Annotated in this window: 57 protein-coding genes, 1 pseudogene and 1 riboswitch; of the genes and pseudogenes, 36 read left to right on the forward strand and 22 right to left on the reverse strand. The window is 69.1% G+C overall.

From position 1 onward, the window contains the following. Nucleotides 1-1029 (reverse strand): annotated as a pseudogene (locus ACGF7Y_RS15930) (hypothetical protein); the annotation flags it as partial. Continuing rightward, nucleotides 1026-3575 carry a serine/threonine-protein kinase gene (locus tag ACGF7Y_RS15935; protein ID WP_393234174.1) on the reverse strand — a complete coding sequence of 850 codons (2550 nt, stop codon included), beginning with the start codon at nt 3573-3575 and terminating at the stop codon, nt 1026-1028. The pseudogene ACGF7Y_RS15930 and the gene ACGF7Y_RS15935, both read right to left, overlap by 4 nt. 177 nt (nt 3576-3752) lie before the next feature. Here ACGF7Y_RS15935 and ACGF7Y_RS15940 point away from each other — a divergent pair, with 177 nt between their 5' ends. Continuing rightward, nucleotides 3753-5246 (forward strand): amidase family protein, encoded by a 1494-nt coding sequence (locus ACGF7Y_RS15940; protein WP_393234176.1) that lies wholly within the window; start codon nt 3753-3755, stop codon nt 5244-5246. On the opposite strand, the gene ACGF7Y_RS15945 is transcribed toward ACGF7Y_RS15940, so the two are convergent. The 4 genes from ACGF7Y_RS15945 to ACGF7Y_RS15960 form a co-directional block, all read right to left on the reverse strand. Continuing rightward, entirely contained in the window at nt 5236-6123 is an 888-nt protein-coding gene (locus tag ACGF7Y_RS15945) for a LysR substrate-binding domain-containing protein (protein WP_357043713.1), read from the reverse strand. The two genes, ACGF7Y_RS15940 and ACGF7Y_RS15945, sit on opposite strands and share 11 nt — an antisense overlap. Before the next feature lie 18 nt (nt 6124-6141). Continuing rightward, the gene (locus tag ACGF7Y_RS15950) at nt 6142-6336 is read right to left on the reverse strand and encodes a hypothetical protein (RefSeq protein WP_393234179.1); all 195 of its coding nucleotides are present in this window, start codon (nt 6334-6336) and stop codon (nt 6142-6144) included. A 216-nt stretch (nt 6337-6552) separates the two neighbouring features. Beyond that, nucleotides 6553-7386, reverse strand: coding sequence for an SDR family oxidoreductase (locus tag ACGF7Y_RS15955; protein WP_393234181.1), 834 nt, complete (start codon nt 7384-7386; stop codon nt 6553-6555). Next, complete coding sequence (locus ACGF7Y_RS15960) at nt 7383-8984, reverse strand: aldehyde dehydrogenase family protein (protein WP_393234184.1); 1602 nt, start codon at nt 8982-8984, stop codon at nt 7383-7385. The genes ACGF7Y_RS15955 and ACGF7Y_RS15960 overlap by 4 nt, the downstream gene beginning before the upstream one ends. Nucleotides 8985-9169: 185 nt before the next feature. On the opposite strand from ACGF7Y_RS15960, the gene ACGF7Y_RS15965 reads away from it, so the two are divergent. After that, nucleotides 9170-10483 carry a PucR family transcriptional regulator gene (locus tag ACGF7Y_RS15965; RefSeq protein WP_393234187.1) on the forward strand — a complete coding sequence of 438 codons (1314 nt, stop codon included), beginning with the start codon at nt 9170-9172 and terminating at the stop codon, nt 10481-10483. Nucleotides 10484-10491: 8 nt separating this feature from the next. Here ACGF7Y_RS15965 and ACGF7Y_RS15970 read toward each other — a convergent pair whose 3' ends face one another. Beyond that, nucleotides 10492-10755, reverse strand: coding sequence for a DUF2277 domain-containing protein (locus ACGF7Y_RS15970; RefSeq protein WP_040864529.1), 264 nt, complete (start codon nt 10753-10755; stop codon nt 10492-10494). Between the two features lie 159 nt (nt 10756-10914). Here ACGF7Y_RS15970 and ACGF7Y_RS15975 point away from each other — a divergent pair, with 159 nt between their 5' ends. After that, nucleotides 10915-11748, forward strand: coding sequence for a DUF1266 domain-containing protein (locus tag ACGF7Y_RS15975; protein ID WP_393234190.1), 834 nt, complete (start codon nt 10915-10917; stop codon nt 11746-11748). On the opposite strand, the gene ACGF7Y_RS15980 is transcribed toward ACGF7Y_RS15975, so the two are convergent. Beyond that, nucleotides 11728-12672 (reverse strand): hypothetical protein, encoded by a 945-nt coding sequence (locus tag ACGF7Y_RS15980; RefSeq protein ID WP_393234192.1) that lies wholly within the window; start codon nt 12670-12672, stop codon nt 11728-11730. The two genes, ACGF7Y_RS15975 and ACGF7Y_RS15980, sit on opposite strands and share 21 nt — an antisense overlap. Before the next feature lie 356 nt (nt 12673-13028). On the opposite strand from ACGF7Y_RS15980, the gene ftsH reads away from it, so the two are divergent. From ftsH to ACGF7Y_RS16075, 19 genes are all read left to right on the forward strand, one after another. After that, on the forward strand, nt 13029-15416 hold the full coding sequence (gene ftsH, locus ACGF7Y_RS15985) for an ATP-dependent zinc metalloprotease FtsH (RefSeq protein WP_357127589.1): 2388 nt from the start codon (nt 13029-13031) through the stop codon (nt 15414-15416). Nucleotides 15417-15565: 149 nt separating this feature from the next. Beyond that, nucleotides 15566-16177, forward strand: coding sequence for a GTP cyclohydrolase I FolE (folE, locus tag ACGF7Y_RS15990; RefSeq protein WP_393234654.1), 612 nt, complete (start codon nt 15566-15568; stop codon nt 16175-16177). A 143-nt stretch (nt 16178-16320) separates the two neighbouring features. Continuing rightward, a complete protein-coding gene (folP, locus tag ACGF7Y_RS15995; protein ID WP_393234657.1) occupies nt 16321-17178 on the forward strand; it encodes a dihydropteroate synthase in 858 nt (285 codons plus the stop codon). Next, nucleotides 17175-17612 carry a dihydroneopterin aldolase gene (gene folB, locus ACGF7Y_RS16000; protein WP_083863198.1) on the forward strand — a complete coding sequence of 146 codons (438 nt, stop codon included), beginning with the start codon at nt 17175-17177 and terminating at the stop codon, nt 17610-17612. Before folP ends, folB begins: the two co-directional genes overlap by 4 nt. A 58-nt stretch (nt 17613-17670) precedes the next feature. Continuing rightward, nucleotides 17671-18207 (forward strand): 2-amino-4-hydroxy-6-hydroxymethyldihydropteridine diphosphokinase, encoded by a 537-nt coding sequence (gene folK / locus ACGF7Y_RS16005; RefSeq protein WP_393234196.1) that lies wholly within the window; start codon nt 17671-17673, stop codon nt 18205-18207. A gap of 2 nt (nt 18208-18209) precedes the next feature. Continuing rightward, nucleotides 18210-18680, forward strand: a complete 471-nt coding sequence (locus ACGF7Y_RS16010) for a DUF3180 domain-containing protein (protein WP_357127734.1) — start codon at nt 18210-18212, stop codon at nt 18678-18680. A 69-nt stretch (nt 18681-18749) separates the two neighbouring features. Next, entirely contained in the window at nt 18750-19697 is a 948-nt protein-coding gene (locus ACGF7Y_RS16015) for a DUF6779 domain-containing protein (protein WP_393234198.1), read from the forward strand. Between the two features lie 140 nt (nt 19698-19837). Then, a complete protein-coding gene (locus tag ACGF7Y_RS16020) occupies nt 19838-20782 on the forward strand; it encodes a Rossmann-like and DUF2520 domain-containing protein (RefSeq protein ID WP_393234200.1) in 945 nt (314 codons plus the stop codon). After that, the gene (gene panC / locus ACGF7Y_RS16025; RefSeq protein WP_393234202.1) at nt 20782-21762 is read left to right on the forward strand and encodes a pantoate--beta-alanine ligase; all 981 of its coding nucleotides are present in this window, start codon (nt 20782-20784) and stop codon (nt 21760-21762) included. Before ACGF7Y_RS16020 ends, panC begins: the two co-directional genes overlap by 1 nt. Nucleotides 21763-21776: 14 nt before the next feature. Further along, complete coding sequence (panD, locus tag ACGF7Y_RS16030) at nt 21777-22196, forward strand: aspartate 1-decarboxylase (RefSeq protein ID WP_393234205.1); 420 nt, start codon at nt 21777-21779, stop codon at nt 22194-22196. A gap of 17 nt (nt 22197-22213) precedes the next feature. Next, entirely contained in the window at nt 22214-23011 is a 798-nt protein-coding gene (locus tag ACGF7Y_RS16035) for a type III pantothenate kinase (RefSeq protein ID WP_040864536.1), read from the forward strand. Between the two features lie 181 nt (nt 23012-23192). After that, the gene (locus ACGF7Y_RS16040; RefSeq protein WP_393234207.1) at nt 23193-23801 is read left to right on the forward strand and encodes a cysteine dioxygenase; all 609 of its coding nucleotides are present in this window, start codon (nt 23193-23195) and stop codon (nt 23799-23801) included. A gap of 8 nt (nt 23802-23809) precedes the next feature. Continuing rightward, nucleotides 23810-24232: a rhodanese-like domain-containing protein gene (locus ACGF7Y_RS16045; RefSeq protein ID WP_393234659.1), complete on the forward strand. Its 423-nt coding sequence runs from the start codon at nt 23810-23812 to the stop codon at nt 24230-24232. A gap of 260 nt (nt 24233-24492) precedes the next feature. Next, nucleotides 24493-25992: a lysine--tRNA ligase gene (gene lysS / locus ACGF7Y_RS16050; protein ID WP_040864537.1), complete on the forward strand. Its 1500-nt coding sequence runs from the start codon at nt 24493-24495 to the stop codon at nt 25990-25992. Nucleotides 25993-26107: 115 nt separating this feature from the next. Next, nucleotides 26108-26467 (forward strand): Lsr2 family protein, encoded by a 360-nt coding sequence (locus ACGF7Y_RS16055; protein WP_040864538.1) that lies wholly within the window; start codon nt 26108-26110, stop codon nt 26465-26467. A 204-nt stretch (nt 26468-26671) separates the two neighbouring features. Next, a complete protein-coding gene (locus tag ACGF7Y_RS16060; protein WP_039794674.1) occupies nt 26672-27295 on the forward strand; it encodes an FHA domain-containing protein in 624 nt (207 codons plus the stop codon). 132 nt (nt 27296-27427) lie between these two features. Next, complete coding sequence (locus ACGF7Y_RS16065) at nt 27428-27997, forward strand: DUF1772 domain-containing protein (RefSeq protein ID WP_393234210.1); 570 nt, start codon at nt 27428-27430, stop codon at nt 27995-27997. An 89-nt stretch (nt 27998-28086) separates the two neighbouring features. Then, nucleotides 28087-29028 (forward strand): esterase/lipase family protein, encoded by a 942-nt coding sequence (locus ACGF7Y_RS16070; protein WP_393234211.1) that lies wholly within the window; start codon nt 28087-28089, stop codon nt 29026-29028. 289 nt (nt 29029-29317) lie between these two features. After that, nucleotides 29318-31873, forward strand: a complete 2556-nt coding sequence (locus tag ACGF7Y_RS16075) for an ATP-dependent Clp protease ATP-binding subunit (protein ID WP_393234213.1) — start codon at nt 29318-29320, stop codon at nt 31871-31873. 77 nt (nt 31874-31950) lie between these two features. Here the strand turns inward: ACGF7Y_RS16075 and ACGF7Y_RS16080 are convergent, their stop codons facing one another. The 4 genes from ACGF7Y_RS16080 to ACGF7Y_RS16095 all read right to left on the reverse strand — a co-directional run bounded on the left by ACGF7Y_RS16080 (nt 31951) and on the right by ACGF7Y_RS16095 (nt 36142). Further along, nucleotides 31951-32757, reverse strand: a complete 807-nt coding sequence (locus ACGF7Y_RS16080; protein WP_393234216.1) for an LLM class flavin-dependent oxidoreductase — start codon at nt 32755-32757, stop codon at nt 31951-31953. A gap of 63 nt (nt 32758-32820) precedes the next feature. Further along, on the reverse strand, nt 32821-33087 hold the full coding sequence (locus tag ACGF7Y_RS16085) for a hypothetical protein (protein ID WP_393234218.1): 267 nt from the start codon (nt 33085-33087) through the stop codon (nt 32821-32823). 390 nt (nt 33088-33477) lie between these two features. Then, entirely contained in the window at nt 33478-34182 is a 705-nt protein-coding gene (locus ACGF7Y_RS16090; RefSeq protein WP_393234220.1) for a response regulator, read from the reverse strand. Between the two features lie 34 nt (nt 34183-34216). Further along, a complete protein-coding gene (locus ACGF7Y_RS16095; RefSeq protein ID WP_393234223.1) occupies nt 34217-36142 on the reverse strand; it encodes a histidine kinase in 1926 nt (641 codons plus the stop codon). A gap of 470 nt (nt 36143-36612) precedes the next feature. On the opposite strand from ACGF7Y_RS16095, the gene ACGF7Y_RS16100 reads away from it, so the two are divergent. After that, a complete protein-coding gene (locus ACGF7Y_RS16100; protein ID WP_393234226.1) occupies nt 36613-37515 on the forward strand; it encodes an ABC transporter ATP-binding protein in 903 nt (300 codons plus the stop codon). A gap of 44 nt (nt 37516-37559) precedes the next feature. Continuing rightward, on the forward strand, nt 37560-38375 hold the full coding sequence (locus ACGF7Y_RS16105; RefSeq protein ID WP_393234229.1) for an ABC transporter permease: 816 nt from the start codon (nt 37560-37562) through the stop codon (nt 38373-38375). 63 nt (nt 38376-38438) lie between these two features. On the opposite strand, the gene ACGF7Y_RS16110 is transcribed toward ACGF7Y_RS16105, so the two are convergent. Beyond that, nucleotides 38439-39047: a TetR/AcrR family transcriptional regulator gene (locus tag ACGF7Y_RS16110; RefSeq protein WP_393234232.1), complete on the reverse strand. Its 609-nt coding sequence runs from the start codon at nt 39045-39047 to the stop codon at nt 38439-38441. Nucleotides 39048-39155: 108 nt separating this feature from the next. Here ACGF7Y_RS16110 and ACGF7Y_RS16115 point away from each other — a divergent pair, with 108 nt between their 5' ends. From ACGF7Y_RS16115 to ACGF7Y_RS16125, 3 genes are all read left to right on the forward strand, one after another. Continuing rightward, the gene (locus ACGF7Y_RS16115) at nt 39156-39803 is read left to right on the forward strand and encodes an FMN-dependent NADH-azoreductase (RefSeq protein WP_393234234.1); all 648 of its coding nucleotides are present in this window, start codon (nt 39156-39158) and stop codon (nt 39801-39803) included. Nucleotide 39804: 1 nt separating this feature from the next. After that, nucleotides 39805-40125, forward strand: coding sequence for a DMT family transporter (locus tag ACGF7Y_RS16120; protein WP_393234236.1), 321 nt, complete (start codon nt 39805-39807; stop codon nt 40123-40125). A 167-nt stretch (nt 40126-40292) separates the two neighbouring features. Continuing rightward, nucleotides 40293-40733, forward strand: a complete 441-nt coding sequence (locus tag ACGF7Y_RS16125; protein WP_040864676.1) for an OsmC family peroxiredoxin — start codon at nt 40293-40295, stop codon at nt 40731-40733. Between the two features lie 55 nt (nt 40734-40788). Here the strand turns inward: ACGF7Y_RS16125 and ACGF7Y_RS16130 are convergent, their stop codons facing one another. From ACGF7Y_RS16130 to mhuD, 4 genes are all read right to left on the reverse strand, one after another. After that, nucleotides 40789-41271, reverse strand: coding sequence for a hypothetical protein (locus ACGF7Y_RS16130; RefSeq protein WP_393234239.1), 483 nt, complete (start codon nt 41269-41271; stop codon nt 40789-40791). Nucleotides 41272-41306: 35 nt separating this feature from the next. Beyond that, nucleotides 41307-42098: a CbtA family protein gene (locus tag ACGF7Y_RS16135; RefSeq protein ID WP_393234242.1), complete on the reverse strand. Its 792-nt coding sequence runs from the start codon at nt 42096-42098 to the stop codon at nt 41307-41309. After that, nucleotides 42089-42283 carry a CbtB-domain containing protein gene (locus ACGF7Y_RS16140; protein WP_040864549.1) on the reverse strand — a complete coding sequence of 65 codons (195 nt, stop codon included), beginning with the start codon at nt 42281-42283 and terminating at the stop codon, nt 42089-42091. The genes ACGF7Y_RS16135 and ACGF7Y_RS16140 overlap by 10 nt, the downstream gene beginning before the upstream one ends. Before the next feature lie 29 nt (nt 42284-42312). Continuing rightward, a riboswitch (cobalamin riboswitch) is annotated at nt 42313-42465 on the reverse strand. Nucleotides 42466-42545: 80 nt separating this feature from the next. Beyond that, nucleotides 42546-42860 (reverse strand): mycobilin-forming heme oxygenase MhuD, encoded by a 315-nt coding sequence (gene mhuD / locus ACGF7Y_RS16145; protein ID WP_040864550.1) that lies wholly within the window; start codon nt 42858-42860, stop codon nt 42546-42548. Nucleotides 42861-42918: 58 nt separating this feature from the next. Here mhuD and ACGF7Y_RS16150 point away from each other — a divergent pair, with 58 nt between their 5' ends. Continuing rightward, nucleotides 42919-43665, forward strand: a complete 747-nt coding sequence (locus ACGF7Y_RS16150; protein ID WP_393234244.1) for an alpha/beta fold hydrolase — start codon at nt 42919-42921, stop codon at nt 43663-43665. A 21-nt stretch (nt 43666-43686) separates the two neighbouring features. Here the strand turns inward: ACGF7Y_RS16150 and ACGF7Y_RS16155 are convergent, their stop codons facing one another. Next, a complete protein-coding gene (locus ACGF7Y_RS16155; RefSeq protein ID WP_373686104.1) occupies nt 43687-44604 on the reverse strand; it encodes an A/G-specific adenine glycosylase in 918 nt (305 codons plus the stop codon). A 91-nt stretch (nt 44605-44695) separates the two neighbouring features. Between ACGF7Y_RS16155 and ACGF7Y_RS16160 the strand changes: the two genes are divergently transcribed. Both ACGF7Y_RS16160 and ACGF7Y_RS16165 read left to right on the forward strand, forming a co-directional pair. Further along, entirely contained in the window at nt 44696-45319 is a 624-nt protein-coding gene (locus tag ACGF7Y_RS16160) for a carbonic anhydrase (protein ID WP_357043776.1), read from the forward strand. A gap of 124 nt (nt 45320-45443) precedes the next feature. Then, nucleotides 45444-46091 (forward strand): hypothetical protein, encoded by a 648-nt coding sequence (locus tag ACGF7Y_RS16165; RefSeq protein ID WP_393234247.1) that lies wholly within the window; start codon nt 45444-45446, stop codon nt 46089-46091. 159 nt (nt 46092-46250) lie between these two features. On the opposite strand, the gene radA is transcribed toward ACGF7Y_RS16165, so the two are convergent. Together radA and ACGF7Y_RS16175 are read right to left on the reverse strand one after the other, a co-directional pair. After that, nucleotides 46251-47651: a DNA repair protein RadA gene (radA, locus tag ACGF7Y_RS16170; RefSeq protein WP_393234250.1), complete on the reverse strand. Its 1401-nt coding sequence runs from the start codon at nt 47649-47651 to the stop codon at nt 46251-46253. A gap of 425 nt (nt 47652-48076) precedes the next feature. Further along, a complete protein-coding gene (locus tag ACGF7Y_RS16175) occupies nt 48077-48781 on the reverse strand; it encodes a hypothetical protein (RefSeq protein WP_393234662.1) in 705 nt (234 codons plus the stop codon). Between the two features lie 455 nt (nt 48782-49236). On the opposite strand from ACGF7Y_RS16175, the gene carD reads away from it, so the two are divergent. The 6 genes from carD (at nt 49237) to ACGF7Y_RS16205 (ending at nt 53920) form a co-directional block, all read left to right on the forward strand. Then, nucleotides 49237-49725, forward strand: coding sequence for an RNA polymerase-binding transcription factor CarD (gene carD, locus ACGF7Y_RS16180; protein ID WP_011206964.1), 489 nt, complete (start codon nt 49237-49239; stop codon nt 49723-49725). A 2-nt stretch (nt 49726-49727) separates the two neighbouring features. After that, the gene (gene ispD, locus ACGF7Y_RS16185) at nt 49728-50453 is read left to right on the forward strand and encodes a 2-C-methyl-D-erythritol 4-phosphate cytidylyltransferase (RefSeq protein WP_393234253.1); all 726 of its coding nucleotides are present in this window, start codon (nt 49728-49730) and stop codon (nt 50451-50453) included. Between the two features lie 2 nt (nt 50454-50455). Further along, nucleotides 50456-50923 (forward strand): 2-C-methyl-D-erythritol 2,4-cyclodiphosphate synthase, encoded by a 468-nt coding sequence (ispF, locus tag ACGF7Y_RS16190; RefSeq protein ID WP_062968866.1) that lies wholly within the window; start codon nt 50456-50458, stop codon nt 50921-50923. A gap of 64 nt (nt 50924-50987) precedes the next feature. Next, a complete protein-coding gene (gene cysS / locus ACGF7Y_RS16195) occupies nt 50988-52394 on the forward strand; it encodes a cysteine--tRNA ligase (RefSeq protein WP_393234256.1) in 1407 nt (468 codons plus the stop codon). Continuing rightward, nucleotides 52394-53362, forward strand: a complete 969-nt coding sequence (gene rlmB, locus ACGF7Y_RS16200; RefSeq protein WP_393234258.1) for a 23S rRNA (guanosine(2251)-2'-O)-methyltransferase RlmB — start codon at nt 52394-52396, stop codon at nt 53360-53362. Before cysS ends, rlmB begins: the two co-directional genes overlap by 1 nt. A gap of 279 nt (nt 53363-53641) precedes the next feature. Next, the gene (locus tag ACGF7Y_RS16205) at nt 53642-53920 is read left to right on the forward strand and encodes a DUF4190 domain-containing protein (RefSeq protein ID WP_393234260.1); all 279 of its coding nucleotides are present in this window, start codon (nt 53642-53644) and stop codon (nt 53918-53920) included. Nucleotides 53921-54011: 91 nt separating this feature from the next. Here ACGF7Y_RS16205 and ACGF7Y_RS16210 read toward each other — a convergent pair whose 3' ends face one another. After that, on the reverse strand, nt 54012-54818 hold the full coding sequence (locus ACGF7Y_RS16210) for an enoyl-CoA hydratase/isomerase family protein (protein WP_393234263.1): 807 nt from the start codon (nt 54816-54818) through the stop codon (nt 54012-54014). A 55-nt stretch (nt 54819-54873) separates the two neighbouring features. Beyond that, on the reverse strand, nt 54874-56046 hold the full coding sequence (locus ACGF7Y_RS16215) for an acyl-CoA dehydrogenase family protein (protein WP_393234265.1): 1173 nt from the start codon (nt 56044-56046) through the stop codon (nt 54874-54876). Nucleotides 56047-56171 lie beyond the last annotated feature (125 nt).

Here is a 56171-nt window from a genome sequence, read left to right on the forward strand (position 1 = left end):
GTGGGGCTGGGCGATTGTCGCGTCGTCTGTGGTGGATCGTCGGCTGTGTGTCGCGTCAGCTGGTTGGGTGTGGGGCTGGGCGATTGTCGCGTCGTCTGTGGTGGATCGTCGGCTGTGTGTCGCGTCAGCTGGTTGGGTGTGGGGCTGGGCGATTGTCGCGTCGTCCGTGGTGGACTGCCGGATGTGAGCTGCATCGGCTCGCCGGGCGCCGGGCTGCGCGACCGTCGCGTCGCCGCCGGGGTGGCCCGGTGGGGCTGCGACCGTGGCGTCCGACTTCGCGAGCGCGAGGTGGCGGGCGGGCTGTGGCGCGGCGAGAGTCGCGTCCGCGTCGGCTGCGCTCGCGATGGCGTGGCCGCCGTTCGCGGGCGCACCGGCGACCGTCAGCGTGCGCGCGGCGTCGGCGCTGAGCACCCGCTGGTCGAAGACGCGCACGATGTGGGCGTGATCGAGCTGGGCCATCGTGCGCGGGGCGCCCGCCCGGCCCGCCGAGAACCGGACGGCGACCAGCCGCTGCATGGAACGCTGCCTGGCCAGGAAGACGCGGCCCAGCAGCCCGGCGCCCAGATCGGTGAGCAGGTCGAAGTCGTCGATTCGCAGACCGGGGGCGAGGTCGGCCAGCGCGGCGACGGCTTCGCTCGATTCGGCGTTCGTCCCCGCGTCGTCGGCGAAATCGGCGAGACGTTCGCGTATCGCGCCGGCGCGCTCCGGATATTCGGCGAGGAAGTCCTTCAGCGGCAGCGATCGGAGTTCACGGCGCGCCAGGAATTCTTCGCACAGCAGATCGACCAGTTCCGGGCTGTCCGCCATTTCGGGGAATTCCTCGCGGTACTCCGCGATCCGTTTGCCGAGCCCCTCGTGTTCCCAGCGCCGCCGCAGATCCACCCGGATCAGGTCGACGAGCACCGCCAAGCGAACCTGTGTGCCGTCGGGTACGTAGTCGCGGATCTGCGGTGGCAGCCGGTCGCCGTGGATGCTGCGCTGCCAGTCGGCGGAGAACCGGGCGACGGCATGGGTGCGGGGCAAGCTCACGTGGTGGTCTCCGCAGCGGTCTTGTTCGCTTGGGCGGACCTGCCCTCCGAGGACCCCGTTACGGCGGATTCGGGATCGACCACCCGTTCCAGCGCCCGCAGATCCGCTTCCAGCGCACGGAAGATCAGATAGGTCCCCACGAACGCGATTATGCCGCCCACGCACAGCAGCCGGACCGCGAAGATGACCGACGGGATGTCGGACGGGGGCAGGAAGGTCACCCCGGCGACCGCGAGCAGCGGCACCGAGGCGGCGACCGCGAGGTAGCCGTTGCAGCGCCGGTCCAGGCCGCGCAGCCACACCGCGTCCTCAGGGCTGATGTCCCCGTGCCGGAGGAACAGCGGATAGACGCACCGCACCATGTAGAAGGTCAGCAGGAAGAAGGGATAAGCGACCGCCATCGCACCGCACACCACCAGTGACGAGAAGAAGTGCACCACGGAGCGCGTCGGTATCCCTCCGGTCGACACTTGCAGCGCGATCAGGAAGATCGGCCCGGCCAGCACCCACAGCGAGAAGGCCACGGCCACGGCCCGGTCGCCCATCAGCAGCGCGTCGCGTCGGGCACGCCGCAGGGTTTCCGGGTCGTATCGTCGCCCCTTGCGCAGGCCGCGCGGCACCGTCAGCACGTATCTCGCCATGTACAGCACGAGCGCGATTCCGGTCGGGAAGAAGATCGCGTTCACGGCGCCGGTGATGACGAGGAAGGTCTGCTGGGCTTCCTCGGTCATCCGGCTGATGATCAGGTGTTGGTTGTGCTGGATGTTGTAGAGCGAGGCGAGCACGTTCGGCAGCGCCATGGCCGCCAGCGACACCGGGACGATGTGCGGGCGCAGCCGCCGCCGCCAGCTGTTCGGCGCTGGGTCGACCAGCTCGCGGGCGCGGGCGTCCTGGCACATCTCCAGCTGCCTGGCCAGGATGGTGCCACTGGACCAGCGGTCGTCTCGGTCCGGGGCGAGACAGGTCCGCAGTACGCGGCACAAGGCGGCGGGGCAGTCGGCCGGGACCCGCGCCAACGCGGCCTCGTTCACGCCGGCGCTGCGCCGCTCCAGCATGGCCTCCAGTGCGGTGTCGTCGCCTTGGTTGCCCGCGCCCGCCGTCCGGTCGTCGAACGGCTTCGCGCCGGTGAGCAACTCCCACAGCACCACGCCCAGCGAATAGATGTCGGCACGGGTGTCCAGGTCGGCGGCGCTGCGGCCGAAGCTGGGATGGCAGGCCTCCAGCTGTTCCGGCGACATGTAGGCCAGTGAACCGCCGAAGTAGGCCACCGGGCTGGTGCCCTCCACGTTGCGGCTGAAGCTGATGTTGAAGTCGGCCAGCTTCGGCACGCCCTCGGCGGTGAGCAGGACGTTGGCCGGTTTCACGTCGCGGTGCAGCACGCCGTGCGAGGAGGCGTAGTCCAGCGCCTCGGCCAGCCTGCGACCCAGCCAGGCCACCGTCTCCGGCCAGCTCAGCTTCGCGATCTCGGCGCGCACGCTGGAATCGGTCGGCCGGATCTCGCCCTTCTCCTCCATGGCAGCGTCCACGGCGTCCAGCAGGAGCCGCCCGCTGCGCTCGGCGGGCGGGGTGGCGCGCACCCAGCGCAACACCCCCAGCAGCGTGCCACCGGGGAGGAACTGCATGTAGAGCAGTCGCAGCCTGCGTGCGGCGCCCTCGGCGTCGTCGAGCAGCCGCTGGTCGAAGACCCGCACGATGTAGTCGTGGTCGAGCTGGGCCAGCGTCTGCGGCTCGGTGCCGTGGTCCAAGGAGATCTTGACCGCGACCAGCCGTTGCAGCGAGCGCTGCCGGGCCAGGAAGACCCGGGCGAAAGCGCCGCTGCCCAGACCGGTCAGCAGATCGAAGTCATCGATGCGCTGACCGATCTCGATGCGGTCGAGCGGGTCGGAGCGGCCCGGCCCGGTCCCGATCGTCGTGGGCGCGGCGGTGGCCGTGCCCGTCAGATCGGCGGCGGTCGTTCTGGTCACCTCGGAATCACGAAGAGACTCGGCGGTTCGGTTCAATGCGGTGTCGGCGAGGACCGATCCGGTATGCGCCAACACGGTCCGGGAAGAATCCTCGGTAGTCGCGCGGCGGGTGCTCTGATCGATGTCGTCGGTGTTCAACAACTCGCGCAGTTGCTCGGCCTGACGCGGATATTCGCGCAGGCATTCGCGCGGATCCACTCGCTCGCCGCTCTGGCGGCGGATGACGAACTCCTCGTACACCAGACCGGCCGGAATATCGTCGGACGCGAGTTCGGGAAATTCGGCGCAGTAATCGGCCAAACGCAGCCGCGTGGCCGGTTCCGGCACGGTGCTCGTGGCCGTCGCCGGGCGACGCAACCAGCGATGGCGCAAGTCGACGCGGATCAGCTCGAGCAATGCCTCGCGACGCAATGTGGTGGCGTCGGGTAGGTAATCGGCGATCGTCGGCGGGCGCCGGGTCGATTTCCATGCCGCCGAGAACGCCGCTACCGCGTCGGATTCGGCATGCGACAACTCGCCACCCCTCGGACGGGTGGAAACACCTGTGTCGGGATCGGAACTTCTTCCAGAGTTCACACTCATGCTCGGACCTTGTGGCTCGGCGGACGCCGCGGAATCCGCATCGGTCGTTGTCGGATGGCCGGAAATTTCCGCCACACCCCACACCATCATCCCCCGTGCCGTATTCGAAATGATAACTTGCGGCACGACAGTGGATCACCCGATTTCGACAACGACGCGACGGGGGATGACCAGCACATGTCTGACGAGGCCGCAATGGTGGCGGACGGCTCGATATCGGCGGGACGCGCCGCGCCGCGAACAACCATTCCGAATGCGAAGACCAGCGAACCGGTCCTTATCCGACCGCTCGGGGCCGGCGCGGGCGTACGGCCGCAGAGCGCTCGGGAAGCCGAGGCCGGTCTCGAACGCGGTCCGGCCGCGACGATCGCGGCGTGCGTGCGAGACGGCCTGCTGCACCCCGGCCAGGTGGCCGCGGATGCCGGGACGCGGATCTCGGCGGCGGACCGCGAACGCACCGCGTTCAGCGTTGTCCGGGCCGAACAGGCGATGGCCGAGTCGGTCGGTCTGATGGAGCGCGACGACCTCGACGTACTCCCGCTGGCCGGTGTCCCGGTCGCGGTCGAACACGGCCTCCCGATCGCGGGCGAGCCGGTGCCGTGGGGCCCGGCAGCCGACGCGGATCATCCGGTGGTGGCCAGGCTGCGCGCGGCGGGCGCGGTGGTCGTTGGCCTCGTGACGGCGCCCGAGCTGAGCCGATGGGTGACCAGCGCGGGCACGGAACTGGTCGTCCGCAATCCGTGGAACCCCGCACGCAACGCGGGAAGCGCGGCTGGCGCCGCCGTCGCGGCCGGGCTGGTCCCGGTGGCACACGGCTGCGACGGCTTGGGCGCGGTGCGGGTCGCCGCCGCGTGCTGTGGCGTCTTCGGGATCAAGCCCGGGCAGTACACCGTCCCCGGTGCGGGCGCCTGGTCCGGATTGGTCGAAAGCGGTGTCCTCGCGACGAGCGTGGACGACGCCGCGTTGGCGCTGTCGGTGCTGGCGGCGCGGCCGGACCTAGCGGAGGTGGATCCACCCGCCCGACTACGGATCGGACTGGCCGTGGATCCACCTTCTCGCCTGACGCGCGTCGACCGGCACTGGACGGCCGCGGCCCGCAGAGCGGCCTCGCTGGCCGCGGCGGCAGGCCATCTCGTCGAACCGACCGCGCTACCGTACGGAAACGCGCTGTTCGCGGCATCCCTACGCTGGCTGGCCCTCGGTGCGCGCGATGCTCCCGCGCTACCCGAGCCCGACCAGCTATCCCGGAGAGCCCGGCATCGACTGGCCCTGGGCCGGACGGTGCATCGGTTACGGCTCGCGCGGCCCGCCCAGATCGACCGGGTCGAGGCGCGACTACTGGAGTTCTTCGAGCATTACGACGTGGTGATCACTCCCACGCTCGCCGCCCCGCCGCCCCCGGTGCGGGCCTGGCACTTCCGCAATCGGCCGGCCACGCTGCTCGCGGGCGCGCGATTCGCCCCCTTCACTCCGCTGTGGAATCTGGTCGGCTGGCCGGCCGCATCCGTCCCCATGGGCGAGCATCCCCGGTCGGGTACGCCGGTGGCGGCCCAGCTCGCTGGGCCGCCAGGCAGCGAATCCACCCTGCTACGGCTGGCCGCGCAACTGGAGGCCCACTATCCGTGGCAGCGCACGGCGCCCGCAACCACGGCGGGCCGATTCAGACGCTGACCGGCGATTGCTGCGCGGCGAATCCGCCGTCGACGGCCCGGCCCGCGAACTCGAGGATGGTCGGCCGGTTGTCGTCGGCCCGCCACGCCACGGCCAGCTCGCACGGTGCGAGCCCCGACACAGGACGCGCGGTCAGCCCCGGCCAGCGGTACATCGGCACGTTGTTCTCGGCGAGCAGGCACACGCCGAGGCCGAGGCTCACGGCTTCCAGCTTGTCCTCGGCGGTCGCGGCCTCGGCGCCGATCTTCGGCGGACGGCCGGCGCGTCCGTCGTTGCCGAGCCAGAAATCGCGCACCGCACCGGCTTCGGTGGGCAGCGCGACGAACGGTTCGTCGAGCAGATCGGCGAACTCGATGGTCTCCGAGACGGCCAGCGGGTGGTTCTCCGGAAGCAGTACCCACCGCGGTTCGGTGCGCAGCACCTGCCAGCGATAGCGGCTCTGGTCCGGCAGCGGCAGCCAGACCAGAGCGAGGTCGGCCTGGCGCCCGGCGAGCCCGCTGGAGGGGTCGGTCCATGAAGCGGCGTGCAGTGCGAGGCGATGCCCGCTCGCGCTCTCCAGATCGCTGAGCAGACCGCGACCCAGCGCGGATTGGATGCCGACGCGCAACACCTCGCCCGCCTCCTGGAGCGAGACGTTGGTGACCTCCCACAGCTCCAAGATCTTGCGGGCGCCTTCGAGCAGCTCCTTGCCCGCGACGGTCAGTGCGACACTGCGCTGGTTGCGGTCGAACAGGACCACGTCGAGCTGACGTTCCAGCTGACGGATCTGACGCGACAGGGTGGGTTGAGCGATGTGCAGCCGCTGAGCGGCGTTGGTGAAGTGCAGTTCCTCAGCGACGGCGACGAAATACCGCAGGTCGCGCAAATGCGGGTCCATAGCCCCTTGCTATCAGAATCAGTCCGGAATTTCCAGGCTTATCAGGCCGAAAAGTTCGGATACGGGTGCCGAAACAGTCGGCAGGTTTGTTAGGGACAGCATATTGCCTGTGATGGTGTTGCGCATCAACCGGTTGGCGAATTCTCGGCATGCGCGCAGCTGTTGCCCTCCTGCTGTCATAGTTGGGCAGTTGACCAGCACGAATGAGGTCATTGCCGGAGGGTCAATGGCGGATTGTGGACATCCCTGCGGGCGCCGATCACCGGCTGAGAATTTGCCCCTGACCGTCTGGTCGATGTAATCGAGACCTCGCGTGATTTTCCTCACATGACGGTGGGTGAAGGGCGCTCGCTGTGCGTCCGCTGTACAAAGCGAGGCGCCGCGACCGAGACGAATCCCGGCCGCGGCGCCTCGGCTCAGCGCTGTGTCTCACACCCCGCGGGCGCGCTCCTCGTAGGCCTTGCGCTTGTCCGCGTCGACGTCGGCGAGGAAGGCGCGGCCGGACCCGAGTGCCCGGCCGATGCCGTCCCCGAGCGCTTCCGGCAGCAGCCCGACGAACTGGGAGATGAATCCGGCCACCGCGGTCACCCTGACCTTCGACTTCGGCGCGACGATCAGCTTCGCGACGGCGTCGGCGATCTCCTCCGGTTCGGCGGCGCGCATCAGCTTGGGCGCGGTGACGCCGGAGCCCAATTCGGTGTTGGTCAGCGTGGGCAGCACCGAGGAGAAGCGCACGCCGGTGCCGCGGTACTCCTCCCGCAGCGTGTCGGTGAATCCCAGCACCGCGTGCTTGCTGGCGTTGTAGGTGGCCAGACCCGGGATGTGGGCCTCACCGGCCAGCGAGGCGATGTTGATGATGTGCCCGCTGCCGCGCGGCAGCATCCGGCGCAGCGCCAGTTTGGAGCCCAGGATCACGCCATAAACGTTGATGTCCAGGATGCGCCTGGTCAGCGGATCCGGCTCGTCCACAAGCTTGCCGGTCGGCATGATGCCCGCGTTGTTGATCAGCACGTCGATCGGGCCGAGGGTGCGCTCCACCTCGTCCAGGAACCCGTCGAACGAATCCTGATCGGTCACATCGAGCCTGCCGTAGAGCTCGAAGCCGCGTGCCGTGCCCGACTCCTTGACCGTGGTCTCGTCGATGTCGCCGATCGCGATCTGCGCGCCGAGGGCTTGCAGCGCGGTCGCGGTGGCGAGCCCGATGCCGCGGGCGCCGCCGGTGATGACGACGACCTTGCCGCGGATCTGCTTCGCGTCGGTCACTTGTCGTCTCCCTTCAGCTTCAGCAGGGCCGGAAGGTCGAGGCGGCGCAGGCCGCGCGCCCCCGCCGCACGCATCGCGCCGAGTGCGAACAGCAACTTCGGCATCGAGTACGGGTACCAGAACAGTTCCTTCTGCTGGGTCGGCAGGATCGGCGTGGTGATCGCCTGCTGACGGCAGTACTTGCGCACACCGTTCGCGCCGCCCCAGCGGGCGCCGACACCGGACAGGCCCCAGCCGCCCATCGGCAGGGCATAGCTGAACAGGTTGGCGAAGACGTCGTTGATGTTGACCGCACCGGCGTTGAGTTGCCGGGCGATCCGCTCGCCCCGCTCCTTGTCGCCGGTCCACACCGACGCCGAGAGGCCGTAGACGGAGTCGTTGGCCAGCCGTACCGCCTCGGACTCGTCGGCCACCTTCATCACCGGCAGCGTCGGGCCGAAGGTCTCCTCGGTGACGCAGGACATGGAGTGATCGACGTCCACCAGCACGGTCGGCTCGAAGGCGGTGCCGAATCCGGCCCGCTTGCCGCCGGTGAGGACCTTGGCGCCCGCCGCGACGGCCTCCTCGACGTGGCGTTGCACGATCGCCACCTGGTTCTCGTTGGCCAGCGCTCCCACGTCGTATTTGGAATCGCGCCCGTCCAGGCCCTGGCGCAGCGCCTTGACGTTGGCGGTGAGCTTGGTGACGAACTCGTCGTACACCGGTGCCTCGACGTACACCCGCTCCACCGAGATGCAGACCTGGCCGGAGTTGAACATGCCGCCGAAGGCGATGCCGTGCGCGGCGCGCTCGAGGTCGGCGTCGGCCAAGACGATGGCCGGGTCCTTGCCGCCCAGTTCCAGGCTGTAGGGCACCATCCGTTCCACGCAGGCGGCGGCGATCTTGCGGCCGGTCGCGGTCGAGCCGGTGAACTGGATGTAGTCGGCGTTGCCGACCACGGCCGCTCCGGTCGCGCCCGCGCCGGTGACCACCGCGAAAACCGGCGGCGCGCCGATCTCGGCCCAGCCCTTGGCCAGTTCGAGCGCCGAGAGCGGGGTCACCTCGGAGGGCTTGAGGATGACGGCCGCCCCGGCGGCGAGCGCGGGGAAGACGTCCATCACCGGCATGGCCAGCGGGAAATTCCACGGTGTGATGACGCCGACCACCGGATAGGGCCGGTAGACCGTGGTCAGCCGCTTGACGCGGGCCAGCGGGCTGTGCGGCGAGGGGTGATCGTCGGCCAGGAACTTCGCCGCGCGGCGGGCGTAGTAGCCGATCAGATCGGTCGCGAAACCGGGGTCGATCAGGGCGTCCACCCGGGGCTTCGCGGTTTCCGACTGCAATACGGTGGCCAGCCGGTCGGTGTTGTCGATCAACCAGTCCTGGAACTTCAGCAGCCAGACCTTGCGTCCTTCGGGGCCGATCGCCTCCCATTCCGGCTGATACAGCCGCAGTTCGCGGACCGCGGACGCGACCGCGTCCGCGGTCTCGTCCGGCACCGTGCCGACGACCTCGCCCGTGCCGGGATTGCGCACCTCGATGACGGCGGGACCGTCCTTCTTCGCGGTCGTTTCGCGTGCCTGCGCCTCGGTCGCGGGCGCTGGTTCGGTGTTGGTCACTGCTGTTCTCCCACTGACGTTGTGTTGAACCGCGGTCTGCTGACTGCTGTGAGGCAGGCCACTGAACTATGATCGTGACACAATCCGAACCAAGTTTCTTGGCCCGGATTGTCAAGGAAAACAGGCAAATTTGTTTTCTTGGTACAAAGAATGGCTCAGTGTCCGCCGAGTCGAAGGAGAGCGCGATGACCGGTGGTCCGCCGCGGGGCGGCGCGGTCCGGCCGAGCCCGGCTCCCGACGAAGTTCGCGACTGGCTGGCCGAATACGTCTACGAGACGACCCGCGCGGAAGTCTTGGAGCGGATCGTCACCCGGCTCGACGACGTGATCATCGCGCGCATCCCCGAACTCGCCGATCGCGATATGCGCCGCGACCTCGCGGCCAGCACCCGGGCGCACGCCAGGATCGTGCTCAGCCGCCTGGCCAGCGACGCCTTCGAGTTCTCGCTGCCGGAGGAGGCGCACGCGTTCGCGCGCAGCGTGGCCCGGCGCGGCTTCGAGCTGCGGCTGCTGCTGCGGGTCTATCACGTGGGCATGGAGGCGGTGCTGGACTACATGACCGAGGTCGTCGAGCAGCGGCAGGCCACGCCGGAACTCGAGCGCGTGGTGCTGCTGCGGCTGTTCGAGCGGGCCACGAAGTGGATCAGCACCTCGGTCGAGTTGCTCACCGACACCTACATGGAGGAGCGCGAGCAGGTCTTGCGCGCCGCGCTCAACCGGCGCGCCGAGACGGTGCGCGCCTTGCTGGACGGCGACGACGTGGATGTCGAGCAGGCGTCGGTGCGGCTGGGATACCGCCTGTCACAGCGGCACCTGGCCTTCGTGCTGTGGACCGACGAGCCGACCGGCGAGGCCAGCGGTGCGGACGCGGAGGCGACCGGGCTGCTGGATCGGGTCGCGGCGCGGCTCGCCGCGGCACTGGGCAGCGCGCGCGTGCTCACCGTTGCGTCCGGTGCCAGCGCGATGTGGGCGTGGGCGGGTACGGACGACGGAGAACACGGTGCCGAACTCGCGGCGCCGGGCGAAGTGGAGCGGCTGGCCGCGGTGCAGGTGGAGGCGCCGGTGCGGGTGGCGTTCGGCGTGCCCGCCGGGGGGATCGCGGGCTTCCGCCGCAGTCATCGTGAGGCGGTCGCCGCGCGGCAGGTCGCCGAGCGCGCGCCCGCGGGCGGCCCTCGGGTCACGGGCTATCGAACGGTGGAGATCGCCTATCTCGCCGGCGCGGACGAAGCGGCCATGCGCGGGCTGGTCGAGCGGGAACTAGGCGCACTGGCCGGGCGGGACGCGCACGCCGCGCGGCTGCGCGAGACGCTGCACGCCTATCTGCGCAGCCAACGCAGCCCGGAGGCCACCGCGAAAGTACTCGGTGTGCACAAGAACACGGTCCGCTACCGCGTGCAGCGGATCGAACAACTACTGGGATATCCGATCGAAGAGCGTGGCCTGCCGCTGGAGATCGCGCTGGTGTGCGTCGCCGTCTACGGCACGGACGCCCTGCCCTGAACCGCCGGCTAGTCGCCCACGGCTTCGCGGGCGGCGATGCGGCGCAGCGGTGGCTCGGTGGGCGGCGCAACCCTCCGGTCGGGTAACTCGGCGAGCAAGGTGGTGGTCGCCTCTGCGATGGCCGCGACGGCCTTGTCGACGGCCGCTTTGGTGGTCGAGCTCAGGCCGGACACGCCACCGACCTTGCGCACGTACTGCAGTGCGGCGGCATAGATTTCCTGCTCGGTTGCGGCAGGTTCCAGACCACGCAGGACGGTGATGTTTCTACACATGCGAGCACACTAGCCCCAGATCACGACACGCGTCAGGGCAAGAAGTCACCGAGGCCGAAATCGATTCGCCCGCTGGACGCCCCCGGGTCCGCGGCGGCGACATCGGCGCCATCCACGAATACCGCGCGTCGGCCGCGCGGGATGGGGAACAATCGGGGCATGTCTTCGCGCGGTGTACCCACCTTGACGACCTTTCCGTACGCGGAGCTGGACGAGCGGGAGGAAGACCATTGGTCCGGCGCCGCGGTATCCGACAACGAATTGCGGGCGTTGGCCCTCGGCGCCTTCTACTCGGCGCGCTGGGACGCGTTCCACGACGCGCTGCTGCTCGGCCCGGAACGAGCGCATCCGCTCGGCGATCGGCGCGAGCTGGCCATCGATACGCTCACCGGTGCGTGGGGCATCACCGACGGCACCGAGGCGCAGGCGTCGATGGAGCAGTTGCTCGACGGCATGCACGCCCCGCTCTACGCGCTGGTGCACCCGCTGGTGACGGCCTCGATCAACGCCAGCGAGCGCGATCGGTTCGGTGAGCGCGCCGACCGGCACCGGGCGTTCCTGCGGCAGGTCGGCGCGTTTCGGGGGATGGACAATCCGGAGGCGCTGGTCCGCGACTACGACATCTGGTCGCAGGCGATCAAGATCGGATTCACCGACCATCTGACGCGGCCGCTGCCCAGCGACATCCACGCCTGGGATCTGGCCCGGGTGGTCGCGGTGGCCAGGATGGCCTACACGGCCGGGTACCTCGATGCCGACGTGGCCTGGAGCTATCTGGCGCGCGCACTGCCGCTGGCGCAGAGCAAGTACCGCAACTGGCGTCAGTTCGGCGACGCCTATCTCACCGGCTGGACCTATTGGCAGGCCTGTGAGGACCTGGCGGAGCTGAAGAACGGCGGTGTCGACCGCCGCAAGGAGTTGCTGCGACTGTGGCTGCGCCCGACCAGCCCGTGGCGGCGGATCGCGCTGAACTCAGTTCCCGTCGGGGAGTGAGCGCAGGATCCCGCGACCGTAGCGCTGGAACTGGGCGTCGTCGACCATGCCGAGGGAGTGCCGCTCGACCAGCAGTTCCCACTCCGAGTACAACTGGGCCACACCGGGATCGGCGGAACCCGCGGCGCCGTCGGCGGACTCCCGGCGCACCGCGAAGTTCACCGCGCAGGTGACCCGATCGGTGTCGGAGCGGTCGGCGCCCGAGAAATGCAGCGTCCGGCTGCCGTCGTGCACCTCGATGCCCGTCGCGCCGCGTCCGGGACCGATCTCGCCGCGGCCCGCGGCCGGGGTGTCGGTGACCCGGGCCCACACGACCACCGGAATCGGAAGTTCGTGCGCGTAACGGCCGTCGCCGATGGCGATGAACAGCAGCCGCGCCGTGGTCGCGGCGAGCAGGCCGGAACCGTTGCCCGCCGGCGGGTGCGCGACCACGATCGCGGTCTCCAGGACGTACTCGTCCGGCGTCACGTAACGATGCAGAGCCGCTATCGCCTGCTTCGCGTCGCGGCGCGGGGACATCCTGCGCGTCGCCCGCTCCACGTCAGCGCGGATGGGACCGCCGCGCCCCCAGGTGGGCGCGGGCGGGCACAGATCCGGCGCCGCGACGTCGATGCGCTGGGTGGCCATGATCTGTGTATTGAGCCGGTCGACGATCTCGGTGGCCGCCGGAACGTCGTGTTCGGCGATCAGGACCGGCAGCGGGGTGCGGTCCGCGGGCACGCCGGTGAGCACGGGCGTCGGGTAGCGCAGATAGATCTCGATGACGACCGCGTCGTCCGCGCGCCGGTTCAGCCGGACCTTCAGCAGGTCGGAGACCGGGACATCGAGCACGCGCTCGCCGTCGGACCCGGGTCGCAGAACGATCAGCCTGCCGCCGCCGTGACGCAGTATCGCTGTGGGTGTCCGTAACTCGACTATGTCCATACCCCCTGCGCTCGTGTCTGGTCTGCGGCGCTCCCGGGGCCTTCGTGGTTTGCGAGCTACCGCCTACGTGCCCGTCGCTCGCGCCGCGATGTTGTGTCGTCGCTCACGATAGGCCGAACATGCCATGATTGTTGCCACTTGGAGGAAGCCGGACCGGAGACATCGGGAACCACCGTCGTTCCCCGGCCGTTTACCTCGTACTGCACCTGCAGCCGAACTGTGCGATGTATCGAGTAGACCGTACGCGGTAACGTGGCTTGTCCGCATCCGAACCCCGCGGAACCGGACGCGCCAGATGCATCGCTAGGCAAGAACCGGAGACACCGGAAAGGACTGGCCGCCCCGGCCGACGCTCTATGAACCGCAAGACAGTGTTTCGCACCCTGGCCATAGTCTCGGGCATTCTGCTCGTGATCTATGCGTTCAGCTATTTCGGCAACGACACGCGGGGCTGGAAGAGCGTCGATACCTCGGTTGCCCTCAGCCAGCTCGAGAACAAGAGCAACGTCCAGAACATTCAGATCGATGATCGCGAGCAGCAGCTGCGCATCGAGCTGAAGGACGGCAACGACGCCACCGGCGGGCAGAACAAGATCATCGCGAAGTATCCGGGCGGCAGCGAGACCTCCGCCCAGGTCTTCTCTGCGGTGAAGAACTCCGGCGCCCCGTACAACACGGTGGTCAAGCAGGAGAGCTGGTTCACCCAGATCCTGCTGTTCGTGCTGCCGATGGTCATCCTGCTCGGCCTGTTCATCTTCGTGATGGCCCGTATGCAGGGCGGCGGGCGCGGCGGCATGATGGGCTTCGGCAAGTCGAAGGCCAAACAGCTGTCCAAGGACATGCCCAAGACCACGTTCGCCGACGTGGCCGGAGCCGACGAGGCGGTCGAGGAACTCTACGAGATCAAAGACTTCCTGCAGAATCCGGTCCGTTACCAGGCCCTCGGCGCCAAGATCCCCAAGGGCGTCCTGCTCTACGGCCCGCCCGGCACCGGTAAGACCTTGCTGGCCCGCGCCGTCGCGGGCGAGGCCGGTGTGCCGTTCTTCACCATCTCCGGTTCGGACTTCGTGGAGATGTTCGTCGGCGTCGGCGCCTCCCGGGTGCGCGACCTGTTCGAGCAGGCCAAGCAGAACAGCCCCTGCATCATCTTCGTCGACGAGATCGACGCGGTCGGCCGCCAGCGCGGCGCGGGCCTCGGCGGCGGTCACGACGAACGCGAGCAGACCCTCAACCAGCTGCTGGTCGAGATGGACGGCTTCGGCGACCGCACCGGCATCATCCTGATCGCCGCGACCAACCGGCCCGACATCCTCGACCCGGCGCTGCTGCGTCCCGGCCGGTTCGACCGGCAGATCCCGGTGGGCAACCCCGACCTCGCCGGTCGCCGCGCGATCCTGCGGGTGCACTCGCAGGGCAAGCCGATCTCCCCGGACGCCGACCTGGACGGCCTGGCCAAGCGCACCGTCGGCATGTCCGGCGCCGACCTGGCCAATGTGATCAACGAGGCCGCCCTGCTCACCGCGCGCGAGAACGGCGCGATGATCACCGGCGAATCGCTGGAGGAGTCGGTCGATCGCGTGATCGGCGGTCCGCGGCGCAAGAGCCGGATCATCAGCGAGCACGAGAAGAAGATCACCGCCTACCACGAGGGCGGCCACACCCTGGCCGCCTGGGCGATGCCGGACATCGAGCCGGTCTACAAGGTCACCATCCTGGCCCGCGGTCGCACCGGCGGCCACGCCATGACGGTGCCCGAGGACGACAAGGGCCTGATGACCCGCTCGGAGATGATCGCCCGCCTGGTGATGGCGATGGGCGGCCGCGCGGCCGAGGAATTGGTGTTCCACGAGCCGACCACCGGCGCGTCCTCCGATATCGACCAGGCCACCAAGATCGCCCGCGCGATGGTCACCGAGTACGGCATGAGTGCCCGGCTCGGCGCCGTCCGTTACGGCCAGGAGCAGGGCGATCCGTTCCTCGGCCGCTCGATGGGCATGGGCTCGGACTACTCGCACGAGGTGGCGGGCGCGATCGACGAGGAGGTGCGCAACCTGATCGAGGCCGCGCACACCGAGGCGTGGGCGATCCTGAACGAGTACCGCGACGTGCTCGACGACCTGGCCACCGCGCTGCTGGAACGGGAGACCCTGCACCGCAAGGATCTCGAGCAGATCCTCACGTCGGTGCAGAAGCGCCCGCGCATCACCGCGTTCAACGATTTCGGCGACCGCGTCCCTTCGGACAAGCCGCCGGTGAAGACCCCGGGCGAGCTGGCCGCCGAGCGCGGCGAGTCCTGGCCGCCGGAGCCGGTCGCGGAGCCGGTGGCCGCGTCCGCGCAGCGCGAGCCGCAGCCCGCCAACGGATACCCGCCGCACGAGAGCGGTTACGGCGCTCCGCCGCAATACGGCCGCCCGCCCGCGTCGGGTTACCCGCTGCCCCAGGCGCCCGCTCCGGCGTATCCGCGCCAGGGGACGCACGGTTCGCGGCCGGACTACGGCGCTCCGGCGGGATGGTCGGCTCCCGGCTGGCCGCCGCGGGACGAGCCGCAGCCGGGTCAGCCGGGCTGGGGCGAGCCACAGCAGCCGCGGCACGGCTACCAGCAATGGGGTCCGCAGGGCGCGCCCGAAGGTGGCTACGACCGGGACGGGTACGGCGATCGCGGCGGCTACGACGAGCCGCGCCGGACCAATCCGAACGGTGAGGGCGACAACGGCGATTGGGATGGACCGAACGGTCGTCACTGAGCGATGACGATTAGGCTCGTCCATCGTGGGGGTGCCGAGAAATTGCCGGCGCCCCGGGAGTTTGGAGGTGTCCTCGATTGTCGGCGAACGAGCATGGCGGTGGTTACATCCTCGCCGAACCGGACAGTGCTGAACACAACGGTGTCGACATCGGCGTGACGGAGCCCGGCCCCGTCGCATTGGAAACGGGCAGATCATTCGATCAGGCGCGGGCCGAAGCGGCGGTACGGGAATTGCTGCTCGCCGTCGGCGAGGACCCGGATCGGCCCGGCCTGCTCGAGACGCCCGCCCGGGTCGCGCGCGCCTACCGGGAGACCTTCGCCGGGCTCTACGTGGAACCGGATTCGGTGCTCAACACCACGTTCGACGAGGGCCATCAGGAACTCGTGCTGGTCAGGGACATCCCGATGTACTCCACCTGCGAGCACCACCTCGTGTCCTTCCACGGCGTCGCCCACGTCGGCTACATCCCCGGCCCGCACGGCCGGGTGACCGGCTTGTCCAAACTCGCCCGGCTGGTCGACCTGTACGCCAAGCGCCCGCAAGTGCAGGAGCGGCTGACCAGCCAGATCGCCGACGCGATGATGCGCAAGCTGGACCCGCGCGGTGCGATCGTGGTGATCGAGGCCGAGCACCTGTGCATGGCGATGCGCGGCATCCGCAAGCCGGGCGCGAGTACCACCACCTCCGCCGTGCGCGGACTGCTGCAGTCCAACGCCGCCTCGCGCGCCGAGGCGCTCGATCTGATCCTCCGGAAGTGAGCGGTCCCGCGGTGTCCGAACCGAGCGGCGCGCAGCGCGCGGCGACTGGTGCGACCAGGCAGGACACCGCCACGGCGCGGTCGGAAGCGGGATCGACCGCCCCGGTGCGCGGGTTGGCCCGCGCCGGACGCTCCTGCGTCGTGATGGGCGTGGTGAATGTCACCAGCGATTCGTTCTCCGACGGAGGCCGGTACCTCGATCCCGAATTGGCCATCGCCCACGGTATGCGGTTGCATGCCGCGGGCGCGGACATCATCGACGTCGGCGGCGAGTCGACCAGGCCGGGCGCGGTCCGTATCGACGCGGCGACCGAGGCCGCGCGCGTGGCTCCGGTCATCCGCGGCCTGGTCGCGGCGGGCGTACCGACCAGCGTGGACACCATGCGCGCCGCCGTGGCCACCGCGGCGCTCGAGGCCGGGGTGTCGGTGGTGAACGACGTCTCCGGCGGCCGCGCCGACGCCGACATGGTGCGGGTGGTCGCGTCCGCGCGGGTCCCGTGGATTCTCATGCACTGGCGGGCGGGCGCCGACTACCGGCACACCGGACCGGCGGACCACTACGGCGACGTGGTCGCGGAGGTGCTCGCCGAACTCACCGCGCAGGTCGACCTGGCCGTGGCCGCGGGCGTCGACCCCTCCCGGCTGATCCTCGACCCCGGTCTGGGCTTCGCGAAGAACGCCGAGCACAACTGGGCGCTGCTCGGCGCGCTACCCGAATTGGTCGCGCACGGGCTGCCGGTCCTGATCGGCGCGTCGCGCAAGCGTTTTCTCGGTTCGCTGCTCGCCGACGAGGCGGGTCCGCGCCCGCCGGACGGCCGGGAGACGGCCACCGCGACCATCTCGGCGCTGGCCGCGCTGCACGGCGCGTGGGGCGTGCGGGTGCACGACGTGCGCGCCTCGCTGGACGCCATCACGGTCACCGACGCGTGGCAGAATGCCGCACGGCAGCGCGCCGCACAGCACGACACCGCCCGACCCAGTGCGCAAGGAGCTCGACGATGAGCCGGTCCCCCGTCCACGCCGAACACGAGGCACCGCCGCGTGATCCGGTGATCCGGCGCGGCGCCGACCGCATCGAATTGCGCGGCCTGCGCGTCTACGGGCATCACGGCGTGTTCGAGCACGAGCGCCGCGACGGTCAGGAATTCCTGGTCGATCTGACGGTGTGGGTGGATTTCGCGGTGGCCGCCGCGTCCGACGATCTGGCCGCCACCGTGGACTACGGCGCGCTGGCCGAGCGTGCGGTGCGCATCGTCCAGGGTGAGCCGCGCGATCTCATCGAAACGGTGGTGTCGGAGATCGCCGACGACGTGATGACCGATCCGCGGATCAGGTCGGTCGAGGTGGTGCTGCACAAACCGTCCGCGCCGATCCCGCACACCTTCGCCGATGTGCGGGTGGTCACCTCCCGGCACCGGGGGGAGCCCGCCGAATGAGCGAGCTACCTTGCGGCACGGCAACTTTCATCGTGCCGGGTGCCGGGGAGGCACGCCGATGACCCGTGCCGTGCTGTCCATCGGTTCGAATCTGGGCGACCGGCTCGCGCATCTGCGCAGCGTCCTCGACGGGTTCGGACACCGCGTGCTGGCCGCCTCGGCCGTGTACTCCACGGCGCCCTGGGGTGGTGTCCCGCAGGCGGATTACCTCAATGCCGCTGTGCTGGTGGAGGATCCGGCCTTCAGCTGCGCGGACTGGCTGCGTCGCGGCCAGGAGCTGGAGCAGGCAGCGGGGCGAATTCGCGAGGTGCGCTGGGGCGCGCGCACACTCGACGTGGATGTGGTGTGGTGCGCCGAACTGCGCGACGGACAGCCGGTCGCGTGCCGCAGCGCCGACCCGGATCTGCTGCTGCCGCACCCGCAGGCACACCGGCGCGCTTTCGTGCTGGTGCCGTGGCTGGACGTGGTGCCGGACGCGGTGCTGGAGGTCGACGGCGCGCCGCATCCGGTGGCGGATCTGCTGGCGCGGCTCGATCCGGCCGAACGCGCCGGGGTACGCCGCACCGAGTTCTCGCTGACGGGCGAGGCGTCGTGAAACTGAAGCCGACCCGCATCCTCGACATCGTGGCGAACGTGCTGATCGCCGCGCTCGTCGCGTGGATCGCCACCCGCGTGGCCTACGACAGCTTCCCGCCGATCTCGACCTTCGCGGGCGCCTCGCTGTACCCGGTGGCCGCGATCGAAGCGGTGCTCGCTTTCGTCATCCGGGCGCGGGTCAACGACCACGAGATCGGCGACGGCCGCCACCAGTTGCATCCGATCACCGCGGCCCGGGCCGTCGCGCTGGCCAAGGCGTCGGCGCAGGTGGGTTCGATCGCCGCGGGCATCTGGCTCGGTTTCCTGTGCTGGGTCCTCCCGCAGCGCGGCACGCTGCGCGCGGCCGCCGCCGACAGCCCCGGTGCGATCGTCGGGATGCTGGCGGGCGTCGCTTTGGTTGCTGCGGCCCTGTGGCTGGAGTACTGCTGCCGGGCGCCGGAGGATCCAACCGACGATGCGGCAACTACGTAGCTAGTGTCCCGAATCGAATCACAAAACGGAATCTGGGCTCGGCACGACCTATTGGCTACCCTGGCTGGCATGGTTTCACCCTCCCGTAGCAGCACTTCCCGTCGACAGCGGGAGGACGCGGGAAAATTATTCGTCGGTGTCTTGATCTTGCTCGGTCTGGTTGCCAGCGTTTTCCTGATCTTCAGTAACAGCGTCGAGTTCGTACGGGTAGGTCTGGTCGCGGCGCTGTGGGCCGCGGCAATCGGCGCTCTGGCTGCGACGAAGTACCGCAAAGAGGCGACGATCGACAAGGCGAAGGTCCGCGATCTGCAGACCGTCTACGAGTTGCAGCTGGAGCGGGAGGTCACCGCGCGGCGCGAGTACGAACTCGGTGTCGAGGCGCGGGTCCGCGAGGAAGTGGGCGCCGAGGCGGCCGAACTCGCGGCCTTACGAGCGGAGCTCACGGTGCTGCGGCAGAGCCTGCAGCGGCTGTTCGACGGCGATCTGCCGACGGATCGCCCGGCATTGCGCGCCGACGCGACCCGGATCCAGGAGCTGACCAGCTCCGGGACCGAATCCGGGAACAATAGCTCCGCGAATGCCGGGATGTGGTCGGTCTTCGCCGACCAGCAACCGCGTAGCAGCATGACGCCGATCTTCGAGCCCGACCATCCGGAGCCGCCGGTCTTCGCCAGCCCCTTCGATGATCCGGTCACCGCCGAGACCGCGGTCGTCTCCGTCGACGACGACGCCGAGCAGGCCGACGCGGGGCAGGCACACCACGCCGAGCCGCGCGGCTGGGCGGATGCCTTCACCGAGACCGCGGACGAGCCGCGCGACGAGCCGCCCACCCGGCCGGCTACCCGCCCGCAGCCGACCCAGGAACCGCCCGCACGGCCCGCCTCCGCGCCCACCATGGGTACGCCGAGCGCGCGCAGGCGGCGCAGGGCCGAGAGCGACGACGCGACGCCGTCACGCCGTCTCTCGGTCGCGGAGATCATGGCCAACCTGCAATCCGAGGAGCGCGAACGCCGGTGACCCGTGCCGGGCCGCATCCCGGCACTGCGGCCTAGATCACGCGGTCACCCCGTGGCGGCGGCGAACCGCCTGCCGATATTCTCTTGGCGTACCGTCCGGTACCCGCATGGCGGGACTGGAACGACATCGAGAGGACAACGTTGACCTCGAGAAGCGTGAATTCCGACAACGCTGCTTCGGGCTACGACCCCGCGCCCGCACGCCTGACGGTGGGAATCGTCTCGGCGGGACGCGTGGGCTCGGCATTGGGCGCCGCACTCGAGCGGGCCGGACACGTCGTGTTCGGCGTCTGCGCGATCTCCGACGCCTCGGTGCGCCGTGCCAGGACCCGGCTGCCCGATTCGGAGATCCTGCCGGTCGAGCAGGTGGCCGCCCGCAGTGAGCTGCTGCTGCTCGCCGTGCCCGACACCGAGCTCCCCGGCCTGGTCCGCGGCCTGGCAGGCGCCGGAGTGGTTCGGCCGGGCACCATCGTGGCGCACACCTCCGGCGCGAACGGCGTCGGCGTGCTCGCCCCCTTGGCCGAGGTCGGCGCCCTTCCGCTGGCCATCCACCCGGCGATGACCTTCACCGGTCACGACGAGGACGTGGCCCGGCTGGGCAACGCGTGCTTCGGTATCACCGCGGCCGACGAGGTCGGCTATGCCATCGCGCAGTCACTGGTGATCGAAATGGGCGGCGAGCCGGTTCGCGTACCGGAGCAGCACCGGCCGCTGTACCACGCCGCGCTCGCGCACGGCAGCAATCACCTGGTCACGGTGATCGTGGACGCGGTGGCCGCATTGCGCGCCGCCCTGGCCGGCCCCGGCCTGATGGGACAGCAACTGGTCGACGAGCAGCCCAACGGCCTGGCCGAGCGTCTGCTCGCCCCGCTGGCGTCGGCGGCGCTGGACAACGCGTTGCGCCGCGGCCAGTCCGCGCTGACCGGCCCGGTCGCCCGCGGCGACGCCGACGCGGTGGCCGCCCACCTGGAGGCGCTGGCGTCGGTCGATTCCCGGCTTGCCGAGGCCTATCGCGCGCTGTCGCTGCGCACCGCTGAGCGGGCGGGCACCGCCCCCGCCGTGATCCAGCTGCTGGAAGGACGCTGATGTTCGACTCGAAATTGCGCGGTGCCTACCGGCCCGGGGTGCTGACCGTGCATCACGATCCCGCGGTACTCGGGGCGGTGTCCGCCGCCCTGCGCGGCGTCGGCCGCACCGTCGCGCTGGTGCCGACCATGGGCGCGCTGCACGAGGGGCATTTGGAGATCGTGCGGCTGGCCAAGCGCACCAACCAGGTCGTCATCGTGTCGATCTTCGTCAATCCCCTGCAGTTCGGGGCGAACGAAGACCTGGACAAATACCCGCGCACGCTGGACGCCGACGTCGAGCTGTTGCGCGCAGAGGGCGTCGAGCTGGTGTTCGCGCCGAGCGTGTCCGACATGTACCCGGACGGTCCGCGCACCACGGTGCACCCAGGTCCGCTCGGCGCGGAGCTGGAGGGGGCCAGCCGCCCGACCCATTTCGCGGGCATGCTCACCGTGGTCGCCAAACTGCTACAGATCGCGCGGCCGACCGAGGCGTTCTTCGGTGAGAAGGATTATCAGCAGCTCACCCTGATCCGGCAGCTGGTCCGCGACCTGAATTTCGACGTGAAGATCACCCCGGTGGTCACCGTCCGTGAGCCCGACGGCCTGGCCCTGTCCTCGCGCAACCGCTACCTCGACCCCGTCCAGCGCGAAGCGGCGCTGGCCCTGTCGGCCGCTCTGTCGGCGGGCAAACACGCGGGCGGCCTCGGCGGCGACGCGGTTCTCGCGGCCGCCCGCGAGGTGCTCGACGCCGTGACCGGCGTGGACGTCGACTACCTGGAGCTGCGTTCGGCCACCCTGGGGCCCGCCCCGGCCACCGGCAACGCCAGGCTGCTGATCGCGGCCCGGGTCGGCGCGACCCGGCTGATCGACAACATCGCCGTCACGCTCGGCGCTCCGATCGACGGCCACCCCGCCGTCGCCGGTTCGCGGTCCGACGCGACCTCCTCCCAGCCTGTCGCGGCGGTGTCAGACCCCGCCGTCCTTCCTCCCGCGAACTAGAAAGGTTCGACGCAATGTTGCGCACCATGATGAAGTCGAAGATCCACCGTGCCACCGTCACGCACGCCGACTTGCACTACGTCGGCTCGGTCACCGTGGACCAGGACCTGCTCGACGCCGCCGACCTGCTGGAAGGCGAACAGGTCTGCATCGTGGACATCGATAACGGCGCCCGCCTGGAGACCTACGTCATCGCCGGTGAGCGCGGTTCCGGGGTGATCGGGATCAACGGCGCCGCGGCTCACCTGGTGCACCCGGGCGACCTCGTCATCCTGATCGCCTACGGCCAGCTGAACGAGCAAGAGATCGCCGAGTACGACCCCAAGGTCGTGTTCGTCGACGAGCGCAACCGCCCGGTCGAACTCGGCTCGGACCCGGCGCACGCGCCGGAGGGCTCGGGCCTGGCCTCGCCACGCTCGCTGTCGTTCGTCTGAGGAGCGGCGACCAGGACATGCTGCTGACCATCGATGTCCGCAACACGAGTATCGAACTCGGCCTGTTCTCCGGATCCGGGGAGCATTCGAAACTGGTGCGGCACTGGCGAATGCACACCAATCCGTTGCTGACCGCCGACGAATTCGCCATGCAGGTGCGCGGGCTGGTCGGCGCGCAACTGGACGAGGTGATCGGCGTCTCAGCGCTTTCCACGGTGCCGCCCGTGCTGCGCGAGTTGCGCGGCATGCTCGGCCAATACTGGGGCCACGTTCCGCACGTGTTGGTGGAACCCGGTGTGCGCACGGGGATTCCGCTGCTGGTGGACAATCCGAAAGAAGTCGGCGCGGACCGCATCGTCAATTGCCTGGCCGCGTATCAGCGCTATTCCGCGCCGGCGATCGTCGTCGATTTCGGCACGGCGATCTGCGTGGACCTGGTGTCGAAGAAGGGCGAGTTCCTGGGCGGGATCATCGCGCCAGGTGTGGAGATCTCCACCGAGGCCCTGGTGGAACGCAGTGCGCTGCGGCGGGCGGAGTTGACCAGGCCACGTTCGGTGCTGGGGAAGAACAGCATGGAGTGCATGCAGTCCGGCGCGGTATTCGGTTTCGCCGGGCTGGTGGACGGCCTGATCGATCGCATCCGCGACGAGTTCGACGCCTTCGCGGGTGACGACGTCGCCGTGGTGGCGACCGGGGCGACCGCACCGCTGATCGTCCCGGAATCGGAAACGATCGACGACCACGATCCGCACCTCACGCTGACCGGTCTGCGACTCGTATACGAACGCAATCAGCGGCGCAAGGGAAGTGTCTGATATGCGCGGTGTCGGATTTGTCGCAGGCCGGGCACTTGTCGACACCGCGCTGTCTGCTGTTAAACTCCTTCTCGTGACCTTCTACGCGAGCACCCAGGAGTGTTGTCGAGGCTGACGTGCCTCGACCGATCGAGGCTGAGTTCCCGCCCTCGACCGTTACCTTCCTCCTGGAGATTCGCTCATGCGTTCTTCTGTCCTTTCCCTTTCTTCCGCGCGTACCGCGCTGTCGGCTACCCCGCCGGTGGAACGCGCGGTGGCGCCCGCCCTGCCCACCCGGCTGCGCCCGGCCGATCTGCTGCGGCTCACCGACGAGGGCGCCGAAGACGTGCTGGCCGGGCGATACGACCATTTGCTTCCCGCCGGGGGGAAATGGCCGGAAAACGAGCGCTGGGCGACCAGGCTGCTCACCGACGACGAGGTCGACGTCTGGCTGATCAGCTGGACGCCGGGCAAGTCGACCGAGCTGCACGACCACGCCGGATCGCTCGGCGCGCTCACCGTGCTCAGCGGCGCGCTCACCGAATATCGTTGGAACGGAACGGAACTGCGTCGTCGCACACTCGCGGCGGGTGATCAGGCCTCGTTCCCGATCGGCTGGGTGCACGACGTGATGCGGGCACAGGCCGCCGTGCCCGGCGCCGTGGATTCCGCCGGCCCGCTCGATCCCACGCTGAGCGTGCACGCCTATTCCCCGCCGCTCACCGCCATGTCGTATTACGAGGTGACCGGGCACGGCACCCTGCGGCGCACCCGAACCGTCCTCACCGACCAGCCCGAAGGTGATATGTGATGACCCGTTTGACCATCGATCAGATGCTCGAGAACGCACGGGCCCGCCTCGACCGGATCTACGCCTTCGAATTGCCGGAAGCCGTCGAGCGCGGCGCCATTCTGGTGGATATCCGGCCGCAGGCGCAACGCGGACGTGAGGGCACCTTGCCCGGCGCGCTGGTGATCGAGCGCAATGTCCTGGAATGGCGGCTGGACCCCACCAGTTCCGCCCGCCTGGCGCTGGCCGCCGATCACGACGTGGAATGGATCGTCGTCTGCTCCGAGGGATATACCTCCAGCCTGGCCGCTGCCGCGCTGCAGCAACTCGGGCTGCACCGGGCGACCGATCTGGTGGGCGGCTATCAGGCGTTGAAGGCGGCCGGTCTGTTGCACGTCGCCGTCGGAGCGCCACACTTCGCGCGCGAGGCCGAAGCGCTCGCCTCGCTGTAATTCCCGCCGACACTTCCATCTCGAAATAGCCGGGCGCTCAGGTAGTTTCGCACACCACATGATGCGCACCGGCTATTTCGCGTCCGTACGACGCCGGTGCGGACGTCCCGGACGAGGCGTCGCATCGATACCGTTTCGTTACTCCGGGCCGGAGTCCGGGCGGCCCGCATAACGATTTCCGATGCACGCTAGGGTTGTTCGATGTGAGCACCCCGAACTCTGCATCTTCCAGCGCATCGACATCGGAATCGCGGCCTGCCGTGTCGCCGGCCGCCGACGATGCACCGGAGCAGATACGGATTCGCCGGGAGAAGCGGGAGCGGCTGCTCGCGGACGGCGGGGAGGCCTATCCCGTCGTCGTGCCGCGTACGCATACCCTGGCCGAAATTCGGGCCGCATATCCGGACCTCGCCGCGGACACGGCCACCGGGCTACAGGTGGGCGTCGCCGGGCGCGTCATATTCCTGCGTAATACCGGCAAGTTGTGTTTCGCGACACTGCAGGAGGGCGACGGTACCAAGCTGCAGGCGATGATCAGCCTGAACGGGGTAGGTACGGACGCCCTCGCCGCCTGGAAGGCCGACGTGGACCTCGGTGACTTTGTTTTCGTGCACGGTGAGGTCATCTCGTCGCGGACCGGGGAACTGAGCGTCATGGCCGATTCCTGGTTCATGGCGGCGAAGGCCCTGCGGCCGCTGCCGGTGGCGCACAAGGAGATGAACGAGGAATCACGGGTACGGCAGCGTTATGTCGACCTGATCGTGCGTCCGGAGGCCAGGGAAATGGCCCGTACCCGCATCGCCGTGGTGCGCGCGCTGCGCAACGCGCTGGAGCGCAGGGGCTTCCTGGAGGTGGAGACGCCGATGCTGCAGACGCTGCACGGCGGCGCCGCGGCCCGGCCGTTCGTCACCCATTCCAACGCCCTCGACATGGACCTGTTCCTGCGCATCGCGCCCGAGCTGTTCCTGAAGCGCTGCGTGGTCGGCGGCTTGGAGCGGGTCTTCGAGATCAACCGGAACTTCCGGAACGAGGGCGCGGACTCCACGCATTCCCCCGAGTTCGCGATGCTGGAGACATACCAGGCATACGGCACCTATGACGACTCGGCGGTGATGATCCGGGAATTGGTGCAGGAAGTGGCGCAGGAGGCGTTCGGCACGCAGGTGGTGACCCTGGCCGACGGGACCGAATACGATCTCCGTGGCGAGTGGGCCGTGGTCGAGATGTACCCTTCGCTGTCGGATGCGCTGGGTGTGCCGGTGACTCCGGAAACGTCGGTCGCCGAATTGCGCGCACTCGCGGATCGGGTCGGTCTGGAAATTCCGGAGGGCAAGGGCTACGGCCACGGGAAACTCGTCGAGGAACTCTGGGAACACCAGTATGGCGACAAGCTGTACGCGCCGACTTTCGTGCGCGACTTCCCGGTGGAGACATCCCCGTTGACCAGGCAGCATCGTAGTACGGCAGGGGTCACGGAGAAGTGGGATCTCTATGTGCGCGGCTTCGAGTTGGCCACGGGCTATTCGGAGTTGGTCGACCCGGTGATCCAGCGCGAGCGGTTCGTCGATCAGGCGCGGCTCGCCGCGCAGGGTGACGACGAGGCGATGGTGCTGGACGAGGACTTCCTCGCGGCGATGGAGCACGGCATGCCGCCGACGACCGGAACGGGTATGGGAATCGATCGGTTGTTGATGGCGCTCACCGGATTGGGAATCCGAGAAACGATACTGTTCCCAATTGTGCGTCCGGTCACCCGGTGACCACTGGATTGCAAAGCAGCGACTCCGTCTTGGAATTTCCGGAATTCGGGGTATTCTTGCCTCGGGTAATCGGCCTAGTATGCGGGTCGCACGATTTCGAGAGGACGTTCATCTCATGGCAAAGAAGGTCACCGTTAGCCTGATCGACGATGTCGACGGTGAGTCCATCGCGGACGAGACCATCGAGTTTGCGATCGACGGTGTGTCGTACGAGATCGACCTGTCGTCGGCAAATGCGGCGAAGCTGCGCGACGGTTTGGAGGAGTGGGTTTCGAATGCGCGCCGGGTGAGCGGCCGGCGCCGGGTCAAGGCCGCCGCGGCCGCCGCGGGCACTCCGAAGAGCCGGGTCTCGATCGATCGGGAACAAAGCGCCGCAATTCGGGAGTGGGCGCGTCGGAATGGACACAAGGTGTCCGCACGGGGCCGCATCTCCGCCGACATCACCGACGCGTACAACAAGGCCGCGAAGGGATAGTTATTTTTCGGCCGCCGTCCCGGCGAATCGTGCGACGTCGGGGCGGCGGTCTTGTTTGTGATAGGGCTTCGATATGGCAACGAGACCGGATCACACGGTGGCCCGTCCCGGCGGATGAATCGATCTTGCTCGTGGTACCGGGACGCGGCACCATGGAAGCGTGCGACGGTCACTGGCGGTATGGAGAGGTGAGGTATCGGCGCAGTGACAGGATTCGTCGGATCATTCTTGCGGTTCACCGATGATGCCGGTCGGCAGCAGGAGTTCACGCTCACGCCAGATCGCGGACGCGTCACCATCGGCCGCTCCCCGCATGCCGATCTCGCCCTGAGCTGGGACGCCGAGGTCTCCCGGCTGCACGCGGCGGTCGAATACCTGGGTGCGCACTGGACCATCGTGGACGACGGGCTCTCTCGCAACGGCACCTTCGTCAACGGGGACCGGCTCGTCGGCCGCCGCAGGCTGATGGCGGGCGACGTCATCCGGGTCGGCACCTCGCGGGTGTCGTTTCACGACTTCGGCGGCGTCTCCGACGACATCACCCGTACCTCCACCGGCTCGATACCCACGGCGCGCTCGCTCACCGAGACGCAGCGCTCGGTGCTGATCGCACTGTGCAGGCCGTACAAGCACGGCGCGGGTTTCGCCACGCCCGCCTCCAATCAGCAGATCGCCGAGGAGTTGTTCCTCAGCGTCGACGCGATCAAGACGCACCTGCGCGCCCTGTTCGCCAAGTTCGGGGTGGAGGATCTGCCGCAGAACCAGAAGCGGGTGCGATTGGCGGGACTGGCCATGCAGAGTGGGCTCATTTCCGATCGGGACCTGTGAGACCTCCACCGTAGACGCTCGCTTAGCGCATCGAGCTTCTCGGCCATGGAGAGTCCGGGCGGTAGCGGCTTGACTCTGAGGTACCCGAGCCGGAGCGACGACTCCGGCGGGTTTTCCGAGCAGGAGGAACTCATGACCGCCACACGTCTCGCCGCACTGGTGCTCGCCACGCTGGCGACGGGCCTGATCGCGGGCCTTTTCTACGCGTACGCCAATTCGGTGATGCCCGCGCTGGCCCGCACCGACGATCGCGCCATGATCGACGTGATGCAGAAGATCAACGTGGTGATCATCAATCCGTGGTTCATGGTGGCGTTCCTCGGCACGGTGGGGTTCACGGTCCTGGCGGCGGCGCTGCACCTGGGCCGGGAGTACCGGAGCACGCTGATCTGGATCGTGCTCGCGCTGGTGCTCAACGTTGTCGCCTTCGGGGTCACCTCCGGGTTGAACGTCCCGCTCAACGACCAGCTGGCCGCCGCGGGCGACCCGGGCTCGATCGCCGACCTCGCCGCGGTGCGCGCCGATTTCGAAGCGGCCTGGGTTCGGTGGAACATCGCGCGCGGCGTCTTCCACACGCTGGCCTTCCTGGCGCTGTGCGGTGCGCTGTTCGCCGCGGGCATCCAGCAGGGCAAGGCCGCCGCGGCGGCGCCGGGCCGGGCGGCGGCGGGCCAGTACGTCGCGCCCGCCTTCGGTCAGAGCTAGATTCCGCAACGACCCGCCGGAATCTCCTCCGTCTGGGCCACTTCGTGCGGTAGCTTCCCCGGAAGACGAGACCGGACCGGGAGGCTATCGTGCGGCGTGTCCCAGGCTTTTCGTTGCTGATCGTTCTGCTCACAGCGGTGTGCGCCACCGCGGGCGCGGCACACGCGCAGGAGCGATATCCGGTCGACTACAACTTCTTCGCGGGCATCCCCGCCGAGCTGTCCCACCCGGGCGGTTCGCTGCCCGGCACCAACGACTGGTCCTGCCGGCCCGACTCCGAGCATCCGAATCCCGTGGTTCTCGTGCACGGCACGGGTGGTGGCGCACAGACGAACTGGGGCGTGTACGCGCCGTTGCTGGCCAACGAGGGTTACTGCGTGTACTCGTCCACCTTCGGCGCCTACAACCTGCCGTGGCCCGCGTCGGCCATCGGCGGCATGCTTCCGATCGAGCAGAGCGCGGCCCAGCTCGCCGCGTTCGTGGACCGGGTACGGACCGCGACCGGCGCGGGCAAGGTCGACCTGATCGGCCATTCCCAGGGCAACTTCATCGGCAATTACTACGTCAAGCGGCTCGGCGGCGCGGGCAAAGTGGACAAGATGGTCGGGCTCGCCCCGCCCTGGCTCGGCTCCAACGCGGGCGGCATGGCGGACCTGAACGCGTTCGGCACCCGGCTCGGCCTCGGCCCGCTCTTCGACGCCGTGGCGGGCTCGCCGTGCATGGCCTGCCGTCAGGTGCTGCAAGGGTCGGAGTTCGTGCGCACGCTCAACGCGGACGGCGTCTACCACCCCGACGTGGCCTACACGAATATCGCGACCGTGCTGGACGAGCTGGTGGTGCCGTACACCTCCGGATTGGTGACCGGGCCCCGGGTGACGAACATCGTGGTTCAGGACGGGTGCTCGACGGACTACTCTGGTCATACGGGCATAGCGGGCAGCCCGAGGGCCGCGACCTACGTACTCAACGCGCTCGATCCCGCGCATCAACGCCCGGTGCCCTGCGGTGTCGTCGGCCCGTACACGGGGTAGGCAGCCGAGGTCCGACGTGTGCGGCGGAGGTCCGGTCGGCGAACGATTTGTTCGCTGAGGGCAAAACCTGGCCGGAACGAATCCCGCGGCGCCCACGTTGTGAGTGAATGACCGTGCTGTCGCCGGTCGGCAATAGGGTGGACCGGCGGCGGTGGCATCCCCCGCCAACTAGAGTGGAGGCGGGGGCCGCAACCCCCGGGCTTCATGGCAGGCTGACGCCCACGGTTGTTGTACACAGCACACTGCGGCGTCTGTTGCCAGAATGTCGGAGCAGGAGAGTGAGGGAGCGATGTTCGAGAGGTTCACCGACCGCGCGAGGCGTGTCGTTGTCCTGGCCCAGGAAGAGGCCCGGATGCTCAACCACAACTACATCGGCACCGAGCACATCCTGCTGGGGCTGATTCACGAGGGTGAGGGCGTCGCGGCCAAGTCGCTGGAGTCGCTCGGCATTTCGCTGGAAGGCGTGCGCAGCCAGGTGGAGGAGATCATCGGCCAGGGCCAGCAGGCCCCGTCCGGTCACATCCCGTTCACCCCGCGCGCCAAGAAGGTGCTGGAGCTGAGCCTTCGGGAAGCGCTGCAGCTCGGTCACAACTACATCGGCACCGAGCACATCCTGCTCGGCCTCATCCGTGAGGGCGAGGGCGTGGCGGCCCAGGTGCTGGTGAAGCTGGGCGCCGATCTCAATCGTGTGCGCCAGCAGGTCATCCAGTTGCTGTCCGGGTATCAGGGCAAGGAGCCGGTGGAGTCCGGTTCGCGCGGTGAGGCGGGCACCCCGTCCACCTCGCTGGTGCTCGACCAGTTCGGTCGCAACCTGACCCAGGCCGCGCTCGAAGGCAAGCTCGACCCGGTCATCGGCCGCTCGAAGGAGATCGAGCGCGTCATGCAGGTGCTCAGCCGCCGCACCAAGAACAACCCGGTGCTGATCGGCGAGCCGGGCGTCGGCAAGACCGCCGTCGTCGAGGGGCTCGCGCAGGCCATCGTCAACGGCGAGGTCCCCGAGACGCTCAAGGACAAGCAGCTCTACACCCTCGACCTGGGCTCCTTGGTCGCGGGCAGCCGCTACCGCGGTGACTTCGAAGAGCGCCTGAAGAAGGTGCTCAAGGAGATCAACACCCGCGGCGACATCATCCTGTTCATCGACGAGCTGCACACGCTGGTCGGTGCGGGCGCCGCCGAGGGTGCCATCGACGCGGCCTCGATCCTGAAGCCGAAGCTGGCTCGCGGCGAACTCCAGACCATCGGCGCGACCACCCTCGACGAGTACCGCAAGTACATCGAGAAGGACGCCGCCCTCGAGCGCCGGTTCCAGCCGGTGCAGGTGGGCGAGCCGACGGTCGAGCACACCATCAACATCCTCAAGGGTCTGCGCGACCGCTACGAGGCGCACCACCGCGTTTCCATCACCGATGGCGCGCTGGTGGCCGCCGCCACCCTGGCCGACCGCTACATCAACGACCGGTTCCTGCCGGACAAGGCGATCGACCTGATCGATGAGGCGGGCGCGCGGATGCGCATCCGTCGCATGACCGCTCCGCCGGACCTGCGCGAATTCGACGACAAGATCGCCGAGGCGCGCCGGGAGAAGGAGTCCGCGATCGATGCGCAGGACTTCGAGAAGGCCGCGCGGCTGCGCGACAAGGAGAAGCAGCTCGTCGCCAAGCGGGCCGAGCGGGAGAAGCAGTGGCGCTCGGGTGATCTGGACGTCGTGGCCGAGGTCGACGACGAGCAGATCGCCGAGGTGCTGGCGAACTGGACCGGTATCCCGGTGTTCAAGCTCACCGAGGAGGAGACCACCCGTCTGCTCCGCATGGAGGACGAGCTGCACAAGCGGATCATCGGCCAGGAGGACGCGGTCAAGGCGGTCTCCAAGGCCATCCGCCGCACCCGTGCCGGCCTGAAGGACCCGAAGCGTCCGTCCGGTTCGTTCATCTTCGCCGGTCCGTCCGGTGTCGGTAAGACCGAGCTGTCCAAGGCGCTGGCGAACTTCCTGTTCGGCGACGACGACGCGCTCATCCAGATCGACATGGGCGAGTTCCACGACCGCTTCACCGCCTCGCGGCTGTTCGGTGCCCCTCCGGGCTACGTCGGCTACGAGGAGGGCGGCCAGCTCACCGAGAAGGTGCGCCGCAAGCCGTTCTCGGTCGTGCTGTTCGACGAGATCGAGAAGGCCCACCAGGAGATCTACAACACCCTGTTGCAGGTTCTGGAAGACGGTCGCCTCACCGACGGCCAGGGCCGGACCGTGGACTTCAAGAACACGGTGCTGATCTTCACCTCGAACCTCGGCACGTCCGACATCTCGAAGGCGGTCGGCCTGGGCTTCACGCAGTCCAATGCCGAGGGCTCGAACTACGAGCGGATGAAGCTCAAGGTCAACGACGAGCTGAAGAAGCACTTCCGGCCCGAGTTCCTCAACCGCATCGACGACGTGATCGTCTTCCACCAGCTCACGACCGACCAGATCGTCGAGATGGTGGACCTGATGATCAACCGTGTCGCCACGCAGCTGAAGAACAAGGACATGGCGATCGAGCTCACCGAGAACGCCAAGAACCTGCTGGCCAAGCGTGGCTTCGACCCCGTGCTCGGTGCCCGGCCGCTGCGCCGCACCATTCAGCGCGAGATCGAGGACCAGCTGTCGGAGAAGATCCTCTTCGGCGAGATCGGCCCCGGTCAGACCATCTCGGTCGACGTCGAGGGCTGGAACGGCGAGGGCTCCGGCGAGGACGCCAAGTTCACCTTCTCCGGTAAGGCGAAGCTGACCAAGGCGCAGACCGAAGAGAAGCCGGAAGTCGTGCTGACCGGCGCGACCGAGAGCTCCACCGAGGCTGCCTCGGGCGAGTAAGTCGTAACCGAAAAGCCCGTGCCCACCGTATGGCGGTGGGCACGGGCTTTTTCGTATACCGGCGGTGTGGCGCCGGGTCAGGAACGCTGGTCGCCGAAATGGGCGAGGACGGGTGCGAAGTCGTCGGCGAGTTCGCCGGGCACGATCACCTCATCGATGCCGTACTTCTCCCTACGGCGCTCGAGCATCTCGGCGGCGGCCGACGGGTCCGCCGGGATCACGCCCGCCGCACCCGCGTCCGCGAGCGCCTCCGCGGTCAGGCCGAGCTTCTTCGAGGTCCAGCTCGGCAGCCGCTGACCGATGCCGACCAGCTGATGAGTGAAGCGCAGGGGGCGGTCGGCGCCGTCCCGCGCTGTGCGGACCAACTCGGCCAGTTCCGCCTCAGTGGCGGCGACCCCCGCGGCGAGCAGGATGCGGTCGGCGAATTCCGCCGCGGTCGCCAGCATCCGGGGGCCATTGGCGGCGATCACGACCGGCGGGGCCGGGGCCACCTGACCGCGTACGGCGGCGATGGTGGCGACCAGGTGGGCGCGGCGTTGCGCGGCCGAGCCCCAGGATGCCCCCAGCCACTGGGCCTCGGCGGCGGCGTCCGGGCGTCCCGAGCCGATCCCGAGTTCGAAACGTCCGTCCGACAGCAGTTGCAGGGTCGCGGTCTCCCTCGCGGTGGCTGCGGGGGAGCGCAGCGGTGCGGCCAGGACGTTCGGGCGCAGCCGAATGGTGGTGGTGACGGCAGCCGCCGCGGCGAGGGCCGGGAACGGCGAGGGGGTGAACCGGGTGTCGGGCAGCAGGAGGGTCCGGTAACCCTGCCGTTCGGCGGCGGCTGCCTCGCGTGCCCAGTCGGCTCCCGAACGCGGGGTGAGAACGATTCCGAAGGTCATGCTCATGGGTGGGATCTCCCGATCGTGGAAGTTGCCGCTCGCGCGGTGTCAGCGGTGGACAGCTGGTCGCTAGCGCTTGGCGCGCCGCGGTTCGCTCAGGACGGCGAGCCTGCTGCGGTACTGCTCCTCGGTGATCTCGCCGCGAGCGAACGCGGTGCGCAGCGCGCCGATACCGCTCGCACGGCCGATGAACCGCCGCCGGGCGAACACCAGCACCGCCACGACGGTCAGCCAGAACAGCAGCGGGAAGATCCAGAAGAACGGCCAGGGGTGCCATCCGCCGTCGTCGTGGTCGGCGAGGAAACTCACGGCCTCGGGGTGAGTGAAAATATTCATGCCGAAAGCCTGCGCCGAAGGGTATGGCGGGGGCATCGGTCGCGCGTCGTCACTCGAAATACGCCTGGATACGTACCCTCGGAGCCGCGGGTGATGGTCACGCAATAATTTACTAGTTATTTGCTGACTGTCATTCAGTCCGCAAAACATTGTTCGCTGAAAAATTGCCGTAGGTCGATTTCGGGCAGGGGCGATGTCTTGACAGGGCGTCGTGGTGCGACGCGACGATCGAGAAATTATTCGCTATGGCTACAAAAGGCCCGGCTCATACACCGGTAGCGGTACTAAGAATGCGCGGGGCCGGACGGATGCGGTGCTGCGATGCCCGGCGATAGCCAGGCACGGCGAGCAACCCGGAGACCGCGGTCAGTGCTGTCGACCGAGAGCGGCTCACTGCCAGCCGGGGCGGACGAGCCCGGATTCATACGCCATGACCACCAGCTGGGTGCGGTCCCTGGCGTGCAGTTTGGCGAGGATGCGGCTGACATGCGTGCGGGCGGTGGCGGGGCTCATGTAGAGGCGTTCGCCGATTTCGGCATTGGTGAGGCCCTCGGCGACCAGGGTCATCACTTCGCGTTCCCGGTCGGTGAGTTCGGCGAGGGTCGCCGGTGGCGGCGTCTTGGCACGCACGGAGAATTCCGCGATCAGTGTGCGGGTGACGCCGGGGGACAGCAGTGCGTCACCCGTGGCGACCACGCGGACGGCACGAACCAGATCGGCCGGTTCGGTGTGCTTGACCAGAAAGCCGGTCGCGCCGGAGCGCAGAGCCTCGAAGACGTACTCGTCGAGCTCGAAGGTGGTCAGCACGACGACTCGCACTTCGGCCAGTCGCGGATCCTCCGCGATCATGCGGGTGGCGGCCAAGCCGTCCAGAATGGGCATGCGGATGTCCATCAGGACCACGTCGGGGCGCAGGCCGCGGGTCATGCGCACGGCCTGCTCGCCGTTGTCCGCCTCGCCCACCACTTCGATGCCGTCCTGGGCGTCCAGCAACGCGACGAAACCCCCGCGCACCAGTGCCTGGTCGTCGGCCACCAGCACTCGGATGCCGCCGGACGGTGCGCCCGCGCGGGCTGGATCGTGGTGCTCGTGCATCGCGTGTCCTCTGCCGTGGGGCCGCGTGGTCCCGTCAGCGCTGCCCGCGACCGGCCGAGGTGCTCGGTCGGGCGGCCGCATCGGCGGGGCGGCCGGGCTCAGCGGGTGACTCGGTCTCGCTCGAGCGGGCGGCACTCGCGGTGCCCGTGGCCGTTGATTCCACTGCCCCGGTACTCGTCGGCGACGTGCCCGACCCCACCGCACTCTGCTCCGGCGCACCCGTTGCCGTGGCGTCCGGCGCCGGTCCTCGGCCGGTCGAGGCGCTGCCCGTCGGCCTGCTCGCTGTCGCGGCGCCCTGTTCCGACGCGCTCGATGCCGTGCTGTCCTGCGTCGGACTTCTCCTTGTCGAGGCACTATGCGTCGACTTGCTGGTCGCATCGGTGCCGTGTTCCGGCGTGCTGCTGCTCCGCGCCGATCCGCTCGCCGCCGTGGCGCTGGGTACGGACGTGCTCGATGCGCGAGGGCCGTGCTCCGGCGCGTCCGAGGCCATGCCGCTCCGCGACGGTTTTCTCGCTGTCGAGGTGGGGTAGGGCGATGTGCTCCCAGTAGCCGGGTCCTGTTCCGGCGCCGCTGCCGGCGTCGTGCGACGGGCCTGGGTTGCCGGTGCCGTCGAGCCGGCCTGCGCACCGGGTTCGGGCGCACGCGTGGGTAACCGGGCCGCGACCCGGAAACCGCCGCTGGGGCGTGGACCGGCGGTGAGAGCGCCGCCGAGTGCGTGGGTGCGCTCGCGCATGCCGATGATGCCGTTGCCGCCGCCGGTGCCGGAACGGGCGGGGGCACTGGTGGGGCGGGTGTTGTCGACGGTGATGTCGACCGAGTCCGGGGTGTAGCGCACGGTCACCGTGGCGTCGGCGCCCGGGGCGTGCCGGAGGACGTTGGTCAGGGACTCCTGGACGATCCGCGCCGCCGCCACGTCGATCACGCTGGGCAGCTGCTGCGGGGTGCCGAGCACTCGGGTGCCGACCTGCAGACCGGTGGTGCGCGGACGCAGCAGCAGATCGTCCAGGTCGCTGATGCTCGGAGCGGGCGCACGAGGTGCGGGAGGCGGCTCGATCGCTGTCGCCGAAGCCTGCTCGAGGTCGTCGTCGTGAGCCGAATCCTGCTCTGCCGAAGCCGAATTGCGGTCTTTACGGGCGGAGCGGCGAGGCCGTCGGCGACTGGTCTCCTCCGCGTCGGCCGTGGACGGTTGCTCGTCGGGCGCGGCGGTGGCGGTTCCGGAGCGGATCGTGTGCAGGAGCGCGTGCACCTCGGCGAGTGCGTCGCGACTGGCGTTCTTGATCGCCGTGAGCGCTGTTTCCGCCTGCTCCGGACGTTTGTCGAGCAATTCCAGCGCCACCGAGGACTGCACGTTGATCATCGACAGACTGTGCGCCAGCACGTCGTGCAACTCGCGCGCGATGGCGAGGCGCTCCTCGCTGGCGCGCCGCTCGCGCTGCGCTTCCTCGTCCCGGCGCGCTGACTCGGCGCGCTGCCTGCGGGCGACGAGGACGGCCTTGCGCTGCCGGATTCCCTCGGCCACCAGCAGCAGTATCGCCAGCCACGCCATCAGCGCGAAGACCTGCCACAGGTTGGCGGGGTGACCCAGCTGCGCGGGCAGCGGCCAGACCAGCGCCAGATACCCGAGCGGGACGAGTGGGTAAGTCCACCACCGTGATCCGCTGCTCGCGGCGGTCAAGAAGGCGACGACCAGCGACACGAAGATCGGCCCGTACCCGTAGCCGCGCAGGAAATAGGCGAGACACACGGCGAGGACGACGATCAGCACGGGCAGCGGCTGCGCCCGGCGCCGGATCAGCGCCGCGGGCCCGGCCAGCAGCAGCAGGTAACCGAGCACGTCGAGAGAGTGCACCCCGGTCTGCCGCATGTTCGCGAAGGTGCCCCCGACCACCTGAACCGCGGCCACGACGAGCGCGACTCCCCAGTCCAAGCCGACCGAGCTTCGATCCGTAATCCCTGCCACCCGCACCCACGTAGCCTATGCGGCTCGGTCACGATTCGACGTCCGCCTGGCAACGTATTTCGGGAGAATTGCACCGATTCGGCGATTCGGCGCAGGTTCGGTCCTCGGCGAAAGTCCCGGCGCGCCCGCTGCCCGCGCCGGTCCGGCACGCGATCCGACACGGCTGTAACGCTGGCTCGTGGCTCGTGGCTCGTGGCTCGTGGCTCGTGGCTCGTGGCTCGTGGCTCGTGGCTCGTGGCTCGTGGCTGGGGGCTGGGGGCTGGGGGCTCGGGAGTGATGGGAAGTGAGCCGTGGCCGGGGAAACGTAAGCCGTGCGTGGTGGGCCACCGAGTGGGAGCGGTGCGGCGTGGGCCATGAGTGAGCGGTGAGGCGCAGAACCGTGAGCGGGTCGGCCGTCGTCCTGGTTACGTATGCCGAACATCGCCCGGCGGCGGATGTCCGCACCGGGGGCGGCGGCGGATTCTCGGTGCATGACAGATTCGATCGTGGTCACGCGAGGGCTGACCAAACGCTACGGGGAGCACACCGCTGTCGACGATGTGAGCATGACCGTCGTGTCCGGCGAGATCTACGGCTTTCTCGGCCCGAACGGCGCGGGTAAGACCACCACCCTGCGCATGCTGGCCGGGCTGATCCGTCCCAGCGAGGGCACGGCCACCGTCGCGGGGCATCGTCCCGGCGATCCAGCGGTGGTCCGCCGGGTCGGCGTGCTCATCGAAGGTCCCGGCTTCTACCCCTACCTCTCCGGCCGGGACAACCTGCGCGTGCTCGCCGAGTATCGCGGGCTCGGCCGGCCGGAGGTCGACGGCGCGCTCGAACGAGTCGGGTTGGCGGGCCGCGCCGAGGACAAGTACCGCACCTACTCGCTCGGCATGAAACAGCGCCTCGGTGTGGGCGCAGCCTTGCTCGGCAGCCCCGACCTGCTCGTTCTGGACGAGCCGACCAATGGCCTCGACCCCGCCGGGATGGCCGAGATGCGGGAGCTGATCACCGCTTTGGCCGCCGAGGGGCACACGGTACTGCTGTCGAGCCACATGCTCAGTGAAGTCCAGGCGATTTGCGACCGGGTCGGCGTGATCTCGCAGGGCAGGCTGCTCACCGAAGCGACGGTCGCGCAGTTGCGCGGAGGTTCGGCCCTGGTGGTGCGGGCCGACCCGGTCGAGGTGGCCCTGCCCGCGGTGCGACGGCTGGTGGGCGAACATTCGGCGATGTTGACCGCGAGCGGTATCCGGATCGAGTCGGACACCGTCACCGCGCCCGCCGTGGCGCGTGCGGTCGTGGCGTCGGGAGCGGACCTGCTCGAGCTGCGGGTCGAAGAGAAGTCCCTGGAGGAAGTGTTCTTCGAGATGACGCGATGGGAGGCAGCGCGATGAACGGCATGGCGATCCGCGATTCGGTCGCGAGTACGAAGGCCGAAATGCTGAGACTGCGGAAGTGGCCCGCGTTCTGGATCCTTCTCGGCACGTGGCTTCTGCTGAATCTCACGTTCGCCTATCTGTTCAACTATCTGGCCTACAACTCGGGGGAATCGAGCCGGATGTCCAACGGACTGCCCCGCGAGGCGTTGTTGCGACAGATGTTGCCGACCGCGGTGCCCGAAGTGTTCACCCAAGGGATGGCCATGTTCGGCGGCGCGCTGATGCTCATCCTCGGCGCCCTGGCCGTCGGCAGCGGATACGGCTGGGGGACCTGGAAGACCGTATTCACCCAGGGGCCTTCGCGGGTGCAGGCGGTCGCCGCCGTGGTGGTGAGTCTCGCCGGCGTGGTGGTGGCGTTGGTGTGCACGGCGTTCGTGATCGACCTCTCCGTCGCCGCGCTGATCGCGGCTTTCCAGTCGCAGTCGCTCGCGCTGCCGGGATTGGGCCGGTCGATGCTCGGAATCCTCACCGGCGTCGTGATTCTCGGTATGTGGACGCTGGCGGGCGTGCTGATCGGTGCGGTCGCCCGTGGGCCCGCGCTCGCGGTGGGGCTCGGCTTGGTCTGGGTGCTGGTGGTGGAGAACCTGTTGCGCGGCGTCGCCGCGATCTTCGCGCCGATCGAGGTGATCACCGATCATCTGCCCGGCACCGCCGCGGGATCGCTGGCGGGGGCGATGCGCACCGTGGACGGGCCCGCCACGCCCGGTGTGTCGCAGGTGCTTTCGCGGACCGAATCGGTGGTCGTGCTGGTCGTCTACGTGGTGCTGTTCGCGGCCTGCACGATCTGGCTGATGCGCAAACGCGATCTGGTGTGAGTTACCGGAGGGGCGAAACCGCTGGTGGGCGCCGTCCACCGGCGGTTTCCGCCGGCGGCAAGCTCACCCGGCCCCCAGAACGGTTTCCGCGATCACCCGAAGCGCGCCGGTGATCTGTTCGGAAGTCAAGCCGCGCTCGCGCTGCTGCCGATAGACCTCGGCGGCCAAGGGCGCGAGGAGCGGGTCGACCATCGCGTCCGGCTCGCGAATCCCCGCCGCCGACAACAGGGCTCGCACGTGTGCGTACCAGAATCCGTAAGCCCCGGTGGCGAAGCGCGCTCCGCCGATCTCGGCGCCGAGCACGAGATGCGCGTGCGCGTCCAGCAATTCGACCATCGCGGCGTAGAACGCGGCCAGCCGCTGCGCCGCGGGAGCTCCGGGGCCGAGCGGCGGCGGACCGGAGAGCAGTTTCGCTTGCAGTGCCCGCTCGTGTTCGTCCAGCAGGGCCACCGCGATCGAGTTGGTGTCCGGATAACGCCGATACAGGGTGCCTCGGCCGACACCTGCGGCCTTCGCGATGTCGTCCATCGTGACCGTGCGGGGGTCGCGGGTGGCGAACAATTCCGCGGCGGCGCCGAGCACTTTGGCCCGGTTGCGAGCAGCGTCCGCTCGTTCCGGCGCCGCCGACCGGCCCGGCACGGCACCGGCGAGCAGGTCGGATCGGGGTTCCATGCCGCGACTCTAGCCGATTCGGCAACAACTGGACAATCTGTCCGGATCGCTCGTATGGTGGAGACCTACAGATTCGGACATTATGTCCACTTATTCGGAGGTCGGATCATGAGCACGCTGTTGCACCTCGACGCCAGCGCCAGGCGGCAGTCGATCAGCCGGGAGCTGAGCGCGGCCTTCGCCGACGCGTGGCGCGCACGCCATCCGGACGGTGGCTACCACTACCGCGACCTCGCGGCCGAGCCGGTGCCGTTCATCGGGGCGGCTTGGACCGAGCTGTGCGACGCCGTGCTTGCCCTGCCGAGCACGGACCCGGAGAGGCTCGGTGAATTGGCGCGGACTCCGGAGCAGGCCACCGCGTGGAAGATCATCGAGCCGCTGCTGGCCGAATTGCTCGCGGCGGACGTGATCCTGATCGGCACCCCGATGTACAACTACTCGATCCCGGCTTCGCTCAAAGCATGGCTGGACCAGGTGACCTTTCCGCGAATGTCACTGGGGCACCGGAGGTTCGTCGTGGCCAGCGCCCGCGGCGGCGCTTACTCGCCGGGCGCTCCGAAAGCGGCCTACGACTATCAGGAGCGCTTCCTGCGCGACTTCTTCGCGGGTCATTTCGGCGTGTCCGACACGGTGTTCGTGCATGCGGAATTAGCCAATTCCCGCCAAGACCCGGCTTTGGCACACAGGCGCGCCGAGCACGACACGTCCTACGCCCGCGCTGTGGCCGCCGTCCGCGCGCTGGCCGGGGAGTACTGAGGTGAACTGGGTAGTTCTCGCCGTCGCCGGGGTGGTGGAGATCGTCTGGTCGCAGAGCATCAAACCGACCGAGAATTTCACCAGACTCGTTCCGACACTGGTCTGCGTCGTTCTCGGTGTCACGGCCGTGTACCTGCTGTCGCGTGCCATGCAGACGTTGCCGGTCGGCACCGCATACGCGGTGTTCACCGGCATCGGCGCGCTCGGCGCGATCACCCTCGGCATCGTCGTCCACAAGGACCCGCTCAGCGCGGGCCGGCTCCTGGCGCTCGCGTTGATCCTCGGCGGCATCGTGCTGGCCAGAGTCACGAATCCGGAATGAGGACACGTCGTCGACGGCCCGGAATCGCCTGAGCGTCCGCGGTTTTACCGGCAGGGAGTGAGCGGTGCGCCGCGGCGAACGCGATCGGCGAACCGGTGGGCCGAGGCGTGTCCGCCGGGGTAGGTTTCGTGCTGAATCGTCAAACGATCATCGGCGAAAGGACCGTGATGCCCACACGTACCGCGCGTACCGCCTGGACCGGCACCCTTCAGGAGGGTTCGGGACAGGTCGAACTGGCCAGTTCAGGGGTCGGTAAGTACGACGTGTCGTTCCCCAAGCGTTCCGCCGAGGAGGCCGACGGCACCACCAGTCCGGAGGAACTGATCGCGGCCGCGCACTCCTCCTGCTACGCGATGGCGCTGTCGGCACAGATCGGCAACGCGGGCGGTACCCCGGAGAACCTGGACGTCACCGCCGACGTGACCCTCGGCCCCGACCCGGCGGGCGGCTTCCGGATCACCGGGATCGCGCTGACCGTCCGCGGTCGCGTCTCGGGCATCGACGCCGACGCCTTCCAGGCCGCCGCCGAGGCCGCCAAGGCAGGCTGCCCCGTCAGCAAGGCTCTGGCCGGCGTCGACCACATCACCCTGGACGCGGCTCTCGCCTAGTGCCACCGCTTCGTGCCCCGCACCCTCGACGGAGGCGGGGCGCGAAGCGCGCGTGTCAGCGCTTGCGAAAGTAGTGGCGGGCGGGGCGGGTGTAGAGCGCGGGGACGGCGACCAGCACGGCGAAGACGTGGACGGTGCGGAGGGCGGCCAGCAGCAGGGATGCGGGACCGGCGTCCCGGAAGAGGTCGCGCAGTTCGTTCGCCGACATGGCCGCGGCGAGCGGCTCGATGATCAGTGACAACAGGCCGAACCCGCCGATGCCGACGGTGATCAGCAGGCGGGCCCAGCGGTCGCCGTAGGTCATGCGCACCGCGACGGCCAGCACCAGAACGTAGATCGCCGTGCGCACCCCCAACCCGGTGGCCGAGCTCGCCGTGTCGGTTCCGGGGAAAGCCAGGGCGGCCCGCGCGATGGCCTCGGTGGCGCCCGCGAGCACAGCGACGCTCAGAGCGACGAACGCGACGCGGACGGCGCGCGGCGGTCCAGCGGAATGGACGCGCGGCGATACGGGCCAGACGGAAAAGGCAGTGCCGGTCATGGGACCGACACTGCCTCAGTGCTTCCGGACGCGAATCACCCCGCGGTAGCGGCGGCCACCGGTACCGGAGTATCGGTGCGGGTCGCGAACTCGGTGAGCGCCGCGAAGCCGAGGCCGAGACAGGCCCACAGGGTCGCGGTCTCGGCCAGCGACGCCACCCGGAACTGCCACAGCAGGGTGGCCGGGAAGTCCGCGCTCACCTCGTTCACGCCGGGCAGCAGGACGTAACCGAGCGCCGTCACCAGGACGAACGCCGCGACACCGGCGATCAGGCGGAACGTGGGAAGTTGCGCGCGCAGCGCGGTGAACGCCGCGACCGCCGCGCCGACGGCCACGAGGCCCAGCACGACCGCGGCCAGCCACAGCAGGGTGCGCTCGTTGATGGTGTCCGGATCACCCACCGCCGGTGGATTCGCCGGATATTTGAAGAACGGCACCGCGACGATCGCGGCCCAGCCCGCGACGCCGAGCGCCAGGGCGAGCCGTGGGCCGGACAATGCGGTGTGGCGCCGCGCGTAATGCGCGACCGAGGCGTAGATGGCGCCGAGCGCGAGCCCGGCCAACCCGAGGGCGAGGAACTGTCCGAACTTCTGGCCGCCGCGGCTCACCAGCGGTTCTTCCTCGTCACCGTGGGAATGCCCTGCTGTCGATTCCGCGTGCTCGCCATGGGTGTGCCCGGCGGCGGACCCCGCTTCCTCGATCGCGATGGCGGCGTCCACCTTCGGTTCGCCGACGAAGTAACCGACTGTCGCGGCCAGCAGACCGGCGATGAGGCCGGCCAGCAGGCCGCGAAGCAGCAGTGTTCGGAGCGAACCGATCAATGGCACGGGAGCCCCAGCAGGTGGCGTCCGTCGTGCATCAGCTCATGCAGATACATCCCGCTGCGCGAGATGACACCCTGGTCGAAGCCGACCAGGTAGAGCGTGAGCAATGCGAGAAGAACGACACCGACCGTGACGAGCACGGCGGCCAGGGAATCGGTTGCCCGGCTGGGTGTATGCGCGATGGCCATTCGAGTCCTCCTTGGGATACGCGTCCCGTCGGGTGGTGGCGCGACGGTGCCGGTGTCTGGCTTTCCGGCACCGGACTCGGTGCGTGGAACACAGTGGCGCGACCGCTCCGGAATCTCACCGGAATTACCGCGTCACCCTCGCGTTTGTCCTTCGAACTGTGACACCCGCACACCCCCCGCGTCAACCAGGTCCGGCACGGGCGTACCACGGCGTCGGGCGAGTCGCCGGGCAGGCGGACCTGCCCGGCGTCGGATGTCGGTCTCAGTTCGCGGGCTTGGCCTCGACGTCGAGCACGACCTCGAACTCGAGCAGGGACGCGCCCGTCGAGACCGGCTTCTGACGCTCGCCCGCGTGCGCCTCGCGTGCCGGACCGTCCCGCCAGGCCGCGAAGGACTCTTCCGAATCCCACTGGGTGACAACGAAATACCGCTTCTCACCGGCGACGGGGCGGAGCAGTTGGAAGCCGAGGAAGCCGGGGGAACCCTCGACCGCGTGCGCACGGTGGGCGAACCGCTTCTCCAATTCGGGGCCCGCGCCCTCGGGAACCTCGATCGCGTTGATCTTCACAACAGCCATGCGTCCAAGCTAGCGGCTGCGGCCGAACAGACGCTCGGTACCTCGTATTGTCGAGTCGATGTTGCACGACGAAGGCGGAGCGGGCGCGCCGATCCTGCTGCTGCACGGACTGATGGGCAGCGCGCGCACCTGGCGCGATCAGCTGGCCTGGCTGCGCGGATACGGCCATGTCTACAGCTTCGACGCCGCGGGCCACGGCAGGCCCGCCCCCGGGGAACTGACCACCGAGGCTTTCGTCGCGGACCTCGCCGCGGGCACCGCCGCGATCGGCGAGCCGATGGTGGTGATCGGCCATTCGATGGGCGCGCTGCACGGCTGGGTGTTCGCCGCGACCCACCCCGATCGGGTCCGGGCGCTGGTGATCGAGGACATCGCGCCGGACTTCACCGGCCGCACCGCCGCGCACTGGGCGGCGATGATCGAGGCGTGGCCGCAGCCGTTCCCCGACGACGAGGCCGTGCTGTCCTTTTTCGGGCCGGTCGCCGGACGGTACTTCCTGAACTCCTTCGAGCGCGGGCCGGAGGGATACCGGCTGCACGGCTCGGTCACCACCTTCCGCGATATCTCCGAGGAGTGGGGAACGCGCGACTTCTGGCGGCAGTGGCATGCGGTGCGGGTGCCGGCCCTGCTGCTGGAGGGCGAGCACAGCATCACTCCGCCGGGACAGATGCGGCGGATGGCCGCCGCCCATCCGAGCGCCGACTACGCCCTGATCGCCGGTGCCGGCCATCTCGTGCACGACGACCAACCGGAGCGCTACCGAGCGGAGGTCGAGCGCTTCCTGCGGCGGGTGCTGAGGACCTGAGCCGCAGCGGCCGGTTCCGGGTCAGCCGGTCGCGCCCGGGTGCCCGCCCTCGCCCGCCAAGGCGAACAAGCCATCGGGTGTCTGTTCGATCAGGCCGTCCAGCAGCAGCGAGTCCAGGGCTCGGTCGCGCTGGCCCGGATCGCGGGTCCAGGCGATGTCCAGGCGCGTTCGTTCCACCGGCCCGCTGGCATGCCGCAGGACCTCCAGCAGGCGACCGCGCGCCTGGCGGTCGGTGCCCTCGTACTTCTGGGTGCGGCGGACCACCTCGCTCACCGGCCGGCCCGCGGCGACCCACGCACAACTCGGCAGTGGACAGCGCGCGCAATCAGGGGTGCGGGCGGTGCACACGGTCGCGCCGAGTTCCATCAGGGCGGCGGAGAACACCGCGGCGCGGTCGACCTGAAGCGGGAGCAGCGCCTCGGTGTCGGGGAGGTCCCGCGACGAAGGGTTGCCCGCTTCCGCGCGCCCGTGCACCGCCCTGGCAACCACCCGCCGGACATTGGTGTCCACCACCGGAACTCGTTGGCCATAGGCGAAACAGGCGACGGCGCGCGCGGTGTAGGCCCCGATGCCCGGCAACCCGAGCAGCACCTCCACGTCGGTGGGCACCTCGTCACCGTGCTCGGCCGCCAGCACCCTGGCGCACTCGTGCAACCGCAGCGCGCGGCGCGGATAGCCGAGTTTTCCCCAGGCCCGCAGCACCTCGGCAGGCGAGGAGGCGGCCATCGCCGAAGGGACCGGCCAGCGCGCCACCCACTCCCGCCAGATCGGCTCGACCCGCACGACCGGGGTTTGCTGGAGCATGATCTCGCTCATCAGAATCTGCCACGCGGTGACGCCAGGCCTGCGCCACGGTAGATCGCGCGCGGTCTCCCCGTACCAGTCCAGCAACGTGTCCGCGTCGATGCTCTTCGGTGCGCCGTTCCGCACTGCCCTCACTATCCCCGTCCTACTGCTGCCAGGCGGTATTTGCCCACCTGTAACCGACCGAACTCGCTGGTAACCCGAACCGTCCTGCACAATGGTCGGTATGCCGGATTCCAACCCGATCAGTGCCTGGAAGTCCTTGCGCGAAGGCAACGAGCGCTTCGTCAGTGGTGAACTGCTGCATCCTAGCCAGGGCGCAGCGGACCGGGCCAAGCTCGTCAGCGGCCAGCACCCGCACGCGATCTTGTTCGGTTGCGGCGACTCCAGAGTCGCCGCCGAACTCATCTTCGACCAGGGCCTCGGCGACATGTTCGTGGTACGCACCGCGGGCCATGTGGTCGACAGCTCGGTGCTCGGCTCGATCGAGTACGGGGTGCAGGTGCTCAACGTGCCGCTCATCGTAGTGCTGGGGCACGACAGCTGCGGCGCCGTGAAGGCCACCATCGACGCGCTGGACGGCGGCGAGGTCCCCGGCGGGTTCATTCGCAGCGTGGTCGAGCGGGTCACGCCCTCCATTCTGATCGGGCGGCGCGAAGGCCTGTCCACCGTCGACGAGATGGAGGCCAGGCACGTGGTGGAGACCAGCCGCCTGCTCATGCAGCGGTCGATGATCATCTCGCAGCGGGTGGCCACCGGTGAGCTCGCCATCGCCTGCGTGACCTACAAACTGGCCGAGGGCAAAGCGCAGCTGCACCGGGTCGTCGGCAATATCGGCGAGGTGGTCTGACGCCGCGGCGCGCCCGCCGTCGGCCCAGCGTGGCGGCGGAATGTACTCGCCGCCGACAGGGGCGGACGGCCGACACGCCGTGCCCCTGAGACGGTGCGCCCGATGGTGCCCTTACCGTTGAGACGTGCTGGAACCGAATGGACCGCTGCCACCGGAGATCTACTGGCGTCGACGCGTGTTCGCCATCGGAATCCTGGTGGTCGCCCTGGCGCTGGTGATCTGGGTCGTGCTCGCGGTCGCGCGCGGGGGCGACTCGCCCGGTGACGCCCGGGCCGCCGAGTCCAGCTCGGTCGCGGCCAAGCCCGTCGACGCGGCGGCCAAGCCGTCGGGTGAGTCCGGCGCGCCGAAGACCTCGGCGGCGGCCACCAGTGTCGCGGCGGGCCCGTGCCCGGACCAATCGCTGGCCATCAAGGTCACCGTCGAGCAGCCCACGTACAAGACCGGTGAGCAGCCGGTGTTCGGGATCGTCATCACCAACATCTCGGCGGTGCCGTGCACCCGCGACATGGGCTCCGGTCTGCAACAAGTTTCCGTGCACACGCTCGACGGTCAGCGGCGCCTGTGGTCGAGCACCGACTGCTATCCGGACGGACAGCCCGACGTTCGCACGATGAGCCGCGGTGAGCAGGCGGCGTTCACGGTGACCTGGTCGGGCACCACGTCCCAGCCCAGCTGCGCGGGCGAACGGGTTCCGGTTCCGCCGGGGGCCTACAGCGTTGTCGCGCAACTCGGCTCGGTGCGCAGCATGGCCGAGCCGTTCAACATCGCCTGAGTTGTGTTGGTTTTCCAGCGCCTGCGGCGCATGCTCGGTCTCGCTTCGCTCGAAACCGGGAGTCGAGGTGCGCTGGGAGCGTCGGTATGGGTGATGGTGATCGCCGCTTGTTCCACCGCCATTCGGTCGCCGGTTGCGCGGGCTCAGCGGCCGTCCGGATCAGCCTGCGGCTTCTTCTGGGACGGCGGCGCGTAGTTTGCGCAGGCCCGCTATGCGGATGGCGGAGCGGAGGTCGGTGACCTCGTGGATCTTCATGGTGCTCTGCACCGGCGCGAGGCCGGGCGGCACCAGGGCGGTGGTGAAGCCGAGGCGTTCGGCCTCGGCCAGCCTGCGGTTGAGGCCGGTCACTTTGCGCACCTCGCCCGCGAGGCCGACCTCGCCGAGGATCACCCAGCCCGGTGGGATCGCGACGTCGGAGTCGGCGCTGGCGATGGCGAGCGCGATGGCCAGATCGGCGGAAGGCTCGACCAGGCGCATGCCGCCGACCGTCGCGGCGTATACATCGCTCTTGCCGAGGAACACCCGGCCACGGCTCTGCAGGACGGCCAGCACCATGGCGACCCGGTTGTAGTCCAGGCCGCTCACCGCGCGGCGCGGCTGCGGAATCTCGGTCTTCACGGTCAGGCCCTGCACCTCGCCGACCAGCGGGCGTTTGCCGTCCATCGCGACGGTCACCGCCGTGCCCGGCACCGAATCGGTGCGGTGGTGCAGGAACAGGCCGGACGGGTCGTCGACACAGGCGATGCCGTCCTCGTGCAGTTCGAAGCAGCCCACCTCGTCGGCGCTGCCGAAGCGGTTCTTGATGCCGCGCACCAAGCGCAGCGTGGAGTTCTTGTCGCCCTCGAATTGCAGGACCACGTCGACCAGGTGCTCGAGCGTGCGCGGGCCCGCGACGTTGCCGTCCTTGGTGACGTGCCCGACCAGCAGCACCGCGATCCCGCTCGTCTTGGCCAGCGAGGTCAGCGCTGCGGTCACCTCGCGCACCTGGGTGACTCCGCCGGTCACGCCGTCCACCTCCGGAGCGAGCATGGTCTGCACCGAGTCGACCACCAGCAGTGTCGGCCGCACCTGCTCGACGTGCCCGAGCACGATCGACAGATCCGATTCCGACGCCAGATAGACCCGGTCGTGCACCGCGCCGGTGCGATCGGCCCGCATCCGAACCTGCCCCGCCGATTCCTCCGCGGTGACGTACAGCGACTTCTCGCCGTGCTGGGCCGCCCACCGATGCGCTACCTCGAGCAGCAGGGTCGACTTGCCCACTCCCGGCTCGCCGGACAGCAACACCACCGAGCCCGGCACCACTCCGCCGCCGAGCACCCGATCCAGCTCGCTCACGCCCGTCGGCCGCGCTCGGGTGACCTTCGAGTCGATCTGCGAAATCGGCGCGGCCGCGGTGCTGGGCAACATCGCCTTCCGCCCGGGAGAACCGACCGCCCCCGCCCCGACGACTACCTCGTCGACCGTGCCCCAAGCCCCGCACTCCGGGCACTTGCCCACCCATTTGGCGACTTCGTGCGAGCAGGCGGAGCACCGGAATGTCGGCTTGGTCTTTGCCACAGGGGCACCATACGCACCACCTCTGACAGTGTTTAATCTGCCGCGACTGCGTCGCGGCGTGTTCGCGGCCCCTTTGTGGCTCGCGTTTGCGCGACCGCCGCTTGCTCCTTCGTCGCGTACGCGGCGGCCGCGCGAACGCGAGCCGGGCCGCGAACGGGCGCATGCTCGGTCTCGCTTCGCTCGGAACCGGGAGTTGGGGTGCGTTGGTGACGAGCCTCGGGACATAGGGTGCGCGGGGAAGGACGGCGGCTGCCAGGTCGCTCGAGGCGTGGTTTTCACCACCGGGCATGGCGGTCGACCGGCTGCCCGGATCAGACGCGCACGGCATCACTGAAACCGTTGGATCCCCACTATCCCAACCCCGCCCGGATACGAGCCACCAAGGGGCCGCGAACACGCAGCGACGTCGTCGCTGCGAATTGAACTCAGTGCCCGCCGGTGTGCTCGGCTTCGGCCGGGCCGGACTTGTCGGACTCGTGGCGCTCGGTGTGCAGGCCCGCGTCGACCGGGACCTGGACCTGGACGGTGCCGTTCTGCTTGAAGTTGAACGAGACGTTGTAGGTGAGGCCGGGGGTGACGTCCCTGGTCAGGCCGGTGATCTCGATCAGGATCGGGTTGGTCTCGGGGTCGGTGGCGGCGGGCTGGGAGCCGTGCTCGCCCGCGCCGTGCGAATCGGCCGTGGTGGTCGGCGCGCCGGAACGCGGCGCGGAGGTGGGGGCCGCGGCGCTCGTGGTGGGCGCGGCGCTGCTGCTGGGCGTGGACTCGTGCTTGACCGGCTGGTTCGCCGCGACGACGGTCTGCTGCGGCGCGAGCTCGACGACGGACTTGCCGGAGGCCGGGGTGATCTTGACGGTGCCCAGGTCGGTGGTGATGCTGGTCAGCTCGTCGGGGACGGACTCGCCGTTGTTGATGATGGACAGGGCGATGAGCGCCTTGCCGCCCTTGGCGTTGTTATAGGCGGTGCCTTCGCCCGGGTACACGATGTGCACGTTGCGCAGCGCGATGCGGCCGACGTCGGCGTGGTTGCCGTTCACGGCGGCGACCTGCTCCGCGGTCTGCGAGATCTGGCCCGCGCCGCAGCCGGACAGCGCGATCGCCGCTCCGGCGGCGAGTGCGGCAACCGTCACCATGCGACGTCGCGCCCCCTTCGGGGCGGTCACAGCTTTCAGGGCAGTCACGGGTTGTCCCTCCATGTCGACCGGGCTCTGCTCCGCGCGGGAGCGTAGTAACTAGGCAGCGTAGTAGTTCCCTCGGCGGACCGGGCGCGGGGGCTGGGACAAACGCGAAGTCCGCGCGTCACGCGCACGCGCGGTGTGAACCGGGCCACGACACGTCCGTGCCGACACCCGGTACTTCGGTAACGGTTCGGTCGAGCTTCGGATGGTTGCCGCGAAGCTGCCGGCGCGCGGGAGGCGAGCGGCGCCGAACAAGCCGGGAGATAACCCCTTCTGGCACAACGTAATGCACACCACCTGGCATCTGTCAAGCCCCACGGTCGCCTCGTTGTGGCCCTGACCTGCACAGTTGATCGCGCCGTTATCGAGTCGCATGTTAAACTGTGAACATCGAAAGGGGCACGGGACACATGATTTTTAAGGTCGGAGACACCGTCGTTTACCCCCACCACGGAGCGGCGTTGATCGAAGCAATCGAGACTCGCACCATCAAGGGTGAACAAAAAGAGTATCTGGTCCTGAAGGTCGCCCAAGGCGATCTCACTGTTCGGGTTCCCGCGGAGAACGCCGAATACGTCGGCGTGCGTGACGTCGTGGGTCAGGAGGGTCTCGATCGGGTCTTCCAGGTGCTTCGTGCGCCGCATACGGAGGAGCCGACCAACTGGTCCCGCCGCTACAAGGCCAACCTCGAGAAGCTCGCCTCCGGCGATGTGAACAAGGTGGCCGAGGTCGTCCGCGATCTGTGGCGCCGGGAGCAGGACCGCGGACTGTCCGCGGGTGAGAAGCGCATGCTCGCCAAGGCTCGGCAGATTCTTGTCGGTGAGCTCGCGCTGGCCGAAGGAACCGATGACGGCAAGGCCGAGACCCTGCTCGATGAGGTCCTCGCAGCGGCTTCCTGACCGTGAACACACCTGACAACGGTGTCCGTCCCACCGACGGACCCGTCGTTGCTCTGGTGCCTGCCGCCGGCCGTGGCGTGCGTCTGGGTGAATCGACACCCAAGGCGTTCGTCCCGGTCGGCGGCACACCTATGGTCCGGCTCGCCGTCGAAGGCTTGATCGCCTCCGGCGCGGTCGACCGGATCATCGTGATGGTTCCCACCGAACTCGTCGACAGCGCCGTTGCCCTGCTGCCGCCCACGGGTTCGGTTCAGGTGGTCGTCGGCGGCGCCGAACGCATCGACTCGGTGCGGGCGGGTATCGCCGCGGCGCCCGACGCCGCCTACTTCCTGGTCCATGACGCCGCCCGAGCGCTCACGCCGCCCGAGCTCATCGCCCGGGTCACGGCGGAACTGCGCGCGGGCCGTCCCGCCGTGGTTCCCGGGCTTCCGGTGACCGACACCATCAAATCCGTCGACGCGGCCGGCGTGGTGACCGGCACTCCCGAGCGTGCCGGATTGCGGGCCATCCAGACACCGCAGGGTTTCGCGGCCGAAGTGCTGCGCTCCGCCTACGCCACAGAGGGCATCCAGGCGACCGATGACGCGGGGCTGGTCGAGCGGCTCGGCGTCGGCGTGCACACCATTCCCGGCGATCCGCTGGCGTTCAAGATCACCACTCCGCTCGACCTGCGGCTCGCCGATGCGGTATCGGACGGCGCGGGCATCGGACGGGCGGTGGCGCCGTGACCATGCGCGTCGGCATCGGCAGCGACGTCCATCCGATCGAAGCGGGCAGGCCGTGCTGGATGGCCGGTCTGCTGTTCGACGGCGACGACGGCTGCGCGGGTCACTCCGACGGCGACGTCGCCGCGCACGCGCTGTGCGACGCGCTGCTGTCCGCGGCGGGTCTCGGCGATGTCGGCGCGGTCTTCGGCACCGGACGCCCGGAATGGGCGGGTGTCTCCGGTGCGGCCATGCTGAAGGAAGTGCGCAGGCTGCTGGACGAAGCGGGCTTCGAAGTGGTCAACGCCGCGGTGCAGGTGATCGGCAATCGCCCGAAGATCGGGCCGCGGCGCGCCGAGGCGCAGCAGGTGCTCGGCGAGTTGCTCGACGCCCCCGTGTCGGTGTCCGGCACCACCACCGACGGACTCGGCCTGACCGGTCGCGGCGAGGGTGTCGCCGCCGTGGCGACGGCCCTGCTGCAAGCTTGTCGTTGATCCTGCTCCGGCGGACCCGAGCCGGTCCGTGAACGACCTTATACACCAGCTAGGATCGACTGCCGTGACCCTGCGCCTCTTTGACACCGACACGCGGACCATGCGCGATTTCGCGCCCCTGGTCCCCGGCCGTGCTTCGGTGTACCTCTGTGGCGCCACCGTGCAAGGTGAGCCGCACATCGGCCATGTGCGCAGCGGAGTCGCGTTCGACGTACTGCGACGCTGGTTGCTGGCGCACGACTTCGACGTCTGGTTCATCCGCAACGTCACCGACATCGAGGACAAGATCCTGACCAAGGCCGCCGAAGCGGGCAGGCCGTGGTGGGAGTGGGCCGCCACGCACGAGCGTGCCTTCGACCGCGCCTACGAACGGCTCGGTGTGCTGCCGCCGTCCGCGGAGCCCCGCGCCACCGGCCACATCACCCAGATGGTCGACATGATGCAGCGGTTGATCGACCGCGGTCACGCCTACGCCTCGGCGGGCAACGTCTACTTCGACGTGGTCAGCTATCCCGACTACGGCAAGCTGTCCGGCCACAAGCTCGACGACGTGCACCAGGGTGAGAGCGCGGGCGAGGGCAAACGCGACCCGCGCGACTTCACCCTGTGGAAGGCGGCCAAGCCGGGCGAGCCGACCTGGCCGTCGCCGTGGGGGCCCGGCCGTCCCGGTTGGCACCTGGAGTGCTCGGCGATGGCCGAGTTCTACCTCGGCCCGGAATTCGACATCCATTGCGGCGGTATGGATCTGGTGTTCCCGCACCACGAGAACGAGATCGCCCAATCGAAGGCGGCCGGCGACGGCTTCGCCAGGTACTGGCTGCACAACGGCTGGGTGACCATGGGCGGGGAGAAGATGTCCAAGTCACTGGGCAACGTGCTGTCCGTGCCGAACGTCCTCAAACAGGTGCGTGCCGTCGAACTGCGGTTCTACCTGGGCAGCGCGCACTACCGGTCGATGCTGGAGTACTCGGAGAAGGCGCTGCAGGACGCGGCGCAGTCCTATCAGCGCATCGAGGCCTTCGTGACCCGGGTGGTGGACCGGGCCGGTGAGATTCCGGTGGGCAAGTGGACCGACGCGTTCGCCGCCGCCCTCGACGACGATCTCGCGGTGCCGAAGGCGCTGGCGGAGATCCACCGGGCGGTGCACGAGGGCAACAAGGCGCTGGAGGTCGGCGCGATCGACTCCGCACGCGACCTGGCGAGCCAGGTGCGTGCCATGCTCGGCGTGCTCGGCGTCGACCCGCTCGACCCGCACTGGTATGCCCCGAGCGATTCCTCCGCCGCGCTCGGCGCTCTCGACGTGCTGGTGCGTGCCGAACTCGACCGCCGCCAAGAGGCGCGGGCCACGAAGGACTGGGCGACCGCCGACGGCGTGCGCGACCGTCTGCAGGCCGCGGGCATCGAGGTCACCGACACCGCCGATGGTCCCGAATGGGCGCTCGGCGAACCGCAAACCGGAAAGGCCGAGTAATGGCAGGCAATTCGCAGCGTCGGGGTGCGGTTCGCAAGAGCGGCAGCAAGAAGGGCGCCGTCGTCGGCTCGGGCGGCAAGCGCAGGCGCGGGCTCGAGGGTCGTGGCGCGACCCCGCCCGCCGAGATGCGGACCAAGCATCCCGCCGCCAAGCGGGCGGCCGCGAAAGCCAAAGCGGCGCAGGGGCGTTCGTCCGCGGCGGGCCGGCCCGCCGGACGCAAGAGCGACGACGGCCCGGAATTGGTGCTCGGGCGCAATCCGGTGGTCGAGTGCCTGCGTGCGGGTGTGCCCGCGACGGCGCTGTACGTCGCGGTCGGTACCGAGAACGACGACCGGTTGACCGAGAGTGTGCGGATGGCCGCCGACACGGGCATCTCCATCCTCGAGGTACCGCGCACCGACCTGGATCGGTTGAGTGCCAATGGATTGCATCAGGGTGTCGCCCTCCAGGTGCCGCCGTACCGCTACGCCCATCCCGACGACCTGCTCGACCGGGCACGCGGCGCCGCTGAGCCCGCGCTGCTGGTCGCGCTGGACAACATCTCCGATCCGCGCAATCTGGGCGCGGTCATCCGTTCCGTGGCGGCCTTCGGTGGCCACGGCGTGCTGATCCCGCAGCGCCGCAGCGCGAGCGTCACCGCGGTGGCCTGGCGTACCAGCGCGGGAGCCGCCGCTCGGCTCCCGGTCGCGCGCGCGACGAATCTCACCCGCACGCTGAAGGATTGGGCGTCGCAGGGTGTTCAGATCGTCGGCTTGGACGCCGGGGGCGACACCACGCTCGACGACTTCGACGGCGGTGAGCCGACCGTGATCGTGGTCGGCTCGGAGGGCAAGGGCCTGTCCCGCCTGGTCCGGGAATCCTGTGACGCGATCTTGTCGATCCCGATGGCCGGCCCGGTGGAATCGCTGAACGCGTCGGTCGCCGCCGGCGTGGTGCTCTCCGAAGTCGCCCGGCAGCGCCGCGCCTGAGGAGTCGTTTCCGCCGGTCGCTCGATCACTCGGGCGCCCGCGTGCCGGGCTGTGCGTATTCGACGGATAACTTGCCGTCGATACCCGGCCTGCCACCGAGTCCATGATCGCGTTGAAAAGATAAAGCGCACAACTGATCTCGCAAGGACATGGGCAACCCGCCGGCTCCGCCCCGGCGTGAGCGTCACCGAACGCAAGAGTCGCCCCGAAATCTCGCGAGCCCCGACGCGTACGGCTTAAGAACACGGAGAGGCGGCACGGCACAGTAGAATTCGGCTGGTGGTGATACCCAATCAGCCCATCGGTCAGCCGGTCGAACATCCGAACGCGACGGCGGTGTTGTTTCTCGGCGCGGCGAGCGTCCTCTGCTGCGGGGTGCTGGGGCCGGTGGCGTGGGCGCTGGGGCGGCGCGCGCTCGACCAGATCGAGGAATCCGGTGGCGCGTACGGTGGCCGCACCCAGGTGCTGGTCGGCTATGTCCTCGGCGTCGTCGGCACCATCTTCATGATCATCTTCGCGGTGCTGTTCCTGTTCATCCTGCTCGGCGGTAACGCCTGAGCGGTGCCGCCGGACGGAGCCCGTTCACCTCGCCGGGCATGGGTTGGTACGCAGGCCGGCGGAGCGTCTGAGGCACTGTCGTCGGCGGACCTTAATCCAAACTGGGGCGTTCGCGCCCTGCGGCGTCCCACGCGGGCCATTCCGTGCTGACGCTGCCCGACCAGCTGGGCTGCCTGCGGTCTCGGAACGCGGCCATGGCCTCGCCGCCGTCGATGCTCTTGGTCGCGTGCTGGTTGAGGTCGGTTTCCAGTTGACCGACCACGGCCGGGCTCATCCCGAGCCCTTCCCAGAGCAGCCGCTTGGACAGGGCCACCGGTAGCGGCGCCGAGCCGTTCGCGAGGTCGTGCGCGACGGCCAGCGCGGTGGGTAGCACCTCGCCCGCGGGCAGTGAGCTGTTGGCCAGGCCCATCGCCTTCGCCTCGTCACCGTCGAACGTGCGCCCGGTCAGCATGATGTCGGCGGCGTTGGCCATGCCGACCAGCCTGGGTAGTGTCCAGTGCGCGTAGCCGTCGGCCAGGACGCCGCGGCGCACCTGGTTCAGCCCGTACACCGCGTCGCGCGCCATGTACCGCAGATCGCATTGCAGGGCCAAGGCGAGGCCGATGCCGACCGCGTGACCGTTCACGGCCGCGATCACCGGTTTGCGCACTCGCCACGGCGGCGGATCGATGGTGGCGCTGACCTCGCCCACCCGGTTGGATAGGTCCGCGCCCGCGCAGAACGCGGGCGGGGTGCCGGTGACGATCACGGCACGGATGGCGTCTTCCGAATCGCAGCGCCACAACGCGGCGCCCAATTCGGCGGCCATCGTGGGGGTGAAGGCATTCTGCTGGGCGGGCCGGTTGAGCGTGAGCACGGCGACGCCCTGAGAGACGTCGACGTGCAGTTCCGAACTCATGCCACAGGATGTTAGCGGACGGACGCGGAGCTGACCCGGGGCCGAAAGTCCTCGGCTATCCGCGCAGCACCTTGCGCCCGATGGCGTACTTGTGCACCTCGGTCGGGCCGTCGTAGAGCCGGAAGGCACGCATGTCCCGGAAGATCATCTCGACCACGGTCTCGTCGCTGATGCCGATGCCGCCGAGCACCTGCACGCACCGGTCGGCGACCTTGAACAGTTCCTCGGACACGAACGACTTCGCGATCGAACTCTCGTGCCGCGCCTTCTCGCCGTTGTCCATCAGCCAGCACGCGTGCCAGATGGTCAGCCTGCACTGGTGCAGCGCGATCTCGTTGTCCGCCAGCATGAACGACACGCCCTCGTGTTCGCCGATCGGCTTGCCGAACGCGGTGCGGGTGCGTGCGTGCTCCACCGCGATGCTCTGGGCGCGTTCGGCGGCGCCGAGCCACCGCATGCAATGGGTCAGCCGGGCCGGGGCGAGCCGGAGCTGGGCGTAGCGCAGCGCCTGGCCCGCCTCGCCGAGCAATGCCTCCCTCGGCAGGACCAGGTTGTCGAAGCGGACCACACCGTGCCCGGCGACGTAATTGCGGTCCATCGTGTTCATCGTGCGTTCGATGACGATGCCGGGCTCGTCGCCGTCGGCCAGGAACAGCGTGGGGCCCTCGGGCAGGTGCGGGTTCGAGGCGAGCCGCGCCATGATGATCCAGGTCTTCGCGCCGTTCGCCCCGGTGATCAGCCACTTTCGGCCGTTGATGGTGAAGTTCTCGCCGTCGAAGGTCGCCGCGGTGGACAGCTGGGCCGGGTCGGAGCCTGCCCCGTCGGGCTCGGTCATGGCGAAGACCGAACGCTGGTGGCCCGCGACCACGGGGTCCAGGAAACGCTGGACTTGGTCGGGGGCGGCCACCTTGGACAGCAGGAACATGTTGCCCTCGTCGGGCGCCGCGCAGTTCATCGCGACCGGGCCGAGCGTGGACCAGCCCGCCGCCTCGTAGATCACCGCCTGCTCGATGTGGGTCAGGCCGCGCCCGCCGAGCGACTCGGGCGCCTGCACGGTGAGCAACTTCTCGGCACGGGCGAGTTCGACGAGTTCCTGCCGCAGCTCATCGGTCGGGCCGTGCGCGGTCAGGCGCGGGTCCCGCTCGTACGGGACGATCTTGTCGATGACGAATCGGCGTACTCGGTCGCGTTCGGCGGCGAGGTCGGCGGGAATCGCGAAGTCGATCATCGTTGGTCACCATTCGTTCGGGGTCGCGGTGCCTCGAGCATACGAAAGCGCCCCGGAAAGACTGAAGGCGGCTGCCATCAAAAAAAGTCTTCGGTGGTAGCGCCCTGAGTAGGGTTCGCGGTCGC

It is taken from the genome of Nocardia sp. NPDC047654 (assembly GCF_043205035.1).
In the GTDB taxonomy this organism is placed as follows: Bacteria; Actinomycetota; Actinomycetes; order Mycobacteriales; family Mycobacteriaceae; genus Nocardia.

Bases quoted from the DNA above. Each gene is read 5' to 3' on its own strand.
- ACGF7Y_RS16115 (WP_393234234.1), top strand. From the start codon at position 39,156: ATGAGCACGCTGTTGCACCTCGACGCCAGCGCCAGGCGGCAGTCGATC.
- ACGF7Y_RS16210 (WP_393234263.1), bottom strand. From the start codon at position 54,818: ATGAGTTCGGAACTGCACGTCGACGTCTCTCAGGGCGTCGCCGTGCTC.
- ACGF7Y_RS15940 (WP_393234176.1), top strand. From the start codon at position 3,753: ATGTCTGACGAGGCCGCAATGGTGGCGGACGGCTCGATATCGGCGGGA.
- ACGF7Y_RS16085 (WP_393234218.1), bottom strand. From the start codon at position 33,087: ATGAATATTTTCACTCACCCCGAGGCCGTGAGTTTCCTCGCCGACCAC.
- folB (WP_083863198.1), top strand. From the start codon at position 17,175: ATGAGCCGGTCCCCCGTCCACGCCGAACACGAGGCACCGCCGCGTGAT.
- mhuD (WP_040864550.1), bottom strand. From the start codon at position 42,860: ATGGCTGTTGTGAAGATCAACGCGATCGAGGTTCCCGAGGGCGCGGGC.
- ACGF7Y_RS15935 (WP_393234174.1), bottom strand. From the start codon at position 3,575: ATGAGTGTGAACTCTGGAAGAAGTTCCGATCCCGACACAGGTGTTTCC.
- ACGF7Y_RS16160 (WP_357043776.1), top strand. From the start codon at position 44,696: ATGCCGGATTCCAACCCGATCAGTGCCTGGAAGTCCTTGCGCGAAGGC.
- rlmB (WP_393234258.1), top strand. From the start codon at position 52,394: ATGGCAGGCAATTCGCAGCGTCGGGGTGCGGTTCGCAAGAGCGGCAGC.
- ACGF7Y_RS16015 (WP_393234198.1), top strand. From the start codon at position 18,750: ATGGTTTCACCCTCCCGTAGCAGCACTTCCCGTCGACAGCGGGAGGAC.
- ACGF7Y_RS15950 (WP_393234179.1), bottom strand. From the start codon at position 6,336: ATGACCTCATTCGTGCTGGTCAACTGCCCAACTATGACAGCAGGAGGG.
- panD (WP_393234205.1), top strand. From the start codon at position 21,777: ATGTTGCGCACCATGATGAAGTCGAAGATCCACCGTGCCACCGTCACG.
- ACGF7Y_RS16215 (WP_393234265.1), bottom strand. From the start codon at position 56,046: ATGATCGACTTCGCGATTCCCGCCGACCTCGCCGCCGAACGCGACCGA.
- ACGF7Y_RS16110 (WP_393234232.1), bottom strand. From the start codon at position 39,047: ATGGAACCCCGATCCGACCTGCTCGCCGGTGCCGTGCCGGGCCGGTCG.
- ACGF7Y_RS15970 (WP_040864529.1), bottom strand. From the start codon at position 10,755: ATGTGTAGAAACATCACCGTCCTGCGTGGTCTGGAACCTGCCGCAACC.
- ACGF7Y_RS15945 (WP_357043713.1), bottom strand. From the start codon at position 6,123: ATGGACCCGCATTTGCGCGACCTGCGGTATTTCGTCGCCGTCGCTGAG.
- ACGF7Y_RS16130 (WP_393234239.1), bottom strand. From the start codon at position 41,271: ATGACCGGCACTGCCTTTTCCGTCTGGCCCGTATCGCCGCGCGTCCAT.
- ACGF7Y_RS16125 (WP_040864676.1), top strand. From the start codon at position 40,293: ATGCCCACACGTACCGCGCGTACCGCCTGGACCGGCACCCTTCAGGAG.
- ACGF7Y_RS16105 (WP_393234229.1), top strand. From the start codon at position 37,560: ATGCTGAGACTGCGGAAGTGGCCCGCGTTCTGGATCCTTCTCGGCACG.
- ACGF7Y_RS16080 (WP_393234216.1), bottom strand. From the start codon at position 32,757: ATGAGCATGACCTTCGGAATCGTTCTCACCCCGCGTTCGGGAGCCGAC.
- ACGF7Y_RS16150 (WP_393234244.1), top strand. From the start codon at position 42,919: ATGTTGCACGACGAAGGCGGAGCGGGCGCGCCGATCCTGCTGCTGCAC.
- ACGF7Y_RS15975 (WP_393234190.1), top strand. From the start codon at position 10,915: ATGTCTTCGCGCGGTGTACCCACCTTGACGACCTTTCCGTACGCGGAG.
- ACGF7Y_RS16040 (WP_393234207.1), top strand. From the start codon at position 23,193: ATGCGTTCTTCTGTCCTTTCCCTTTCTTCCGCGCGTACCGCGCTGTCG.
- ACGF7Y_RS15965 (WP_393234187.1), top strand. From the start codon at position 9,170: ATGACCGGTGGTCCGCCGCGGGGCGGCGCGGTCCGGCCGAGCCCGGCT.
- ACGF7Y_RS16065 (WP_393234210.1), top strand. From the start codon at position 27,428: ATGACCGCCACACGTCTCGCCGCACTGGTGCTCGCCACGCTGGCGACG.
- folP (WP_393234657.1), top strand. From the start codon at position 16,321: ATGGGCGTGGTGAATGTCACCAGCGATTCGTTCTCCGACGGAGGCCGG.
- carD (WP_011206964.1), top strand. From the start codon at position 49,237: ATGATTTTTAAGGTCGGAGACACCGTCGTTTACCCCCACCACGGAGCG.
- panC (WP_393234202.1), top strand. From the start codon at position 20,782: ATGTTCGACTCGAAATTGCGCGGTGCCTACCGGCCCGGGGTGCTGACC.
- folK (WP_393234196.1), top strand. From the start codon at position 17,671: ATGACCCGTGCCGTGCTGTCCATCGGTTCGAATCTGGGCGACCGGCTC.
- ACGF7Y_RS16140 (WP_040864549.1), bottom strand. From the start codon at position 42,283: ATGGCCATCGCGCATACACCCAGCCGGGCAACCGATTCCCTGGCCGCC.
- ACGF7Y_RS16175 (WP_393234662.1), bottom strand. From the start codon at position 48,781: ATGGTGACGGTTGCCGCACTCGCCGCCGGAGCGGCGATCGCGCTGTCC.
- ACGF7Y_RS16035 (WP_040864536.1), top strand. From the start codon at position 22,214: ATGCTGCTGACCATCGATGTCCGCAACACGAGTATCGAACTCGGCCTG.
- ispF (WP_062968866.1), top strand. From the start codon at position 50,456: ATGCGCGTCGGCATCGGCAGCGACGTCCATCCGATCGAAGCGGGCAGG.
- ACGF7Y_RS16100 (WP_393234226.1), top strand. From the start codon at position 36,613: ATGACAGATTCGATCGTGGTCACGCGAGGGCTGACCAAACGCTACGGG.
- ftsH (WP_357127589.1), top strand. From the start codon at position 13,029: ATGAACCGCAAGACAGTGTTTCGCACCCTGGCCATAGTCTCGGGCATT.
- ACGF7Y_RS16055 (WP_040864538.1), top strand. From the start codon at position 26,108: ATGGCAAAGAAGGTCACCGTTAGCCTGATCGACGATGTCGACGGTGAG.
- ACGF7Y_RS15980 (WP_393234192.1), bottom strand. From the start codon at position 12,672: ATGGACATAGTCGAGTTACGGACACCCACAGCGATACTGCGTCACGGC.
- ACGF7Y_RS16075 (WP_393234213.1), top strand. From the start codon at position 29,318: ATGTTCGAGAGGTTCACCGACCGCGCGAGGCGTGTCGTTGTCCTGGCC.
- ACGF7Y_RS16090 (WP_393234220.1), bottom strand. From the start codon at position 34,182: ATGCACGAGCACCACGATCCAGCCCGCGCGGGCGCACCGTCCGGCGGC.